The organism is Marivivens niveibacter (genome assembly GCF_002150005.2).
GTDB lineage: Bacteria > Pseudomonadota > Alphaproteobacteria > Rhodobacterales > Rhodobacteraceae > Marivivens > Marivivens niveibacter.
Window position 1 is genome coordinate 1 of record NZ_MSPP01000008.1, and the last position, 56942, is coordinate 56942.

Below are 56942 nucleotides of genomic sequence, written 5' to 3' on the forward strand. Positions count from 1 at the left end.
GGTGGAGCAGCCCGGTAGCTCGTCAGGCTCATAACCTGAAGGTCGTAGGTTCAAATCCTACCCCCGCAACCAAAATCTACAAAGACAAGTGAATATTGGTAACTCGCATTGACCAGGCATTGCTCTAGTCCAACAGGACGCGTGACTCTGCTTGTCCTGCGACGTCAGTTTTGGCGCAGTAGACAACGACTTGGCACGTGTCTGGGGTGTCGATGCCTTCTTGAGCGGTGGTTATGAACAATTCTGTGAAATCAGCGCCGCCAAACGCCGGACAGCTAGAGTGTATGCCGCCTACTGATACAGCCATGTCAAATGTGCCATCGGGCCGATATCGCGCGACGCGACCAAGGCCCCATTGCGCGTTCCATAAATAGCCCATGCTATCCGTGACCGCGCCATCAGGGTTAATACCCTCTGCAGATAGATCGACAAAAATAGAAGGCTCGCCGACAGGCCAGCCGTCGGAATCAAGCGCTGTTTTCATTATTTTTTGGGTGGTCGTGCAGCAGTAATAGGCAGCTGCCCCGTCGGGGGCAAAGCAGATCGCGTTGGAAATGGTGATGCCTGTGAACAGGGTTCGCAGCTCGCCTTTGTAAAAACGATAGATCGCGCCGGCTGCTAGTTCGGCCGATTTGCCCATGGTGCCAATCCAGAACCCGCCCAAGGGATCGGCGCGGCCATCGTTTGATCGTGTGATCGGGTTGTCTGCCTCTAACGAGGCAACCAGATCCCGTTGACCGCTGTTGATGTTGAATGTCCACAGCCCCGTTTCCGAGGCCATGAACAACCTGTCATAATCGATCCAACCCGCCGCCGAGACATATTCGTCAAAAGCCCACTCAAAGGTTTCGTCCCCAACGCGGCTAAGCAGTTTGTGTTCGACGATGTCGAACCAGAATAATTGTTGGCGTTCGGGATGCCACAATGGGCCTTCGCCCAAGAAACAAGGGCGCGGATCATAGATGGTTGCGGGCGGGATCGATCGGTTTGCCATCCGGGTAGTTTAGCCAAGATCGAGCGGTAAGATAGCGTCTGGAATGTTTTGATAGCTAACGGGACGCAGAAACCGACGGATCGCCATTGTGCCAACCGACGTCGCGCCGAAATTGGTCGACGCGGGGTAGGGCCCGCCGTGTACCATCGTGTCACAGACTTCGACCCCCGTTGGGAACCCGTTTGCCAGAACGCGACCTGCCTTACGTTCCAGAATGGGCAGCAGCGATGCGGCATCATCCAAGTCGCTGTCTTCCATATGCAAAGTGCAGGTCAGTTGGCCCTCTAGCCGTTTGGCGATGGTGCGCATTTCGTCCATATCGGCAACTTTGACCACCATACCCAAGGGACCAAAGACCTCTTCGCCCAAGGCATGGTTGTTCAGCCACTCTTGACCCGTTGTTGCGAACAGATACGGCGTTGCATTGCGGCTGTCACACATCGAGGTCAGCACCTCTTGGACGCCTTTCGCGCCTGCGATTTTGTCACGCCCCGCGCGATAGGCATCTGCAATTCCATCGGTCAGCATGGTTTGTGCGCCGATTGGTTCTAGTGCGTCAGAGGCGGCAGACACAAAGGCATCTGCCTGCGGTCCATCGATGACAACGGCGATACCGGGGTTCGTACAAAACTGTCCGGCGCCCATGGTCAGGGACGCGGCCCATCCAGCGGCGATGTCCGCCCCGCGGTTTTCCAACGCGTTCGGCATAAAGAACATGGGGTTCACGCTGCCCAGTTCCCCAAAGAAAGGAATAGGTTCAGGGCGCTGTGCGCATAGATCAAACAGCGCACGACCGCCGCGCAGTGACCCCGTGAAACCGACCGCATTGATCAGTGGGTGTTGAACCAATGCCTGCGCAAAATCATGCCCGTCTCCTTGGATCAGGCTAAAGACACCAGCGTGCAGACCACATTTTTGGATCGCCGCGTGAATAGCCTCGGCCATGATTTCTCCTGTGCCTGGGTGGGCTGCGTGGCCTTTGACGACAACAGGGCACCCAGCGGCCAGTGCAGATGCGGTGTCACCGCCCAACGTCGAAAATGCCAGCGGGAAATTTGACGCCCCGAACACAGCAACTGGCCCAATTGGACGCTGTACCATTTTGATGTCTGGGCGTGGCAGGGGCTGACGGTCGGGCAGGGCGGCATCGTGGCGGCGGTCCAGATAAGCGCCATCCAAGATATGTTGCGCGAACAGACGCAACTGGCCAACGGTACGGCCTCTTTCGCCCTGCAAACGCCCCTCTGGCAAACCTGTTTCAGATGTTCCGATCGCAGTGATCGCGTCGGCGCGGGCTTCGATTTCATCGGCAATGGTGTTCAGGAATGCGGCGCGGTCGGCGCGGGCAGAATACCCAAACGACCAAAAGGCTTCTTCGGCGGCCTGAACCGCATGATCGACCAATTCGGTGGTGCCAACGCTGAAATCATGCGCATCGCCATGTGCGGGGCTGCTGGTGAAAGTGCGTTCCGTGCCAACCCATTCGCCAGCGATCAGATGCTTTCCGTGCGGAGTAAATGTCATATCGTCGTCCTAAATTATTTGCCCCAGCGCAGAACCAGCGGGTCCAATGGAGTGAGTAGCGAAATCAAACGTTCGCGGATTTTGGGATGTAGCGGTGCAACTGGGTGGCGGCACATGTCGGATTTGATCACGCCGCCTTCGACCATCGCTGCCTTGCAGGATTGCCAACCGCATTGGCGGTTTTCATGGTTGATCGCCATTGCAACGCGGCCATAGGCAGCCGTCGCTGCATCAAATTCGCCGGCGTGGAAATGGGTTAGAACAGGTTTGATCTGATCCACGATCATGCCAGAGGTCATTGATCCGGTCGCGCCTGCATCCAGATCGGCCAACAGCGTGATGGCCTCTTCGCCGTCAAAGGGGGCTTCGATCGCGTCACCGCCCTGTTCGATCAACGCGCGGATTTTATTGGCTGCGCGGGGGCATTCGATTTTGAACAGTTTGACCATTTCCAATTCTTTGGCCATGCGCACCAACAGGGGCACGGATAGATCTACGCCTGACATTGGCGCATCTTGGACCATGATCGGGATGCCGACCTCTGACACAGCAGCGAATTGTTCAAAGGTCTGTTCGGGCGTACCCTTGAGCGTTGCACCGTGGTAGGGCGGCATCATCATCACGATGTCCGCACCCAATGATTTGGCTAATGCTGCGCGTTCAACTGCGATCTGGGTCGCATAGTGGCTGATAGTCACGATCACAGGCACGCGGCCCGCGACATGTTCCAGCGACAGTCGGGTCAGGGTTTCCCGTTCCGCATCGGATAGCAGAAACTGTTCCGAGAAATTGGCAAGGATACAGATACCGTCCGCGCCCTGATCAATGAGGCAGTCTAGGACGCGTTTCATACCATCCAGATCCAACGTCCCATCAGCATTGAAAGGGGTCGGGGCGACAGGCCAAATGCCGGTGTATTGTGTCATGTGGGCCTCTTATTCGTAGAAAGGTTCAACAGCCGTGCGACGACCCAGCGCCAGCGCATCAGACACATGCACCATCGGGCGCAGGTCCATATCAACGCCGCCATTGGTCACCAGACGAGCCATTTTTGCGTAAAGGTTAGGGTATTCGCCATGCAGCGGATTTTCGGATTGAACGGCGTCTTCGATGCCGTCGATCAGGATGCGCGCACCGCCGTCTGTCAGCGTCAGGGTGCCCTGTTCGGTGACGGCTTCGATCATCCAGATCTGGTCGCCGGTCTGCCGCCAGTCGAAATCGGCGGTCACGGCCGCGCCAGTCGGGTGCACAAATTCCAGCGCCGCCCCAATGGGCGTTTGTTTGTTAGACGGAATGTCCAGATACGCGGATTTCAGATGGACGTCATCGGGCAAAATCTCGGTCACGATAGACAGCGCATTGATGCCCGGATCAAACACACCCATTCCGCCCGGTTCCCAAACCCATTCTTGGCCGGGGTGCCAACGGCGCACGTCCTCTTTCCATGTCACATGCAGGCTGTTCAGAGTCTTGTCCGATAGCCATTTTTTGGCTGCTGACACTTTGTCCGCTTCGCGGCTGTGCCATGTGGCGTAAATCGACACGCCGTGCGCGTGCGCCATGCGTTCCAACATGTGGCATTCCGCGAGCGTTGCACCAGGTGGTTTTTCTAGCATCACATGACGGCCCGCGCGGATCGCCTTTGCCGCGTATTCGAACCTAGGCACGGGCGGCAGGCACAGCGATACAACGCGGATATCGGAACGCGCGGCCAGCATTGCGTCGAAATCATCAAAGGCTTCTACGCCTTCAACCGATCCGTGACGCGATACGGTCGCGGCCAATTCCCAATCATCTGATGCTGCGATGGCCGGCACGTGCTGATCCACCGCGATCTTTCCGATCCCGACTAAAGCGATTTTCATCAATGGGCGTCCTTTCCAACGGGATTGCCGCGGCATCCCTTTAGGAAATCCAGATCAGCACCCGTGTCTGCACCTTCGACGTGTTGTTGGTGTAACCACGCATATCCCGATGCGGGCTGTTCATGCATTGGTTTCCAGTTGGATAGACGTTCGGCCAGTTCTGCGTCTGAAATATCCAGATGCAGGCGGCGGTTTTCGACATCCACTTCGATCATGTCACCGTTTTGAACCACAGCCAGCGGTCCACCCGCTGCGGCCTCGGGCGAGGTGTGTAGCAGAACGGTGCCATAGGCGGTGCCTGACATGCGCGCATCGGAAATGCGCACCATATCCGTGATGCCTTTTTTCAGAACCTTTGGCGGCAGGCCCATGTTGCCGACCTCGGCCATGCCTGGGTATCCTTTGGGGCCACAATTTTTCAGAACCATGACGCAGGTTTCATCGATATCCAGATCGGGGTCTTCGATCTTGGCTTTGTAGTCATCGATGTCTTCGAACACGACCGCGCGGCCACGGTGTTGCATCAGATCTGGGCTGGCGGCCGAAGGTTTCAGAACCGCGCCGTTCGGGGCCAAGTTGCCTTTGACCACGACAATGCCGCCCGATTGGGTCAGCGCCTTATCGATTGGCAGAATGACGTCCTCGTTGTGGTTCATCACGTCGCGCACTTCGTCCCAGATGGTTTCGCCCGACACGGTCAGCGCGTCTTTGTGCAACATCCCGCCTTCGGCCAGACGTTTTAGGACGACAGGCAGGCCGCCGGCGTAGAAAAACTCTTCCATCAGGTATTTGCCCGAAGGCATCAGGTTGACGATCGTCGGCACGTCGCGACCGCAGCGATCCCAGTCGTCCAGCGTCAGATCAATGCCAACACGGCCCGCGATGGCCAGCATGTGGATGACGGCATTGGTCGATCCGCCGATGGCGGCATTGGTGCGAATGGCGTTTTCAAACGCGTCTTTTGTCATCACGTCCGATGGTTTCAAATCGTCTTTGACCATCTGCACGATGCGGCGGCCCGACAATTGCGCCATAACGCGGCGACGGCTGTCGACCGCAGGGATCGCCGCGTTGCCAGACAGCGCCATCCCCAAGGCTTCGGCCATTGATGCCATGGTCGACGCAGTGCCCATCGTGTTGCAGGTGCCCGACGACCGCGACATGGATGCCTCGGCTTCTAGGAACTCTTCTTGGGTCATTTCACCTGCTTTGACGGCTTCGGAAAATTTCCAAAGATGCGTTCCGGATCCGACCCGTTCCCCGCGGAAATAGCCGTTCAGCATCGGACCGCCAGTGACAACAATCGACGGAATGTCGGTCGATGCAGCGGCCATCAGCAGGGACGGGGTGGTTTTATCGCAGCCGACCAGCAGAACCGCGCCGTCAATCGGCTGTCCACGCATCTGCTCTTCGATTGAAAGGGCGGCAAGGTTACGGAACATCATAGCCGTTGGTCGGAATGTGTTTTCAGAGGCCGAAAATACCGGAACCTCTACCGGGAAACCGCCGGCCTCCCAGATGCCCGCTTTGACCTTTTCCGCTAGTTCGCGCAGGTGGCCGTTGCAGGGGGTCAGATCCGACCATGTGTTCAGGATGCCGATGATGGGGCGTCCGTCGAACAGGTCATGCGGATAGCCCTGATTTTTCATCCATCCACGGTGATAAATGGTGTCGCGTGAATTGCCGCTGTACCAATGGGTCGACCTTAGTTTTCGTGGCCATGGGGCTGGTTTAAAGGTCATTGGATCACCCCTGTTTGTTTTTGTTGTAAACATCAAAGAACACAGCCGCGAGCAGCACGAGGCCTTTGATCACTTGTTGATAGTCGATGCCGATACCCAGGATCGACATGCCGTTGTTCATCACACCCATGATGAACGCACCGACGACAGCGCCGATGATTTTGCCGGATCCGCCCGACATGGAGGCGCCACCGATAAATACCGCTGCGATCACATCCAGTTCGACGGCAAAGCCTGCCTTGGGTGTTGCGGTGTTCAGGCGTGCGGCGAAAATCAGGCCCGCCAGCGCTGCCAGAATGCCCATGTTCACAAAAGCAAGGAACGTCAGGCGTTCTGTTTTGATGCCCGATAGCTTTGCCGCCTTTTCGTTTCCGCCCAATGCATAGATGCGGCGTCCGATCGTCGTGTTCGCGGTCAAAAAGGCATAAACGACCGTCAGAACAACCATGGAAACCAGAACGTTCGGCAAACCACGGAACGTTGATAGTTTGAACATTACGAACAGCAGCGCAAAGGATACGATCGCCGTACGCACCACAAAGAACGCCTGTGGTTCGCCCTGAATGCCATAGCGGGCATTACGTGCGCGGTCGCGCATCCCCATCCAGATGATCAGTGCTACCGCAATCACACCCAGCGCCATGGAAAGAACGTTGAAATTTCGGCTTCCTGCAATGTCGGCTAATGTTTGCGACAGCGACGCAGGAAAGATGTCACCGACAAAGCCGGTTGAAATCAGCTGGAATTCACGTGGGAACGGACCAACCGATTGGCCCTCTAGCAGCCACAGGGACAGACCGCGGAACACCAGCATCGCCGCCAGCGTCACAATGAATGACGGGATTTTCCAGTACGCGACAAAGTATCCTTGGGCCGCGCCGATAAAGCCTCCGACGACAAGCGCCGCAATCATGGTCACGCCCACGGGCATGTTCCATTCCACGATCATCACAGCGGCAAAAGCGCCGACAAATCCCATTACGGACCCAACGGACAGGTCGATATGGCCTGCCACAATGACCACCAACATGCCCAAGGCCATGATGATGATATAGCTATTTTGCAGGAACAGGTTGGTGATGTTGACCGGTTTCAGCAAAGTGCCATTGGTCATGATTTGAAAGAACACCATGATGGCGATCAATGCGATCAGCAGGCCGTATTCACGCAAATGGTGTTTGAAATATGCGCCTAGGCTTGTGTTAGTTTGTTCCATCCCCATGGTCCCTTATTCCGTAACGATGAGCGACATGATGCGCTCTTGGCTGGCTTCTTCGGCGGTTAGTTCGCCGACCAATTCGCCTTCGTTCATGACGTAGATGCGGTCGCACATGCCCAACAGTTCGGGCATTTCGGACGAGATCATCACGACCCCTTTTCCTTGCGCGGCCAGTTCATTGATGATGCCGTAAATTTCGAATTTCGCGCCCACATCGATACCGCGAGTGGGCTCGTCCAGGATCAAAACCTCGGGCTGTGCGAACAGCCATTTGGACAACACAACCTTTTGTTGGTTGCCGCCCGACAGGTTCACGACCTTTTGGAAAACCGATGGCGTGCGGATGTTCATCGCGCCGCGATATTTTTCCGACACCTGAGTTTCTTCGTGTTCGTTGATCACGCCCGCGTTCGATACATCCCCCAGATTGGCCAAGGTGATATTGGTGCGGATTGTTTCGTCCAGAACCAGCCCGAGCGATTTACGGTCTTCGGTCACATAGGCCAGACCCGCATCAATCGCGCGGTCGATTTGCGATACATCGGCGGATTTTCCGTGCAGTTGCACCTCTCCGCCGATGTTGCGTCCATATGACCGCCCAAAGATCGACATGGCCAATTCTGTACGGCCTGATCCCATCAGGCCAGCGATGCCCACGACTTCGCCTTTGCGAACGTGGAAATTCACGTCTTTGATCATCTGGCGATCTGCGTGTTCAGGGTGCCAGACGTTCCAATTGTTCACTTCCATCAGAATGTCTGACGGATTTCGCGGACGTGCGGGATAGCGATCCGACATATCGCGGCCAACCATGTCGTGGACGATGCGGTCTTCGGTAATGTCGCCGCTGGCGGCGGACATTGTCGAAACTGAGGTGCCATCGCGGATCACGGTGACGGTGTCTGCAACGCGGCGAACTTCGTTCAGTTTGTGACTGATGATGATCTGTGTGACGCCTTGCGCCTTTAGCTCTAGCATCAGATCAAGCAGCGCCTGACTATCGGATTCCGACAGCGCGGCGGTGGGTTCATCCAAGATCAACAGCCGCACTTCTTTCGATAGCGCTTTGGCGATTTCGACAAGCTGCTGTTTGCCCACACCCAAGGTTTCGATCAGCGTGCTGGGGGCCTCTTTCAGGCCGACCTTTTGCAGCAACTGTTCGGTGCGTTGGAACGTGTCGCGCCAGTTGATGACGCCATTCGCGGCGCGTTCGTTGCCCAAAAACAGGTTTTCGGCGATCGACAATAGCGGGACCAGTGCCAGTTCCTGATGGATGATGATGATCCCTTTGTTTTCGGAATCGGAAATATTGCGGAATTCGGCGACCTGCCCATCGTAGTGGATTTCGCCGTCATAGCTGCCTGCGGGATACACGCCGGACAGGACCTTCATCAGGGTCGATTTTCCAGCGCCGTTTTCACCACAAATCGCGTGGATTTCGCCTTCTTTCACATCAAGGTTCACCTGATCCAGCGCTTTCACGCCCGGGAACGTCTTGGTGATAGAACGCATTTCTAAAAGAGAGGTCATGGGTGGCCCAAACCTTTATTATTACATCTGCCTCCGGGCCGTCAGGACCGAAGGCAGACAGGGAGAAGGGTGTGTTACTGAACTTGATCAGCGGTGTAGTAGCCGCTGCCGATCAGCACTTCTTCCCAGTTGGAAACGTCAACCGAAACAGGCTCTAGCAGGTAGGAGGGAACGACTTTGACGCCGTTGTCATAGGTAGAGGTGTCGTTGATCTCTGGCTCGCCGCCGTCTAGCAGCGCCTCGACCATGCCTACGGTCACGCGGGCCAGTTCGCGGGTGTCTTTGAACACGGTCGAGTATTGTTCGCCGGCTAGGATCGATTTAACGGATGGAATTTCCGCGTCCTGACCCGAAACGATTGGCATCGGCATATCGCCCGATCCATAACCAACGCCTTTTAGCGACGACAGGATACCGATCGACAGACCGTCGTAGGGCGACAGAACACCGTGGATCATTTCGTCGGTATAATGAGCCGACAACAGGTTATCCATGCGCGACTGCGCAACCGCGCCGTCCCAGCGTAGGGTGCCAACGGTATCCATGCCCATTTGACCCGATACGATGTTCACGGTGCCTGCTTCGATCAGTGGATCCAGAACCGACATCGCGCCGTTGTAGAAGAAGTATGCGTTGTTATCGTCTGGCGAACCGCCGAACAGTTCAACGTTGTATGGGCCATCGCCAAAACGTTCTTCGAGGCCCGCAACCAGGCTGGATGCCTGTTGAACGCCGACTTTGAAGTTGTCAAAGGTCGCATAGTAATCGACGTTGCCGCTGTCACGGATCAGGCGGTCATAGGCGATCACAGGAATGCCTGCCGCTGCTGCGTTTTCCAGCGCGTTCGACAAAGTCGTGCCGTCGATTGCCGCGATAACCAGTGCGTCGACACCTTTGGTGATCATGTTTTCGATCTGTGCCAGCTGGTTTGGAATGTCGTCTTCGGCGTATTGCAGATCAGTTTCATAGCCCGCTGCAGCAAACTGATCGACCATCGAATTGCCGTCCGAAATCCAGCGCGACGACGATTTGGTTGGCATGGCGATACCAACGGTGTCCGCATAGGATGCCGACGCGAAAACCATAGCTGCGGTCGCTGCCGTAGCAAGTAAAGTAGTGAGTTTCATTTTTTCCTCCCAGTGGACCGCAGGTTTTTCTCCCGAAAACGCGACGATCCATCAAATCGAGCCCAAATGCCCTGCGATATGATTAGCTGCAGTTCACATACCTGTAAAATTCTATTATAAGGCTTTGATATATCAAAAGTGGTATAGGTATGGATTTCATCAAACGTCTGAAACCAACGCATTTGCGGCTGTTGTTGAAAATCGCCGAAACTGGCCAATTACAGATTGCCGCCAGTGCGATGGCAATGTCACAACCTGCGGCCTCGCGGATCATTGGCGATATCGAAAAGCAAGCCAACACAGCCCTATTTCACCGGTCACCCAAAGGCATGGAACCGACCCCCGTGGGCACTGCATTCATTCGCCACGCGCGGGGTGTTGTTGCCGAATTGGACAGTCTGGAAAAAGAGGTGCGCGATCTGACAACGGGTGCCGCGGGTGAAATTCGTATTGGAACGGTAACAGGCCCCGCTGTGGGTATCGTGTTGCCTGTATTGCAAGAATTCCGCGAATCGTTTCCCGATACATCGGTCACGATCGAGGTTGGCCCATCCACAGAATTGGTGCGCGGGTTAGACGAGGGACGATTTGATTTCATTGTGGCTCGTATCCCAGCGGAACAGGACAGCCGCGATTTTATGGTGCATCCAGGGCGGTCAGAGGATGTACAATTGGTGGTGCGGGCATCGCATCCGCTGGTCGGACGACAGGGCGTGACGCTGGATGAATTGCGCGCCTATGACTGGGTCATTCAGGAACGAGGATCGCCTATTCGGTTAGCCGTGGAATCCGCGTTTCATTTGGCTGGGGTTCCTGTGCCACATCGCATTGTGAATACGTCATCTTTGCTAGTGGTGGAATCGTTGCTAGCCACATCGGACGTGATTGCACCGCAATCCAAAGAGGTTTGCGAATTATTGAGCCGTCAAGATTTTGGAGCAAAGCTACGTATTCTGGACATTAACGCGTCCATGCTGGTGTCGCCCTATTTTGTGGTCCGCAATCGGGGCCGTCACCTACCGCGCGCAGCCACAATGTTTTTCGAGCAGGTCTTAAAAAGACTATAGGCCGCCCGTTTCAAAGGCGGCCTATGCCAGATTAGAACAGTTTCGATGGCAACCAGGTGACCAGTTCTGGGAATATGAACAGCAGAACGATCGCCACGATTTGCAGCAGAACAAAAGGAATAACGCCTTTGTATATCTGCATAGTAGAGATCGTCGCCGGAGCCACACCGCGCAGATAAAACAGCGCAAACCCAAATGGTGGGGTCAAGAAACTGGTTTGCAGGTTCACACCGATCATCACGCCCAGCCAAATCGGATCAACTCCCAGCAACAGTAGGGTCGGTGCGGTGATCGGCAGTACGATAAAGATGATTTCGAACGTATCTAGAATGAACCCCAGAACGAACATTGTCAGCATCACGGCGATCATCGCGCCTGTTGCGCCGCCAGGAATGTTCGTCAGGAACTCATGAACCAGATCGTCACCGCCCATTTGACGGAACACGACCGAAAAGACAGATGCGCCAAACAGGATGATAAAGATCATCGATGTGATTTTCGCGGTGCTTAGCGCCGTGTGACGGATGATTTCGAAATTCAGGCGTCCGCGGATCAACGCAAGAACAGTTGCGCCAACAGCGCCGACAGAGGACGCTTCGGTTGGGGTCGCGACGCCGCCCAGAATGGAACCCAATACTGCGAGGATAAGAAGCAGCGGAGGGATCAAAGCAACGAAAACTTCGCGCAGCAGGTTCTTACGGTCTTCTTCGGATACGGGCGTTGCCGGGCAGCTGTCAGGGTCGGTGACAGCTTTGAACACGACGTAACCGATATAGATGCAGACCAGTAATAGACCCGGAATAAAGGCGCCTGCGAAAAGGTCGCCAACAGAAACGGCGCTGGGGGCAAAGTTTCCAAGGCTCATTTGTGCTTGTGAATGCATCCCTGCGATCATGTCGCCCATGAAAATAAGGACGGTAGATGGCGGAATGATCTGCCCCAATGTACCGGATGCGCAAATCGTACCGCAGGCGAGTTTTGGATCATATCCGGCCCGCATCATTGCAGGCAACGAAATCAGCCCCATGGTGACAACGGTTGCGCCCACAACACCCGTCGAGGCCGCCAGCAATGCACCAACGACGATCACGGAAATGCCCAGACCGCCGCGCATATTGCCGAACAGTTTGCCCATCGTGGACAAAAGTTGTTCGGCAATGTTGGACCGTTCCAGCATCACACCCATAAAGATGAACAGCGGAACAGCGACCAACACTTCGTTCGTCATATAGCCGGTGAATTTACCAGCCAGTGCGGCCATGTTCGAAAAATCGAAAACGCTGATCCAATACCCGATAAGGCCAAAAATTATTGAGGTGCCAGCCAAGGTGAAAGCGACAGGAAAGCCCAGCATTAACATGCCGATAACGCCAAGGAACATAAGGCCTGACAGCAGTTCTCCGATCAATGTCAGGTCCATTAGACGGGCTCCTTATAACGGTAGTCTTCGGGGATTAGGTCGGTTTTTCCGCTGATGGTTAGGATCGAACGGATCAGCATGGATAGACCCTGAAGCGCGACGGTGATCGCGAAAAAGATGATAAAGGCTTTGACCAGAAACAGGCCAGGCGCACCGCCTGGATTGGCAGAGGCTTCTTTCAGGCCCCAGCTACGCATCACAAAGGTTAGGCAATAGGTATAGACGATATAGGTAAACGGCAGCAGGAATACCGCGACGCCAACCAAATCCATCCATGCCTTTTTCACGGGCGACGCAGGACGATAGAAAATATCGACGCGCACGTGGTCGTCATGAAATAGCGCAAACGCAGCGACCGCGGTGAACATCACGCCGTTCAGCCATGGATACAGATCCTGCATCCATAGGCGGGTATTGGAAAACAGGTATCGTTCGACGACAACCCAGAAACAAATCAAAACGATGGCGATGGATAGCCATGAAAAAACGTTACCTATCAAACGGTTCATGCCATTTATGAAACGCATGATATGGGACAATAAAGCCATGATTTGCCCTTTCTGCCTTGAACGTTGTTGTGCCAAAGGCCCCGCACGACGGCAGGGCCTTTGACCGACTTACACAGTCGATTACAGGTCGGAATAGTCCATGAATTTCTGACGTACTGCGTTGAACGTCTGGTCGGTGTTTTCCGTACGGGTGCGCAGCAACTGCAAAGAGTCGATAAAGCTGCGGCCGGTGCGGCGAACCAGTTCGTCGTCGGAATTCAGAACGTTGCCCAGAACTTCTTTAGCGGAGGTTGCGGCAGCTTCCATGATGTCGTCTGGGAACTGGCTGTGAATGGTCACGCCGTGTTCTTCGACCAGCGTTTTCAGCGCGCGCGGATCGTTTGCATAGAAATCCGATGCAACCTGATCGTATTCGGCCTGTGCCACATCGCGAACGATCGCCTGCAGGTTTGCTGGCAGGGCCTGATATTTCGCTTTGTCGACAACGACTTCGGTCGCTAGACCCGGTTCGTTGAACGACGAGGTATAGTAGTGTTTGCACACCTGATAGAAACCCAGCGCCAGATCGTTGTATGGGCCAACGAATTCAGCTGCGTCCAACGCGCCGGACTGTAGCGCTTGGAAAATTTCGCCGCCGGCCATGTTGGTCACGGATGCGCCCATGCCCTGCCATACCTGACCGCCCAGACCTGGCGTGCGGAAGCGCAGGCCCTGAATGTCGTCGATCGAGGTCAGTTCGTTACGGAACCAACCGCCAGCTTGGGTGCCGGTGTCGCCCGATAGGAAACCTTGAACGCCGAATTGGTCATAGATTTCATCCCACAGTTCCTGACCGCCCATGTAACGGACCCAAGCCGCCATTTCGCGGCTGGTCATGCCGAATGGCACACCGGTAAAGAACGACAGAGCGGTGGATTTGTTCTGCCAATAGTAGGCTGCGCCGTGGCTCATTTCGGCAGTGCCGTCGATGACCGCGTCCAGCGACTGTAGTGGTGGAACCAATTCACCGGCCGAATAGACTTCGACGGTTAGGGCGCCGTCGGATGCGGCGGTGATGCGGTCAGCCAGACGCTGTGCGCCTACGCCCAGACCTGGGAAATTCTTTGGCCATGTGGTGACCATGCGCCACGTGATGCGGCCCTGTGCAACAGCTGGTGCAGCGAGCGATGATGCCGCAGCAGCGGTACCGCCCAATGCAGACGTGCGTAGAAATGAACGACGATCCATTTGTATTCCTCCCAAAATGTCTCAACCTTCCCTCAAAGGTTGACGCGTGCATACTTGCATTACAATTACGAAAGGCAAGAGATTTTAGACCAATTGATGAAATTTTGTTTGCAATTCCAATTGGTTTGATATCGGTATGCAGGGATGGAGGAGTTCGTCCTAATAATCGCAGGATTTATAGCTGGTGTGATGAATGCAATCGCGGGCGGGGGTACCTTTGTATCCTTTCCGGCGCTGGTTTGGGCGGGTGTGCCGCCATTGTCAGCGAATGCGACAGCGACCTTTGCTGCTTTACCTGGCTACATCAGCAGCGCGTGGGCCTATCGCGGCGAATTTCGTCAGGCGCGACAACGGATTTTTGCGCTGATAGCCGCTGCGGCTATTGGCGGACTATGTGGTGCGGGCCTGTTGCTGATAACGCCTGCAGAACTTTTTGATGGCTTGGTGCCGTGGCTGCTGATTGTCGCGACAATCGTTTTTGTTTGGGGGCCAGCGATTTTGCGGCGCACGGGGCCGCTGCCATCGGTTTTGGCAGCTAGCTGTGTGTTCACGATCTGTGTCTATGGCGGTTATTTCAACGGCGGATTGGGGATTATGTTGCTGGCAGGGCTGTCGCTGGCGGGAATGCAGAACATCCATGAAATGAACGGTTTAAAAAACCTCATGTCTGCCGTCATTTCGGTGACTTCTGTGTCGGCTTATTTTGCGGCTGGACTAATCGACATTTCATCAGCGCTGATCGTGGGCGTTGCAGGATTTATTGGTGGAATTGCTGGGGCTACGTTCGCGCGGCAAATCAAACGTGCCGACATCCTGCGTTGGGTGATTGGTGCGATAGGTGCAGGTATGGCGATCCTGTTCTTCCTGAAATAAAACGGCGACCCTATGGCCGCCGTTTCATCGTTTATCGATCAATCCACACCGAATTTTGCTGGGCGCTTTGTTGGCAGGCGCGGATGAACCACATGCCATCAAGGCCCGCATTAATATCGGGTAGCAATTCGCCCCCAGTGCCCAAAATACGATCGGCCGCATCCGAATAGATGGTGGCGAAAGCTTCGAGGTAGCCTTCGGGATGACCGCCAGGGATGCGGGTCCATGCGGCGTTACCATCGTGGCCACGGGTGATGATCTGTTTGGGCTGACCAAAGCGGGTAAAGGTCATCCGGTTGGGATTTTCCTGTTCCCATTCGATCCCGCCTCTGTCGCCGTAAATGCGCAGTTTTAGGCTGTTTTCATTGCCCACGGCGACTTGACTGGCCCAAAGCATTGCACGGGCGCCGCCCTCCATCCGCAGCATGATATGTGCGTTGTCGTCGACTTGGCGCCCATCCACAAACGCGTGCAGATCCGCCATGAGCGATTGCGTGCCGAGCCCCGTGACAAAGGACAACAGGTTGAACGCATGTGTGCCGATATCGCCAATAGCGCCTGCGCCAGACAATTTGGGATCGGTCCGCCAAGCGGCTTGTTTGTTGTCCGCGTCCGAGGCTTCGGTCAGCCAATCTTGTGCATATTCGGCCTGAATGACTCGCAATTGGCCCAGTTCGCCATCAGCAATCATCTGGCGTGCCTGACGCATTAGGGGATAGCCCGTGTAATTATGCGTCAGGATGAAATGCGCATCCGATGCCTGTGCTGCCTGCGCCAATTCTTCGGCCTGTTCGGCTGTGGCGGTCAGGGGTTTGTCGCAGATGACGTGGATGCCCGCCTGTAGAAACGCAATCGCGGGGGCAGCGTGCATGTGGTTGGGCGTCACGATCGCAACTGCATCAATGCCATCGTCGCGAGCGGATTCCGCTGCTGCCATTTCGTTGAAATCCGAATAGCTGCGTTCAATGCCCAGTTCCGCCGCAGACGTAGCGGCCCGTTCAGGGTCGGATGACAAAGCACCCGCAACCAGATCAAACCGCCCGTCCAGACGCGCCGCATAGCGGTGGACGCCGCCGATAAACGCGCCTTGGCCGCCACCGACCATGCCCAATTTCAGTTTCTTCATAGGCCCAACATCCGTTTGATTTGCGCATCGTCCTTTTCAGCGCCCGCAAAATCGTCGAAGGCTTTTTCGGTGACTTCAATCAGGTGTTTCGCGATGAACGGCGCGCCTTCGGCTGCGCCCTGTTCTGGGGATTTGATGCAGCATTCCCATTCAAGAACGGCCCATGAATCATAGCCGTATTGAGTGAGCTTGCTAAAAATGCTTCCAAAATCGACCTGACCATCGCCCAGACTGCGGAAACGGCCAGCGCGGTTGGTCCACCCCTGATAGCCCGAGTAAACGCCCTGACGGCCTGTCGGGTTGAACTCGGCGTCTTTGACGTGGAACGCGTTTATGCGGTCGTGGTAAATATCGATGAACGCCAGGTAATCCAGTTGTTGCAGCAGGAAATGCGATGGATCGTAATTGATCATCGCCGCCTCGTGCCCGCCGCAAGCATCAACGAACATTTCAAAGGTGGCGCCGTCGAAAACGTCCTCGCCTGGGTGGATTTCAAACCCGATGTCCTGACCGTTGTCGCGGTAGTGATCCAAAATCGGGGTCCAGCGGCGGCCAAGTTCGGCAAAGGCTTCCTCGATCAAACCTGCTGGGCGCTGAGGCCATGGGTAAAGATAAGGAAACGCCAGCGATCCAGTAAAGGATACCGTGTGTTTCAGGCCCAATTTGCGGGACGCAATGGCGGCCTTTTTCATCTGGTCGACGGCCCATTCTTGGCGGCCCTTGGGGTTTCCGTGCAGATGCGCGGGGGCGAATGCGTCAAATGCTTCGTCGTAGGCGGGGTTCACGGCAACCAACTGGCCCTGAAGGTGGGTTGATAGTTCGGTGATTTCAACGCCGGCATCTGCGCAAATGCCTTTGACCTCGTCACAGTAGGTGTCAGAGGTTACAGCCTTTTCCAAATCAAACAGACGGGCGTCAAAGGTGGGGATCTGTACGCCCTTGTACCCCAACCCTGCGGCCCATTTTGTGATGCCTTCCAACGAATTGAAAGGTCCGTCGTCCCCTGCAAACTGCGCCAAAAATAGCGCGGGGCCTTTGATCTGAGATGGCATGTTATCCTCCGTAAGTAATGCCTAGGGTGCCAGATCGTCCTCGGTTGGCACCTGTAATCCTTGCATCGGCGGCGCGAGTGGATCGCGGATCGCCTCAATCGCGGCGCGGGCTAAAAATGACCCTGCGCGTGCAACGTCTTCTTTCATCACGATGATATCGCGGCGGAAAATCCGCAGGAAATTGATCGCTTCTTTGCCGAACACATCAATGTCACCGCCCAGCACGCGGCGTTTTTTCTCGATGGCGACGGCCGCACCCATTGCGGCCAGTGGGGACGAACAAATGATCCCATCGATTGTCGGGTCTTCGGTCAGAATGTCCTTTAGGGCCGCGCAGGCCACTTCGGCGCTGTTGTCACTGTTAATTCGGCGGATGATGCGCAGCGACGCGCCCAGTTTTTCGGCAGCTTCGGTCGCGCCACTAATCGTGTCTTCGGCGTAAAACTGGCCGCGGGGGGGCGCGACGACTACCAAATGTTTGCGCCCGCGTTTCACCAGATATTCCACACCAAAGGCTGCGTAGGCGTGGTTGTCAAAATCAAAATATGGATGAGTTTTCAGACTCGTTTGGCCGTGGGTCGCAAAAGGAAAGTTATGGTCAATCAAATAACGGACGCGCGGATCATCCGGCGTTGTTTGGTTCATGATGATGGCATCGGCCGAATGGTTTTCGACAACATAGCGGATCGGCTTTAACGGGTCGTCGTCGTAGAAATATGGCGTGATATTCAGATGATAATTCGTGCCACGTAATTCGCGCGTGATCGAGTTAATCAGCTGCGCAGTGTGGTTCATCATGTCGTTTTCAGGGGCAAGAATCAGACTGATTACATTCGTGCGCCCTGTGCGTAGTCGGACACCCGCGCGGTTCGGTACATAACCAATTGCGTCCGCGATTTCGCGAATCGTTTTCTTGGTTTCGACGTTGATATCAGGGGCATCATTCAGCGCACGCGAAACGGTAGGGACAGCCATCCCGCTCAATCTAGAGATTGTTTTTAGTGTTGGTTTTTCACCAGGCAGTAGTTCGTACTGCGTGGCGGTTTGATCCTGATCCATCCGTTTGTCCCTTATTTATATGCCGTTTTCTTTTGTGCTGTTTTGGTGGGCTCCCGTCCAGTCTGTGGTGTTATGTTTTAACGCCGCAATGCGGCAATGGTGGTTTGCGTGTGCAGCGAAAAAAACCTTTGAAAATTTCTTGTCAGGGCAATCTAAAACGTTATAGAAATTTCTACAACGATTTAGATTCAGGGAGGAGCAAATCGTGAAACTGACATCAAAACTGCTTGCCGCAACGGCACTTTGCGCTGCTACATCCGCTGGTGCGACCGAATTGGAAGTCACTCACTGGTGGACTTCGGGTGGTGAGGCAGCAGCTGTGGCAGAGCTGGCGAATGCCTTTAACGCAAATACGGATCATGAATGGGTTGATGGCGCGATTGCCGGATCGTCGGGCGTTGCGCGCCCCATCATCATCAGCCGTATCATCGGCGGCGAACCAATGGGTGCGACCCAGCTGAACCACGGTCGCCAAGCCGAAGAACTGATCGAAGCAGGTCTGTTGTTGGACATCACTGACGTCGCCGAGGCGAACGGTTGGATGGACGTTGTGAACCCGTCGAACCTGCTGTCTGCCTGTACGGTTGATGGCCGCGTTTACTGCGCCCCTGTAAACATCCACTCCACGCAGTGGATCTGGCTAAGCCACGATGCATTTGAAAAAGCAGGCACCGCTGTTCCAGCCAACTGGGATGAATTCGTAGCAGCTGGCCCAGCCCTGCGCGAAGCGGGCGTTGTGCCGCTGGCGATGGGTCAGCAGCAGTGGCAGACCAACCTAGCGTTCGGTGCGCTGGCTGTGGCGCTGCTGCCAGAAGCATCGTGGCGTGCAGTTAACGTCGACAAAGACGCATCGGTTGCCGCAGGTCCAGATTACACCCGCGTTTTCGAGGCATTCGATGACGCACGCAAGCTGGCAGTTGGGTCCAACGTGAACGACTGGAACATGGCGACCAACATGGTCATCACTGGTGAAGCTGGCGCGCAGATCCACGGTGACTGGGCGCAGGGTGAATTCGCGGTTGCAGGTCAGGTTGCAGGCGAAGACTACAGCTGTTTGCCAGGTCTGGGTTTCCGCGAAGTTCTGGATACTGGCGGTGACGCATTCTATTTCCCTGTGACTGATGACGAAGACATCGAAGCCGCACAAAAAGAGCTGGCAGCCCTGCTGCTCAGCCCAGAAGTACAAGTTGCGTTCAACCTGAAAAAAGGTTCGCTGCCTGTGCGCGGTGACATCGATATGTCCGCTGCAAACGACTGTATGCAAAAAGGCATCGAGATCCTGAATTCGGGCGGCGTTCTGCCATCGGCAGATATGGCGTTCACGCAGGACACGATCACACAGATCGACGAACTGATGACCACTTTCTGGAACACCCCAGACATGACCGTGGCAGAGGTACAGGAATCCTACGCGAAAATCATCGCGTCGGCTGACTAATCGCTGCATCTATTGGGGCCAGTCTAACGGCTGGCCCCTTTTTTTGACCCGTTACGGTCGAATTTACGAAAAAAGGGGAGCCGTCATGCCGCAAACGCGGATTGAACGGGCATTTTTGTGGTCGATCACGTTGGCCAGCCTGTTTTTTATTCTTAGACAAGTTGGTGTCGAAGGGGCGATTTTTGAATACGCACCCGAAGCCATTCTATTCATTGGCGCCGGAATTCTGGCTGTTATATTCGCCCAGACGCGCCGTTTGGACCTGTTCAAAAACCGTCTGCGTGGCCCTATTTTGGGCTGGTTGGTCGGCATTGCAGTATGCGTGATGGTGTTGGTTCTGGCGCAAAAAGGCGTTCAGGACAGTTGGGAATTCGCCAAAGATTATAAAAAAGCGTGGAAGGCCCTGACGCCCTTTGCCTCTTTTGCGATCAAACTTTTTGCTTTGTTTGCTGTCGCGCTGTTAATCGTTGGCACACGTGATGATGCAACCACCCCACGCGGAGCTATCGAACGCGCATTTGGGTCGAATATGTCGTCCAAGGTCGCTGCAATGCCAATGGCATTTACCGCAGTCGGTATCTTTGTGATCGCGACATTGTGGACCGTCTATCACTCGTTCACGAACTCGAAATTGCTACCCAAAAGCGAACTGATCGGTTTCGATCAATACCAACGCCTGTGGGATTCAGATCGCTGGATTTTGTCGATTAAAAACCTTGCCATCTACGGCGCCTGTTCGATGGTATTTTCGCTGGTCATCGGTTTTGTTTTGGCGGCCCTTTTGGATCAGAAAATTCGTCTAGAAAGCCTGTTCCGTACCATTTTTCTATACCCATTTGCGTTGTCGTTCATTGTGACCGGTCTGGTCTGGCAGTGGATTTTGACGCCCGAATTCGGCGTGCAGCACATCGTGCGCAGCCTAGGTTGGGAAAGCTTTACCTTTGACCCGCTGTTCAACCCTGACATCGTGATTTACGGCATCCTGATCGCAGGTCTATGGCAGGGCACTGGACTGGTTATGTGCCTGATGTTGGCAGGCCTGCGCGGCATCGACCAAGAGGTTTGGAAAGCTGCCCGCGTTGACGGCATCCCTGCATGGAAAACCTACATTTTCGTTGTCATTCCAATGATGAAGCCTGTTTTCGTCACCACTCTGGTGTTGATCGCATCGGGTATTATCAAGCTGTACGATCTTGTCGTCGCTCAAACCTCTGGTGGTCCAGGCCTCGCGTCCGAAGTGCCCGCAAAATACGTCTACGACTACATGTTTGGTGGCCAGAATTTGGGGCAGGGCTTTGCCGCCTCGACCATGATGCTTGTTGGCGTGCTGATCGCGCTAATCCCATTCGCTTATTTAGAATTCGGAGGCCGTAAGAAACATGGCTGATCCAGTACAATTCACGGGTCCACACGGCCCGAAACCGAAAACGCCATTCTCGCGCCGTAACATCATGCTGTATGGCACGCTGATCGTGGTATCGCTGTACTACCTTGTGCCCCTGTATGTGATGATCGTTACATCGCTAAAAGGTATGCCAGAAATCCGCATGGGCAATATTTTTGCGCCACCAATGGAAATCACGTTCGAACCGTGGGTCAAAGCGTGGTCGCAAGCCTGTACTGGCCTGAATTGTGACGGCCTGTCTCGCGGGTTCTGGAATTCGGTTCAAATCACGATCCCATCGGTTCTGGCGTCGATCATCATCGCGTCCGTTAACGGCTACGCATTGGCCAACTGGCGGTTCAAAGGCGCGAATGTGTTCTTTGGCATCCTGATCTTTGGTGCGTTCATTCCGTATCAGGTGATGATCTACCCAATCGTGATCATGCTGCGCGAAATGGGCCTTTATACCAAGCTAGGTGGCCTTGTGATCGTGCATTCGATCTTTGGTATGCCAATCCTAACGCTGCTGTTCCGCAATTACTTTGCCTCTCTTCCAGAAGAGTTGTTCAAGGCAGCGCGCGTAGATGGCGCACGGTTCTGGGGCATCTATTTCCGGATCATGTTGCCGATGTCGATGCCGATCTTTGTGGTTGCGGTCATCCTGCAGGTCACAGGCATTTGGAACGATTTCCTATTCGGTGTGATCTACGCCAAACCTGACTCATACCCGATGACGGTTCAGCTCAATAACATCGTGAATTCGGTCCAAGGGGTCAAAGAATACAACGTCAATATGGCGGCAACCCTTCTGACCGGTGCGGTTCCTCTCTTTATCTACTTTGTCTCTGGCAAACTTTTCGTGCGCGGCGTCGCGGCGGGCGCTGTGAAAGGCTAAGAATATGAATTCTGTTGAAATCAAAAACCTCGATCTGAACTTTGGCGCGGTCAAAGTCTTGCAAAACCTGAATCTGGACATCAAACAGGGCGAATTTGTCGTGCTGTTGGGGTCATCGGGTTGCGGTAAATCCACGCTGCTGAACTGTATCGCTGGCCTGTTAGAAGTCTCTGGCGGTCAGTTGTTCATCAACGGCAAAAACGTCACCTGGTCGGAACCGAACGAACGCGGCATTGGAATGGTGTTCCAGTCCTACGCGCTGTACCCGCAGATGACGGTTAAGGGGAACCTGACCTTTGGCCTGAAAAACGCGAAAATGCCAAAAGACGAGATTGAAAAACGTGTCGCCCGCGCGGCCGAGATCCTGCAGATCGAACCCTTGTTGGATCGCAAACCTGCGGCCTTGTCGGGTGGTCAACGTCAGCGCGTTGCGATTGGCCGTGCATTGGTGCGTGATGTGGACGTGTTCCTGTTTGACGAACCTTTGTCGAACCTAGACGCGAAACTGCGCGCCGATCTGCGGGTCGAGATCAAAAAACTGCACCAACAGCTGCAGAACACCATGATTTACGTGACCCATGACCAGATCGAAGCCATGACTCTGGCCGACCGCATCGCGATCATGAAGGGTGGCAAAATCATGCAGCTGGGGTCGCCTGACGAAATTTATAACCGTCCTCAGAACTTGTATGTTGCTGATTTTATTGGGTCGCCTTCGATGGATTTCTTCGAAGGTCATCTGGAAAACGGCGTCTTTACGATGGGCGATATCGCGTTGCCGATGGCGGATTACGAATATGCAAACGGTCCCGTAAGTGGCCCCGCAATCGTCGGTATCCGGCCAGAGCATATTCTGACCGGCGACCAAACGGCGGGTGCTGTGACGACCCAAGTGACCATCGACATTGTCGAACCGATGGGGTCGGACACGTTGGTGTATTCGTCCTTGAACTGCAAACCGCTGCATATTCGCATGGATGGCAAGGCCAAGGTCGCCGCCGGTGAAACCATCACCATCGGTTTCGACCCGGTATCGGCCTCACTGTTTGATCCAACAACAGAAGAGCGGATCTGATAATGACGCCGAACCCCATTTCACTGACCCAAGAATGGCAGCTATCGGATGATAGCGGCAGCTATTCCTGTGCCTTTTCTGTGCCAGGGGATGGGGTTTCGGCGTTGTTCAACGCGGGTTTGATCAGCGATCCCTATTGGGGCCGCAACGAATACGACCTGCGTTGGATTTGCGAACGCGACTGGACAATCCGTCGTTCGTTCGTGGCGGACGGGGCGTTTGATCTGGTGCTGGACGGTGTTGATACTGTTGCGACCGTCACCCTGAATGGCGAGGTCGTAGCGGAATGCGACAACGCGTTTCGCCAGTATCGGTTGCCTGTGAATTGTGCGGGTGAAAACCAGATTGAAATTCGATTCCAATCGCCTGTCACCGCTGCTGCTGAACGTCAGTCAGAACAGCCATTTTATATCCCATATCACGAACCCAACTGCCCGATCCCGAATGGGAATATGCTGCGCAAGGTGCAATGTGATTTCGGTTGGGATTGGAACATAGCATTGGCGCCTGTCGGGATCACGGGCGATATTCGGTTAGAGACTGCGCAGGCACCTCGGATCGACAATGTCATGGTCTGGCAGGATCATTCCGCCGATCGGGTAGGCGTCACCATTCAGGCAAACGGATGGAATTTAACGGATAAAGTTACGGTTTCCCTGTGTGGGCAGACCGTTACGTGCGACTGTGTCGACGGTAGCATTCGGGTGAAATTCGATATTCAGAACCCCGTTCTATGGTGGCCCAACGGGCATGGCGATCAGGCACTGCACGATCTGACCCTGACCAGCGGCGATGCGCGCGTGACCCGCCGCATTGGCCTGCGCCAGATCGAATTTGTGACCGACCCTGACGCGGATGGCGCTACCTTTAAATTTCGCGTCAATGGTCGCGATATTTTTGCCAAAGGCGCGAATTGGATTCCAGCGGACGCTTTGGCGGGGCGCATTACAGATAGCGCGACCCACAACCTGCTGAAATCAGCAAAAGACGCTCATATGAACATGATCCGCGTCTGGGGTGGCGGCAGGTATGAGGCTGACAGCTTCTATGATTCCTGTGACGCGCTGGGCCTGTTGGTCTGGCAGGATTTCATGTTCGCCTGCCATCTGTACCCATCAACCGACACGTTCTTAGACAATATCACGCATGAGGTACGCGAAAACGTAAATCGCCTACAGCATCACGCATGTCTGGCGCTGTGGTGCGGCGATAATGAACTGGTCGGGGCGCTCGAATGGTTCGAAGAAAGCCGTTCTAACCGCGATCGTTACCTTGTGAATTACGACCGCATGAACCGCGCGATCGAAGTTGCGTTGAAAGTCACCGACCCAGCGGCCAATTGGTGGCCATCATCGCCTTCGCTGGGGCAATTGGATTTTGGGGACGCATGGCATCGGTCGGGGTCTGGCGATATGCATTTCTGGTCGGTCTGGCACGAAGGCCGCGATTTCAACCATTACCGCGATGTACGCCCGCGGTTTTGTTCGGAATTCGGGTTCCAAAGCTATCCGTCGATGGACGTGATCGAAACATTCACCGCGCCGCAGGATCGAAACATCGCCTCCCCTGTGTTTGAAAGCCACCAGAAAAATGCAGGCGGGAATGCGCGGATCGCCGAAACGATGTTCCGCTATTTCCGCTGGCCTGAACGATTCGAAGATTTCGTATGGCTTAGCCAAATTCAACAAGGACTGGCGATCAAAACAGCTGTGACCCAGTGGCGCGGCCTGTCGCCCTATTGCATGGGTACGTTGATCTGGCAGCTGAATGATACGTGGCCCGTGTGTTCGTGGTCGTCGCTGGATTATGGCGGCGGGTGGAAAATGCTGCACTACATGGCGCAGGAATTTTATGCGCCGATCACCGTGGTGACCGAACCGGTTGGAGACGAATTGGTGTTTCGTGCGGTTAATGATACCGGCGCAGCGCGTGTGATTTCGGTCAGTATAATGTCTTGTACGCTGAGCGGTCAGCGCCGCCCCATTGCCGATGCGCAGGTCACCGCAACCAATGGCGCAGTTGAGGCGATCCGCGTCGCGCGCGCGGCCATCGCTGACGACGAAATCCTATACATCGAATGGGCCGACGACACCGGTGCGTCTGGCACCGATCATTTCGCGCCGAACCCGTATAAAACCTATGACCTGCCCAATCCCGAACTAACCATGACGCAGGATGGGCATTCGGTCACAGTGTCCTCTGCGGCGCTTGCTCTTTTCGTGACGGTTCAGGCTGACGTGCCGGGCCGTTTTATCCGAAATGCCGTCACGGTGCTGCCAGATGCGCCCGTGCGGTTCGACTTTATCCCAAACGATCCGGCGGCAACGCCCACGTTCCGCGTCCGCGATCTGTACAGCGCAACTATGGCACCCCGCCAATAAGGAAAATGTAATGACCCAATTGTCTTATCAGCTGTTTTCATCTCGTAACTATGACTTTGCCGACACGATTGCGATGCTGGCCGGTGTTGGTTTCAAAAACGTCGAAGGTTTCGGTGCGCAATACGAAGATACCGCAGCGACCAAAGCGCTGTTGGATCAGCATGGCATGTCGATGCCGTCGGGCCATTTCGCAATCGAGTTGGTTGAACAAACCCCTGAAAAAGCGATCGAAATCGCCAAGGCGCTGGGCATTCAGAACGTCATCGTGCCGTGGATCGCGCCCGAGGATCGCCCAACGGACACCGCAGGCTGGACCGCATTTGCGGATCGCCTAGCTGCAGCTGCGAAACCGATTGTCGCAGCGGGGCTGACCTTTGGTTACCACAACCACGATTTCGAATTTGTCCGCACGCCCGAAGGCGACATTCCGATGGACCTGATCTATGCGGCCTCCAGCGATATTCACATTGAACTGGATCTGGCGTGGGTGCATGTCGCGGGGCTGAACCCTGTTGATTACATCAATGCCTATGGCGACCGCATGATCGCCGCCCACATCAAAGACCGCGCACCAGCAGGCGAATGCGCAGACGAAGACGGTTGGGCCGACCTAGGCCACGGCGAAATCGACTATGGCCCGATCGTCGATGCCCTACGCGCCAACAACGTCGGCATCTGGGTCTGCGAACACGATAACCCAAACGATCACTCACGCTTTGCGACCCGTTCGCATGCGACTGCTATCTCTTTCTAAGGACAACACCATGACTAAAATGGGCGTAGGTATCATTGGCTGCGGTAACATCTCGACCGCGTATCTAGAGCTGGCCCCTCTGTTCAAATCGTTAGAAGTCCGCGCCGTCGCCGACATTAACGAGGCAGCCGCACAGGCGCAGGCCGATAAATTCGGCGTCCGCGCACACACGGTCGAAGGTCTGTTGGCATCGGACGACATCGACATGGTCGTGAACCTGACCATTCCCGCCGCGCATTACGACATTACCCGTCAAATCCTAGAGGCTGGCAAACACGCCTATTCGGAAAAACCATTGGTCCTAACGCTAGAGGAAGGCACCGCTCTGCGCGATCTGGCAGCGGAAAAGGGTCTGCGAATTGGATCCGCGCCCGACACGTTCTTTGGCGGGGCGCATCAGCAGGCGCGCGCGGCCATCGACGAAGGCAAAATTGGCCGTGTCATTGGCGGCACTTGTCACGTCATGTCCCATGGGATGGAAGACTGGCACCCGAACCCCGATTTCTTTTTCCAGCCGGGCGCGGGGCCTGTTCTGGATCTGGGGCCGTATTACATCACCAACCTTGTTCAACTGCTGGGACCAGTCAAAGCCGTAACCGCAATGACCGCTGCCAGTTTCCCGACCCGCACAATTGGAAATGGCCCACGTAACGGGGAAACGGTCCCGGTGGATACGCCCACAAATATCCACGCCGTGATGGAATTTGCGAACGGCGCGTTGGTGACGCTGGGCGCCAGCTGGGATGTCTGGGCGCACCGCCACAAAGAGATGGAGCTATATGGCGAAGACGGATCGCTATACCTGCCTGATCCGAATTTCTTTGGCGGCGATGTAGAATTGGCGACCAAAGACGGCGCAAACGCGCTGGGCGATTGGGGCCATCCGTTCGGCAAAAATAATATTGAGGACGGTCAGGGCACCCCTCGCGCCAATTACCGTTGCGCAGGTCTGGCCGATATGGCCGATGCCATCGCAACTGGTCGTGAACACCGTTGCAATATCGACCTTGCGGTCCATGTCATCGATGTAATGACAGCGATTTTGGCTTCGGGCGAAAAACGCGAATGGATCGAAATGACAACGACTTGTGACCGGCCCGAGGCGCTATCGCCCGCACAAGCCGCTGAACTGCTGGCCTAAGGAAAGACGACTATGACCAAACCTACAATCGACGAACTTGTGGACCTGATGACGCTAGAGGAACAGGTGTCTATCCTGGCTGGCGAAGATTTCTGGTCGACCCCTGCGGTCCCGCGTCTGGGCATCCAGAAAATGTATGTGACGGATGGCCCGAATGGCGCGCGTGGGGGTGGTTCGTTGATTGGCGGGGTCTCGGCTGCGGCGTTCCCCGTGGGGATCGCGCTGGGCGCAACATGGGATGTCGAACTGGCCCAAGACATCGGTCACGCAATCGCGGACGAGGTGAAATCCAAATCCGCCCATGTGTCGCTGGCTCCAACCGTGAACATTCACCGCAGCGTCACCAACGGCCGTAATTTCGAATGCTATTCCGAAGACCCCGAATTGGCCGCAGGTATTGCCGTCGGTTACATCAAAGGCCTGCAAGGTAACGGCGTGTCGGCCACGATCAAACACTACGCGGGCAACGAATCCGAAATTGAACGCACCACGATTAATTCGGAAATCAGCGAACGCGCCCTGCGCGAAGTGTATCTACGCCCGTTCGAGGATGCGGTGAAAAAGGCTGGTACTTGGGGCATCATGTCGTCCTATAACAAGGTGAATGGGACCTATGCCGCTGAAAATACGTTCCTTTTGACCAAGGTTCTACGCGAAGATTGGAAATACGACGGCATCGTTATGTCCGATTGGTTCGGGTCGCGGTCGACTGAACCGACCGTGAATGCAGGTCTAGATCTGGAAATGCCTGGCCCAACCCGCGATCGCGGCGAAAAGCTGGTCAAAGCGGTCGAAGAAGGCCGCGTGAGCCGCGACACAATCCGCACCCGCGCCTTGAACATGCTACGTCTGATGGAACGCTGCGGTTCGCTGTGGGACGACAAAGAATTTAACGAAATCGCCGACAACCGCCCCGAACACCGTGCCCTGATCCGCAAGGCGGGCGCGGCTGGCACCGTTATGTTGAAAAACGAAGGCACGCTGCCTTTGTCGAAATCGGCGAAGGTCGCCTTGATCGGCCCGAATGCTAAAGACGCCAAAATCATGGGCGGCGGATCGGCGCAGTTGAACCCGCACTACGTCGTGTCGCCGTTTGATGCGTTTGCGGATGTACTAGGCGCGGACAATGTCACCTTTGCCCAAGGCTGCACAAACCACCGTTGGGAACCTGTGCTAAACGGTGATTTCACAGTCGAATTCTATGACAACGTCACGCTGGACGGATCGCCCGTTCACACAGACAAAATGGACGCCATCAACGCATTTTGGATCCCACCATTGGGCGGCGGTAAAGTCGATCCAGCGGCGTTTTCCGCCCGGATCAGCGGCACCTACACCCCGTCTGAAACCGCAGCATTCAACATTGGTGCACATGCGGCGGGCTATTTCCGCATCTGGGTCGACGGCGAATTGGTGATCGACGCGTGGGGTGATAAATGGATCAAAGGGCGCACTTTCTTTGAAGAAGGCAACGACGAGGTCGTCGCATCGGTCGATCTGACCGAAGGGAAAGCCCATGATATCGTTGTCGAATTCGGGTCGAAAAAGGCGGACAACCTGAACTTTGGCGCGCTGCGCGTCGGTATTTCGCGCCCATTGGGGGATGCGGAAATCGCGCAGGCCGCAGAAACCGCAGCGGCGGCAGACGTGGCTGTGGTGTTCGTGGGCCGGTCTGGCGAATGGGATACCGAAGGGTCCGATCTGGAAAACATCGCGCTGCCGGGCCGTCAGGACGAACTTGTTGCCGCCGTGCTACAGGCGAACCCAAACACGGTCGTGGTTCTGCAAACGGGTGGTCCGATTGAACTGCCGTGGATGAACGACGCGCCCGCGATCCTGCAATCGTGGTACCCGGGTCAGGAATGCGGCAATGCGATTGCGGACGTTGTGTTCGGCGATGTCGACCCATCGGGCCGTTTGCCGCAAACGTTCCCGCAACACTGGAATGACAACCCGACATGGAGCCAAGACCCTGAAATCTACCCCGGTCTAGACGGTAAAGTTCGCTACGAAGAAGGCGTGATGATCGGATATCGTCACTACATCAAAACGGGCATTAAACCGATGTTCCCGTTCGGATTTGGCCTGTCTTACACAATGTTTGATCTATCGGATTTGTCCGCAGAGCCGACCGAGTTGGGGGCGACGGCCAAAGTCACCGTAACAAACACAGGTGACCGTCCTGGAACAACGGTTGTTCAGCTCTATGTTGGCGACATCGAGGCATCAGTCGAACGTCCTGAGCGCGAGTTGAAAGCCTATAAAAAGGTCACGCTAGCCGCAGGCGAAAGTCAAGAGGTTATGTTCGATCTTGATCAGCGTTCGTTTGCTTATTTTGATGAAAGCGTCAAAAAATGGCGAATTGAGAGTGGTAAATTTGCGATATGCGCAGGTTTTAATGCCGAAGAAATCGATCACACTGTTGAAATCGAAAAACAGGATGACCTGCTGGACCTGTGATCTTTTGAAACGCAAACCATTGCGGACGGCTTTGCGTCGTCCGCAATTTCATTGGGCCAAAGATGACTATCGCGGCTGATGGATTTGTGCGGCTTGTGGCAGAATATAGGGGATATTCCCGTCTGCTGGCGGTGTGCTGATCTGCAAAGGACAGCCGTAGGCCTCTGACAGATAAGCGTTTGTTAGAACCTTTTGCGGTGTGTCCTGTCGCAAAATTTCACCACCCCGCATGAGAGCGACGCTGTCGGCAAACATCGCAGTCAGATTTAGATCGTGCATGACTGCAATCACGCCGCCTCCATTATCGGCATAGTCACGGGCGATGCGCATCACCTCTAACTGATGACCGATATCCAGCGCTGAAACCGGTTCGTCTAATAACAACCAGTTGGGGTGGTCATCCCTTGTCGGTTCCCAGACCTGACATAACACGCGGGCCAATTGGCACCGTTGCTGCTCGCCCCCCGACAGTTCGTTATAGGTACGTCCTTCGTATCCAGCTAGACCGACCCGAGACAGCGCACGAAGAGCAAGAGATGGACTTGCGCTGCCGCCTGCTTCGACGCCGATGCGGACGATTTCCATCACAGTAAAGGGAAATGCGATCGTGGTTGATTGGGGCAGAACTGCGCGTCGTGTGGCCAACTCTGATGGCGATGCGCTGCGAATATTCGCACCATCTAGCGAAATATCGCCTGAACTGGCAATCTCGCCCGTGATGGCCTTTAACAGCGTGCTTTTGCCGGAACCGTTTGGGCCGACGATGGCGGTCAATTCACCAGCCTTTGCCGAAAAGGATAAATCGTGAATGATCGCTCGTTGCCCGTAACGGACGTTCAGGTGTGATGCGTTGAACATTTATGCCTCCAGCATGCCGCGGTTGCGCAACAGGATGTATAGGAAAAACGGACCGCCCAAGATTGCAGTGATAATGCCGATCGGCAGGTCAGAAGGCGCGACCGCAACCCGCGCAACCATATCTGCGATTAGCAAAATAATAGCGCCGAGCAAGGCCGATGCAGGCAAAAGGTAACGATGGTCTGGCCCAATACTAATCCGCAAAAGATGCGGCACCACGATGCCGACAAAGCCGATGCCGCCCGAAATGGCGACTGCTGCGCCGGTTGCGCCAGCCACTGCCAAAATGGCGAAACGTTTCATCCTTTGCACATTGATCCCCATATGCATCGCGCTGGTTTCGCCCAAAGCCATGGCGTTCAATGCTCGTGCCAAGGCAGGAGCGCTGAGTAGCGCAATGAGGATCATCGGGGCGGCGACCCAAACTTTGGTCCATGTCGCCCCAGCCAATGACCCCATGCCCCAAAATGTCAGGTCGCGCAGTTCTGAATCGTCCGCGATGTAGATTAATATGCCCGATACAGCGCCGCTAAGCGCACCAACGGCAATACCAGCCAATAGCATTACCGCCACCGACGTCCTGCCGCCCCGTGTGGATACGCGGTACAACAATAGCGTCGTCGCCCACGCGCCAACAAAGGCAGCAAAGGGCACTAGCGATGGCCCGAAGGTGGCGGCGAGCTGCGCCGGCAAATAAGACCCCAGTACAATCGCAATGATTGCCCCCAACGCAGCGCCAGAGCCGACCCCAATTAGGCCAGGGTCAGCCAATGGGTTGCGAAACAACCCTTGCATGATTGTACCTGATACCGACAGCGCTGACCCTACCAGCACTCCCATCACCATACGGGGCATGCGTATGTCGAATAAAACAATGCTTTCGGTATGTGTCAGGCCGATACCGTTAAGAAACCGCGCCAGAATTTCCCAAATCGGTAACCCTGTTGCGCCGACGCCCAGACTGTTGATCGCTGTAAATACCAGCGCGATCGACAACGCGATTGTGACATACCGCCCGCGCTGTTGCCGATCACCTGCAAAATGCGCCTTTGGGATGTTTTGGGAAATTTCGGCCATGATTACTCTGCGTATAGTGCGGTATTTACGGATTGGATGGCGTCACCGGTGCGCGGGCCAAAGCCCAGAAGCAAAAGGCCATCAATGCGTGCGATATTTCCATCGCGTGCAGCAGGCGTTGTGCCCAGTCCGGGATGAGCAATGATTTGTTCATCGGTGATGGGGTGGCCGCCGCCCGATTGCATCATCAGGATCAGGTCGGGGGCAGCTTCGATGATGGCTTCGTTCGAAACGGGTTTGTATCCATAAAAGGCACCCATCGCATTCTGGCCACCAGCCAGCGAAATAATCGCGTCAGCGGACGTCTGTTGCCCTGCTGCCATGACGCGGTCACCTTGGACTGACAGTACGAACAGGACCGATTTGGGGTCCGCATGCGCTGCGGTTTGTGCCGCCGCTTGCATATCATCTGTAACTTGCGCTGCCAGTGTTGCGGCGGCCTCGCTTTCGTCCAGTGCCTCGCCGATGATCATGATTTTTTCGGCGACCGCGTCTGCGGTGTAGCCAGTTGGCACTGTAACGTATTCAATAGACGCCTCTTTTAGGACGTCTATTGTTTCAATCGGGCCGCTACCCTCCTCGGCAATGATTAGCGTTGGATCGACCGACAGGACGCCTTCGGGGGAAAGAGCGCGCATATAGCCGACATCAGGCAATTGGCTTGCTTCAGCTGGGTAGGTCGATGTGGTGTCGCGCGCAACGATCAGGTCAGATTTGCCCAACGCGTAAATAATTTCCGTCACGGTTCCGCCAATGGACACGATCCGCTGCTCTGCCTCTTGGGCGATCGCTGTCGATCCGATGGCTGCCGCTGCGACAATGCTGAAAATTCGGGTAAACATTTATACGGCCTCTTTTTCTAAGGTCGGAAGGGCAGCGCAAAGAGCTGCGAATTTTTCTGTGAAATCACCGGCATCGCTGCGCATTCCGAAAATTTGCAGAATGATCGCACCGTCTTTGTCGAACGCTTCGATAGAGTGCGCCATGCCGCGCCGAGTGGGTTTGTGAACGGCGTAAACTTCGGCAATGTGATCTAGCCGCAGGTGCAAGTTGAATTCTGGATCCATCACATTCTGCCAAGGTCCCATTTTGCGCAGATTGTGGATCGGACCGCTGTGGATTTGGATGCAACCGCGGTTTCCAACGAAAATCATGCTGGGCAATTCGGTCGCGACTAGCTGTTCCAGCGCCGTGTTTACAGCGTCAGGGTGCAATCGTTGCACGTAGGGATCGCCCACAATGCGATAAGCCCCCAGCCGGTTCATGCCCAGTTTCGAAGTTAGACGCAGGAACTGATGCGTATCGGTCATTCGGTCCCATTCGCTGCGCAGGATATCCAGTTTCGCAGTGTTGGATTTGGGCGCCTCTGCCGGTTGCCGCGTGGCCAGCGTTAGAGTGTCCGGCTGATCGTCGGTTGCAAGGTCTACAGTCAGTTTTTCGAGCGCTGCAATGTCGGTGCCTTGACGCGCATGGATTTTGTGAACGGCATCGCCTGCGGCGTCAAAGATTTGGATCGAATGGCGCACGGATTCGTCACCTTCTACCCGAACGGCAAACGCGTGGACCCAGTGGGACGGGAACATGCGCAAATCAATTGCGCCATTCAGAACCATCGATGCGTGATCGCCCGCATGATAATTGTCGTAAATCCCGTCCTTTTCATGAACAACCGATGCAGTGCGCGTTAGGGCCATCACTGGCCCCAGTTCTTTCAGGCGCGGAATCAGAGCATTTGGGTCCGCCGTAATCTTTGTCGCCCCACCAACGGTGACTTGCGCAGCAACCAGCGCCGCCTCGCCGATGTTCAAAGAATCGGCCAAATCGCGTGCGCGTTTTTTGGGGTTGTCCAGAATGGCCTGCCGAATTTGCGCGGCGGTCAATGTATTTGAATTGCCCATAGCGGCTCCTTTGGGATCGAGACCTCGCTATGCGGAAATTGCAGTTGCTGGGGGTTGTTGAATTTTCTTGACTAAAATAATCGGAATTAGTAGGAGCGCAAGAATATTGTTGCACGACGTGCAATATTTGCCAGCGACCCGCGAGCTACAGTTCGAAAACACTCTAGACGCGGGGCGTGTATCCAATGGAAAACAAAATATTTTTTCAATGCGGTTGGGTGGGCGCGCAGCCAAATTTCATGACCAAATCATTTCGCGCTTTTGTAAAGGCCGCAGTGGTCGCGTTCGCTGCGAGTTCTGCAAATGCGCAAAATGTCCCGGCAGGTTCGTCAGAATCTGCCGGGGTTTTAATCGAATTAAATGGCGCGGCAGAGGTCGAAGGTGCCTGCCGTATCTCATTGATGGCAACCAACAACAGCACAGCCGATATCAACGCTCTTACGTTGGAAACCGTGTTGTTTCGCCAATCCGGAGAGGTCGATCGCCTGACGTTGTTCAATCTGGAAACGCTGCCTATGGGACGTCCGCGGGTCCGGCAGTTTGATATCGCTGGCGTCGCCTGCACCGATCTGTCGCAAATCTTGATCAATGGGGTGGCCACTTGCGAAGGCGACGGTCTGTCGCCTGCCATTTGTGGGGATTCACTTTCCTTAACTTCGCGTATTGATCTGGGGTTGATCGGATGATTCAGGCGGTTTGGGCAGGCGTCGTCGCAGTCTATGAATTGGGCGGTCCCGTTATTGCGATATTGCTGGGCCTGTCGGTGGTGTCGACTGCAACAATCCTATGGAAGCTGTGGCAGTTTTTGTATTTGGGCGTAGGGCGACATAGCGCCATTCGCGCAGGATTGCGGATGTGTGACGCAGGCGACTTTCACAATGCTGCGTCAGATTTTGATAAATGCACCAATCGGTTGGGGCGTGTTTTCGCAAACAGTGTGGGTCAGTCTCAATCCCGAACCGAAGCAGAAGCTGACGTTGTCATCACGCGTTTGGAAACGGGTTTCAAATTGATGGACAGTATTGCGCAAGTGTCACCTTTGTTGGGTTTGTTTGGCACGGTTTTGGGCATGATTGATGCCTTTCAAGCGATGCAACAAGCAGGCGCAAACGTCGATCCTTCGCTGTTGGCTGGCGGCATTTGGGTCGCGCTGATGACGACGGCGGCGGGCCTTGCTGTGGCAATTCCAACAACGCTAGTTCTGACCTTTTTCGAAACACGCGTCGCCAAAGAACGCGCCATCGCAATATTGGGGATCGAAACGATATATTCGCCAAAGGGTGAACGGGATGCCGCTTAGGTCAGCTGCGGTTGGGCGTCGGCGCGCGCTGTCTATGACATCGCTGATTGATGTCATTTTCCTGCTACTGTTGTTTTTTATGCTGAGTTCGACCTTTACCCGATTTTCCGAAATTCCGCTGACAGCGGCGTCAGCTGGCACAGGTGCGGCAACGGCGCCGCCCCTTTTTTTGCAATTGGGGTCTGATGATCTACGCCTGAATGGCGCGCGGATCGAATTGTCGAATTTAATTCAACAGGCCGATCAGTTTTTGAAACAAGGCGACCGTCAGGTGCTGGTCGCGCTGGGCAATAATGTATCATCCCAACGGTTGGTTGATCTGATGGTGCAGCTGGCATCGCGCCCAGAATTATCGGTTACGGTGCTTCAATAATGGCATTGCGTCAGCCCATATCGCGTCAAAGGCAAGAGCCGACCATCGCCCTGATCAACATCGTGTTTTTGATGCTTGTCTTCTTTTTGGTTGCGGGGACGATAACGGCCAATCAGGCGGGTGATGTGAATTTAGTGACGGTTGCGGATTTGGCAGGTCAACAACCCGCCGACGCAGTGGTGATTTATGCCGATGGTTCGATTTACCTACGCGGTGAGCCCGTCGATGTGCAGTCTGCGGTTTTGGCAATGTCATCTGACACAAGCGATGTCGTGCGGTTGATGCCGGACCGAGATCTGCCAGCGCAGGAGTTGGTGCGCATTGCCGGTGAATTCGCGAATTCGGGCGCAAAGAACATTGTGGTCGTGACAGAGCGAGGGACGTCGCAATGAAAAATGTCATAGCCGCAGTTTGCGCTGCAACAATTTCTGTTGTGGCGCATGGCGTCGGCCTGATGCGGGATCAGGTCGACGCCGTTGATATACCAGCGGCTGCGCCGCCTCGGCAGGTGCAATTGGGCAACCATTTTGAAAGTCATACGATGGGGGCTATTTCATCGGTTGAACCGGTTGCTGCGGCACCTGCGCCAGCCAGCAGCCTTGCCGCGACTTCGGCCCCCACGATAACGCCCACATATGCCGCCCAAATGGCGGCACCACCTACGACGCCAGAGCCGATTGAGCCCGTTCGTGAGCAGACCGCCTTAACAGCGGTCGAAACGGGCCCACGTCCAATTGTGCGGCCAGAAAATTTGCGTCCACCGCAGCAACGCGCGTCCCAAGGGGCTGCGCAACAAAACACAGTTGCAGGTGCACAAAGGGCGACGGCACCCGTTCAAACCCCTGCGGCCGCACCGTCGGGCCAAGGGGTGGAAGAAACAGCAGTTGTTACGACCAACAGTCGCGCGGCCAGGAACTATGGCAACGTTGTAATGCGCAAAATCAGTCGCACGCGGCGCGTTTCAACAGGCATCCGCGGGCGGACGTTGGTGGCGTTTGCAATTGGAGGAACGGGCGCTTTGGATAGTGTTTCCGTGGCCAATTCGTCTGGAAATGCCGAACTGGACACTCTGGCCGTTGATCATATTCGGCGCGCCGCGCCTTTCGATCCGCCACCCGAAGGTGCGCAACGGCGGTTTTCTGTTGTGATCGAAGGCAGATAATCGGCCTCACGTACCACTCTGGATATAAAGTAAACAAAATTCTAATTTGTTGCTACGTCAATAGTTGACTCTTTTAGTCAATTAGTCCAATTCGCCCGTATCCGCCAGCCACAGGCCGCGCCAACGCATTCCCGAGCGCGCCGTGCAAGCAATCTTGGAATTCACAGCTGTTATCAGGCCGCCCCTTTCGGGATCGGTCGGAGTTTTGCAGCACTTCTAATCCGGTGATGGGGCCGGAGGGTTGGGATATACAATGCACATTCGCAATAAACTGGTCAGCACGACCGCTATGGGACTGGGGCTGGCGTTGATGGCGATGCCGATGAACGCGCAGACCGTCGAAGACACAACGCTGCTGGGCCGCGTTATTCTGGGCTACGCTGATGATGGCACGCCAATTACCGCCGGTGAAAATTCGACCGGTCTAGATTCCGAAGATCTGGCAGCACAAGGCGGCGGCTCTTCAGTTGATACGATTTTGCGTCAGCAAACATCGGTCTACACGCAACTTGATCCGTCGAACCCAGGTGTCGCCGTCAACATCCGCGGTTTCGAAGGTTCTGGCCGTGTCGCAATGTCGGTCGATGGTGTGCCTCAGAACTACCGTTTCACGGGTCACGCTGGCATGGGCTTTTCCTATTTCGATGAAAACCTGTTAGCGGGTGTCGAAATCAGCCGTGGCGCACAAACGACGGCAGGCGGCACAGGCATCGCGGGTTCTGTAGATTTCCGCACCTTGTCCGCGACTGATGTGGTCGACGGTACGGGATTTGGTGGCGTCAGTCGTTTTAGTTATGGTGAAAACGGTGAAAACTTTAGCCGCATGGTCGGTGTTGGTTATGTCGACGACACATTCGAAGCCTTGGCCGCTTTTAGTTTGAACAACGAAGAAAACTACACCGACGGTTCGGGCGAAGAGGTCGCAAACACGTGGGAAGATACTGAATCCGGCCTGTTAAAATTCGCCTATCATCTGGATGGTGCGCAATCGCTGTCTTTCTCGGCAATGCGCTATCAATCGACGTTCGCCGCAAACAGCTATGAACAAGATCTGACCAACGATATTTATACATTGGGCTACGATCTGGATACGGCTGACGGGATTTGGGATCTGGACGTCAACGCCTATGTCGGCACCACAGCGACTGAATACACATCCTACGCAGGAACATCCGCATGGGGCGGGTCGTATGTGGGTCGCCAAATGGAAACCAACACGGTCGGTTTCGATGTAACCAACATCAACGAAGCGACCTTGGGCAACTGGGATCTGGTTTCGATCAACGGACTAGAATTTTCGCGCGATGAACTGAACGGTGCTTCCTCTGGTGTGAACCCGAACCAAGGTACGGCAACGCGCGCCGCAATCTTTAGCGAAAATATCCTGACCCAAGGCGATTGGGAGGTCACCGCAGGTCTGCGTGCGCTGCAATACGGCCAAGAGGGGACCACCGACAGCGGCGACATCGATATTGATTTCAGCGGTGTCGATCCAAAACTGACCATCGCCTATCAAGTCAACGATTGGTTCCAACCTTACGCGACCGCGTCGCGGGCAACACGTATGCCGACGGCACAAGAAACCATGCTGGGCGGCAATGCGCATGGTAGCATGGCCTTTATCGGCAACCCTGAATTGGAACCCGAGGTATCGACCGGTTACGAGATTGGTTTCAATGTCGAACGTTTTGGTCTGTTCACGGACGAGGATCAGCTGTCTGGCCGCGTGAATTACTACAACATGGATGTCGAAAACTACATTCTGGCCAGCTATCCGTCCACATTCACCAACAGCTTTGGTGAAACGGGTTATGCATTCGTCAACGTCGACGGTACTTCGCAAACCAGCGGTCTAGAGGTCGAGCTTAACTACATGGTCGGTGCGTTCGATTTTGGTCTGTCCTACACCAAAAATGATTCCGATATGCCGACACAGGTTTCAGGTTTGGGATCGGTACAGTTCCTGCCTGAACAAACCGCTAGCCTACGTGTGGCAGCGCATTTGATGGACGACGCCCTGACCGTTGGGGGGCAGTACCACTATGTGTCAGGCGGCAAATATGCGTCGACCTATTCGACCACAGTTTCAGAAACGAACGAAGGCTATGAATTGGTCGATCTGTTCGCTGAATATCAGGTCAGCGATGCGTTTTCGGTCAACACCAAAGTGACGAATGTTTTCGACACGACCTATGTGCCTTGGCTGTCCAGCGGCGCGTCTGGCGAAGGTCGCAACGTCTATCTGGGCGGTGAAATCAAATTCTAACTTTCAGGGCGCGGCCATTTTGGTCGCGCCTTTTAGCAACGTGAACGAAGGAGCAAACATTATGTATCTCGCTATGAATCGGTTCCAGGTCCCCGTCGAAAATGCCGATGATTTTGAACAGGTTTGGCTAAACCGCGACAGCCAACTAAAAGAGCTAGACGGCTTTGTTGAATTCCACATGCTCAAAGGTGCCGAGGTGGATGGTACGCGCCTGTACGCGTCGCACACCGTTTGGGAAACCGAAGAACATTTCATTGCATGGACCCGTAGCGAACAGTTCCGAGAGGCTCACAGACGTGCGCCGGATGCCAAAAAGCTGCACAGCGGTCATCCGAAATTCGAAGGTTTCGCCGCGATCCAACATATCGCGTGACGTAAAACGGTTCTGCTGTTGACAGATGTGGTCTGTTTGCACAATTGTGTCGGATGTTCACAATTGTGATTGGATCAAACGATGGCAGAGCCGGATCGTGCCGGCAGCAGGCTCCCGATTGAGGATGCTGCCCGCGAACAATTGATGGTGCGTATCGCGCGGATGGCGTTTCTAGAGGATGCCACTCAAACCGAAATTGCGCGTGCCACGGGCCTGAATCGATGGCAGGTCAGCCGCCTTTTGGCCGAGGCGCGTGAAACAGGGATCGTGCAAATCCGCATCGTTCCGAAAAGCGGTCGACATCCCGATCTAGAATATCAGCTAAAGCAAGCATTTGGTCTGACCGATGTTGTGATCGTCTCCGAAGGTGTCCCAGATGCGGCGGGGCGATACTTGGCAACGCTCAATCCCAAAACTCTTGGCGTGTCTTGGGGGCGCACAATGTCGGCGGTTGCTGATGCCCTGCCAAATGATTGGGCTGACGGTGTTGAGGTGGTCCAGATTAACGGGACCGTTCCACCAATTCCGCAAGAAAAACATCACAACGACGTAGCGGCCAGTTTCGCGGTCAAAGGCGCTGGGCATTTTGTGCCTTTGCCTGTTCCGGCCATAGTTGGCGCCTCCGAAACCCGACGTGTCTTGGAATCGGACCGTATCGTCAGCCGCGTTATCGATCAGGCGCGACAGGCACAATATTTGGTGTTTTCCTTGGGCGCGGCCGTTGGGTCGGCCCTTCTCAAATCGGGCAATATTGAAACGACTGAATATGACGCGTTGATCGCGTCTGGTGCGGTAGGCGACGTTTTGGGTCGGTTTGTTGATCGCGATGGCGCGATTGTGGACCCCGAATTGGATTTGCGCACCATTGGATTAGAATTCGACGATTTGCGCCAGTCGCAGACCGTCGCCATTGCCCATGGTGAGGGCAAGAAAAACATCGTTTTAGCGGCGTTACGTGCAGGCGTGATCAAAACTTTGATCACGGATGCGGATACCGCGGCTTTTGTGTTGGAGCATAAAGATGACAACTAATGGATTTCCCCGAAACGCAGGGTGCCCACTGGACCCAAGCATGTTCGAAGGTCACGCGGTCAATCTGTCCGCCGCCGAACGTCGCGCGGCGACCATGGGCACGCGCCGTTCGGTGAAAAAGGCGCATCAGGCGGCGTGGCTGGTTAACGCGATCAAAATGATCGACCTGACGACGCTGGCGGGCGACGATACCAAAGAACGGGTGCAGCGTTTGTGCGCCAAAGCGGCCCAGCCTCTGGCACCCCATTTGAAATCCGCGCTGGGGTTGGACGACGTGCGCCTGACCACAGGCGCGGTCTGCGTTTATCCCACGATGGTCGGCCACGCCGTACAGGCGTTGGAAGGCACCGATATCCCCGTTGCATCGGTTGCGACGGGTTTTCCTGCGGGCCTAACCCCGCTGCCCTTGCGGATCGAGGAGATCAAATACGCCGTCGCCGAAGGCGCCCATGAAATCGACATCGTCATCACCCGCGAACACGTTCTGAAAGAAAACTGGTCGGCCCTATACGATGAAATCGCGATGATGCGCGAAGCCTGCGGTGGCGCGCACCTAAAGGCGATCCTTGCCACGGGCGAACTACGCACGCTGCGCAATGTCTATGCCGCATCGATGGTCGCTATGCAGGCGGGCGCGGATTTCATCAAAACCTCAACGGGCAAAGAGGGCGTGAACGCGACCCTGCCTGTGTCGCTGACAATGGTGCGCGCGCTGCGCGATTACGGCGCGGAGACGGGTTTCAAGATCGGTTTCAAACCCGCTGGCGGCATCAAATCCGCGAAAGAGGCGATCGCCTGGCAAATCCTGATGAAAGAGGAAATGGGCCGCGATTGGCTGAACCCTGATCTGTTCCGTTTCGGAGCCTCGTCCATGCTGGGCGATATCGAACGCCAGATCGAACACTATGTAACGGGCCGCTATTCGGCCGCCAACCGCCACGCAATCGCGTAAGGGGCAGGGCTATGACGGATATTATTTCACTAATGGATGCAATGGATTACGGCGTGGCACCAGAGGATACAAAGATCGTTGATCAATGGCTGGCGGATCATCAGGACGGTTTCGGCCATTTCATCGACGGTGCGTTTACTGCGGTGGGCCAAACGTTCGACGTGTCGAACCCAGCAACAGGCGCGAAAATCGCGCGCGTGACCCAAGGGACGGATGCGGACGTTGATGCCGCCGTTGCAGCCGCCCGCAAGGCACAGCCGAAATGGGCGAAACTGTCGGGGCATGAGCGGGCGAAATACCTATACGCGATGGCCCGCCATGTGCAGCAACACGCGCGGTTCTTGGCCGTGCTGGAAACCATCGACAACGGCAAACCGATCCGCGAAACCCGTGACATTGATATCCCTCTGGTCGCGCGGCATTTCTATCACCACGCGGGATGGGCAGAAATTCTGGCCGATGAATTTCCGAATGCAGAACCCGTGGGCGTGTGCGGTCAGGTCATCCCATGGAATTTCCCGCTGCTGATGCTGGCTTGGAAAATCGCGCCTGCATTGGCAGCGGGCAACACTGTCGTTCTGAAACCTGCGGAATATACGCCGCTGACCGCGCTGGCATTCGCGCAAATCGCGGCAGAGTGCGGTTTGCCCAAGGGCGTGTTGAACATCGTTACGGGCGACGGCGCAACGGGCGCGGCGATTGCGGGGCATGATGGCGTTGACAAGGTCGCCTTTACCGGATCGACCGAGGTGGGCCGCATCATCCGTGAACAAACAGCAGGATCGGGCAAAGGCCTGACGCTGGAATTGGGCGGGAAATCCCCGTTCATTGTATTCGCTGATGCCGATCTGGATGCCGCCGTCGAAGGCGTGGTTGATGCGATCTGGTTCAATCAGGGCCAAGTTTGCTGCGCGGGTTCGCGGATTTTGGTCGCGGAATCCGTAGCGCCTAAATTTGAATCCCTTTTGAAAACGCGCATGGCGAAACTGCGGGTCGGTGATCCGTTGGATAAAAACACAGACATGGGTGCCATCGTGGACCCTGTTCAGCGTGCCCGGATTGCGGAGTTGGTCGAACAGGGCCGCGCGACAGGCGTCGACGTGCATCAGGCGACCGCGCCAGACGGGTGTTTCTACGCCCCAACCCTGATCACGGGCGTCGATCCCGCCTCCCCATTGTGGAGCGAGGAAATCTTTGGTCCCGTTGTGACCATGACCACATTCCGTACGGTCGATGACGCTTTGGCGCTGGCGAATAACTCACGCTACGGGCTTGCGGCCTCGGTCTGGTCGGAAAACATCAACCTGTGTCTGGACACAGCGGCCAAGGTCAAAGCGGGCGTTGTTTGGATCAATGCGACGAACCTGTTTGATGCCGCCGCAGGCTTTGGCGGATATCGCGAAAGCGGTTATGGCCGCGAAGGTGGCCGCGAAGGCATGTTGGCTTACCTGAAAACGCCATTGGCAAAACAGGGTAAGGCAGAGCCGACCCCCGCCGCGCCTCACGCCGCTGTCGGGCTGGGTGTCAGCGATGACATCGACCGAACAGCGAAACTGTATGTCGGCGGCAAACAGGCGCGCCCTGACAGCGGGTATTCCTATGCGGTGAACGGGCCGAAAGGGCCCGTTGGTCTGGCGCCATTGGGCAGCCGCAAGGATATCCGCAACGCCGTTGAGGCCGCGACCAAAGCCAGCGGTTGGGGCAAAGCCACAGGCCATAACCGTGCGCAGGTTCTGTATTACATCGGTGAAAACCTATCCGCCCGCGCGGCCGAATTCGAAGCTCGCCTGATCGTCCTAGGCCAATCCAAAACCGCTGCAAAGGCAGAGGTGGAAACCACCATCCGCCGGTGTTTCTGGTACGCAGCACAGGCCGACAAATTCGACGGTCAGGTACATTCGACCACGGGCCGCATGGTGACGATCGCGATGAACGAACCCTTGGGCGTTGTTGGGGCGGTTGCGCCTGATGCTGCGCCGCTGCTGGGGCTGATGTCGTTGATTTTGCCTGCGATTGCACTGGGCAACGCTGTGGTTGCTGTGGCGTCGCAATCGCATCCTTTGGCCGCGACGGATTTGTATCAGGTGCTGGAAACATCGGACGTGCCAGCGGGTGTCGTAAACATTATTACGGGGCCGCGCGACGATCTGGCGAAAACGCTGGCGCAGCACGATAACGTCGATGCCATCTGGTATTTCGGCAGCACCGAAGGCTGCGCAATGGTCGAGGCCGCAAGCACCGGAAACCTGAAACAAACCTGGACCGAAATTGCGGGGCTGCGCGATTTCACAGGGCAAGACGGGCAGGGGAAACAGTTCCTGTCGCGGGCATCTCAGGTCAAAAATATCTGGGTGCCCTACGGCGAATAAACGATCAGGGGCCAGCTGTCGCAGCTGGCCCTTTTCTCTCGCAATCTGGGGGACATGGGCGTAAGGCACGAGCAATCAATTGATAGGAATGTGCCTTATGACTTGCGCTTTGTGCTCTGCCGATGCCCCCCTGAACGAATTTCCTGTATCGGGCGGCCCGTCGGGCGCTGCGATCCAGATTTGCGATACCTGTGCGGATCAAATCAACGGAACGCCGGATGCAAACCATTGGCGCTGCCTTGCGTCAGCTATGTGGAGCGAAGAACCCGCCGTTCAGGTGGTTGCCGCACGCATGTTGGACAAACTGGGTGACGAGCCGTGGGCGCGTGATCTGACCGATCAATTGTATCTAGATGACGAAACCCGCGCGTGGGCAGACAACGTCGAAAAACAGATCCATTTCGATTCCAACGGTGCGCCACTATCGTCGGGGGATACCGTCGTTCTGATCAAAGACCTGCCCGTCAAAGGTGGCGGCTTCACTGCAAAGCGCGGCACGGCTGTGCACCGCATCAGCGTTGTGCCTGATGTTCCTACCCAGATCGAAGGCCGCGTCGAAGGCCAGCGTATCGTGATTCTGACCGAGTTCGTCAAAAAACGATAAACGATTGTTTAATATCCCGATAAAAACGATCAACAACCCGTTGAAATCTTTGATTTCAGCGGGTTGTGCCGTTTTGGGGTGATCAATTTGGCTTGTAGCAGCTACGAAAAAGTGTATCCTACAAAAATAGTCAACAATTGGCGGGCTGCAATTCCGCCTCAACCTGAAAAGCCGCGAACATGGACATGTCCAACCACGATCAATTGACCGTACAAATCCCGTGTCACGACGCCCAGACCCTGACAAAGGGTGGGCAGACAGCAAATATTGTTCTGAATGGGCAGGTTTATACGCTGCGCATCACGCGCGCGGGAAAGCTGATCCTGACCAAATAATCAGGATCAGCGCGGGGATTTTTAGAAATCCCAATCTTCGTCTTCGGTCGCAACCGCTTTGCCGATGACATAGGACGAACCCGACCCCGAAAAGAAGTCATGGTTTTCGCTGTCGGTCGACAATGCCGCCAGAATTGCGGGGTTTACCTCGCAGGCGGCGGGTGGGAACAGCGCTTCGAACCCTAGGTTTTGCAGGGCTTTGTTCGCGTTATAATGCAGGAACGCTTTGACGTCCTCGGTCAGGCCGATATCGTCATAGAGTTCCTCTGCATATTTCGATTCAATCTCATACAGATCAAACATCAGCGCAAAGGCGAAGTCTTTTAGCTCTTGGCGGCGTTCTTCGGTCGCGGTTTCCAGCGCGCGCTGGAATTTGTAACCGATGTAATAGCCGTGCACGGCTTCGTCGCGGATGATCAGACGGATCAGGTCTGCGGTGTTGGTCAGCTTTGCGCGGCTGGACCAGTACATTGGCAGATAGAACCCAGAATAGAACAGGAAACTTTCCAGAAAAACGCTGGCGATCTTGCGTTTCAGCGGGTCGGCGTCCGTGTTGTATTCCTGCAGAATCAAACGCGCCTTGGCCTGAAGGTGCGGGTTTTCTTCGGACCAGCGGAATGCCTCGTCGACCTCCTTGGTGGAACAAAGAGTCGAAAAGATCGACGAATAGGACCGCGCGTGGACGGCCTCCATGAAGGCGATGTTGGTCAGAACCGCCTCTTCGTGCGGGGTCTGGGCATCGGGCAACATGGCAGGCGCGCCAACGGCGTTCTGGATGGTGTCCAGCAGCGTCAGACCAGTGAACACGCGGATCGTCAGTTCTCGTTCCTCCGGGCGTAATGTGCCCCAGCTGGGAATGTCGTTCGACAGAGGCACCTTTTCAGGCAGCCAGAAATTGACGGTCAGGCGGTTCCATACCTCTAGGTCTTTTTCGTCCTGTAGGCGGTTCCAGTTGATGGCGCGGGGGATGGATGTGGTCAGGTCTTTCATGTCATCCTCACAAAGTACAAGAAACGCAGCCTTGAACCTCGGTCCCTTCTAGGGACGACTGGCGCAGGCGCACGTAGTAGATGGTTTTGATGCCTTTTTTCCACGCGTAGATTTGCGCGCGGTTGATGTCGCGGGTCGTTGCCTCGGCCGGGAAAAACAGCGTCAGCGACAGGCCCTGATCCACGTGTTCGGTGGCGGCGGCATAGGTGTCGATCAACGCCTCTGGGCCGATTTCATAGGCATCGCGATAGTATTCCAGATTGTCGTTCGACATGAACGCGGCTGGATAATAAACGCGGCCGATTTTGCCCTCTTTGCGGATTTCGACCTTGGACACGATCGGGTGGATCGAAGAGGTCGAGTTGTTGATGTAGCTGATCGAACCCGTTGGCGGAACGGCCTGAAGGTTACGGTTATACAGCCCGTGTTCCATCACCGATTTTTTCAGCGCAGCCCAATCATCGCGGGTCGGCAGAGTGACGTTCATACGGTCGAACAGCGCCTGAATTTCTTCGGTTTCTGGTAGCCAATCGCGGTCGGTGTATTTGTCGAAAAATTCACCGGTTGCGTATGTTGATTTGTCAAAGCCGACGAATGTTTCGCCTTTTTCGATGGATATTTGATTGGATGCGCGGATCGCATGATAGGTGATCGCTGCAAAATAGACGCTGGTGAAATCCACACCTTCGGCGCTGCCGTAATGAACGCGTTCGCGGGCAAGGAAGCCGTGCAGGTTCATCTGGCCTAGGCCGATTGCGTGGGCTTCGTCATTGCCGCGGCGGATGGATGGCACGCTGTCGATCGCGGACATTTCCGATACGGCGGTCAGCGCACGTACGGCGGTTTCGACGGTCGCGCCGAAATCTGGGCTGTCCATGGTTTTCGCGATGTTCAGCGACCCAAGGTTACAGGAAATGTCGGTGCCTAGGTGATCATAGGACAGGTCGTCGTTGAATTTCGACGCCTCGTTCACTTGCAGGATTTCCGAACACAGGTTGGACATGGTGATGCGACCGTCGATCGGGTTCGCTTTGTTCACCGTGTCTTCGAACATGATGTAGGGGTAGCCGGACTCGAACTGAATTTCCGCCAGCGTCTGGAAGAATTCGCGCGCGTTGATCTTTTTCTTGCGGATGCGTTTGTCGTCGACCATCTCGTCGTATTTTTCAGTGACCGAGATTTCCGAGAATGGAACGCCGTAGACCTTTTCGATGTCATGCGGCGAAAACAGGTACATGTCTTCGTTCTTTTTCGCCAATTCGAACGTGATGTCAGGGATCACAACGCCCAGCGACAAGGTTTTGATGCGGATTTTTTCATCCGCGTTTTCGCGTTTGGTATCCAGGAACCGCAGGATATCAGGGTGGTGCGCGTTCAGGTATACAGCTCCCGCGCCCTGACGTGCGCCCAGCTGGTTCGCATAAGAGAATGAATCCTCTAGCAATTTCATCACAGGGATCACGCCAGAGGATTGGTTTTCGATGCCTTTGATCGGCGCGCCGTGTTCACGGATGTTGGTCAGCATCAAAGCCACGCCGCCGCCGCGTTTGGACAGCTGCAGGGCCGAATTGATACCGCGACCGATGGATTCCATGTTGTCTTCTAGACGTAGCAGGAAACAGGAAATCAGCTCGCCGCGGCTTTTCTTGCCTGCGTTCAGGAATGTTGGCGTCGCAGGCTGGAAACGACCGGCGATGATTTCGCGCATGAATGCCATCGCGTGTTCCTGATTGCCGCGCGCCAGAGCCAGCGAAACCATGACAACGCGGTCTTCGAACCGTTCCAGATACCGCTGACCGTCACGGGTTTTCAGCGTGTAGGACGTGTAATATTTGAATGCGCCTAAAAAGGTTGGGAAACGGAATTTCGCGGCATAGGCGGCATCCCAGATCTGGGTCAGGAATTCGCGGGGGTACTGGGACAGAACTTCGGCCTCATAGTAGCCTTCTTCGACCAGATAACGCAGTTTTTCGTCCAGCGAATGAAAGAACACGGTGTTCTGGTTCACGTGCTGCAGGAAATACTGACGGGCGGCCATGCGGTCTGCTTCGAAACGGATGTGGCCGTTTTCGTCGTACAGGTTCAGCATCGCATTCAGCGCGTGGTAGTCCAGTGTTTCGCCGTCTTTCATGCCGTGATCGAGCATGTCATCCCCTCAAACTTTTCCAGTCCCGCGCGGACGCGGTTGATGTCTGTTTCGGTGCCCGCCAGTTCGAATTTGTACAGCAGCGGCACGTTGCATTTTTTCGCGATAACATCGCTGGCCATCCCATAGGTCGGGCCGAAATTCCGGTTTCCTGTGCCGATCACACCGCGAATAAAACTGCGGCGGGCAGGATCGTTCAGGAAATGGATAACTTGTTTGGGAACCGCGCCGTTGCCGTTTCCGTCCGCATATGTGGGACAAATCAGAACATAGGGCGCGGCAATCTTTGGTTGATCCGCATTCGCAACAATTGGAATACGCTGGGCTGGCAGACCCAAGGCATCGATAAACCTTTGTGTGTTCCCAGAACGGGATGAAAAGTAGACGATGCCGATCATGGTGTGATTAGGCCAGACGGCCAATCAGGTCTGGGCGGAAACCGGACCAGTGATCTTCGCCGGCGACAACAACAGGCACCTGACGGTAGCCCATTTCGGTCACGCGCGAATGCGCAGCGTCGTCTTCGGTCAGGTCGATGACTTGGTAATCCAGGCCTTTGGCTGCCAAAGCACGAGTCGTCGCAGTGCACTGAACGCAGGCTGGTTTGGAATATACGGTAATGGTCATTGCTCGGTTCCCCAGTTGGTTTTTTAAAGCGGCACAAGGGACGTGGAGCAGGCGGGAATATTCCACCTAAATGCGCTCCCAGACCCTCCGCCTGTGGTCGTACTATGGTGCCTCGGCAGGTCTCCTGACTTGCGGCTTTGACGCTTGGCTGGCCTTCCCGGGGTGACCCAGTGGCGATTCAGCTATGCTTGCCGCTAACAGTTGCGGGGGCAGTGCCAGATTTACACTGGCTTCCCTCTTAGCCCGTGTGAATCACGGGAACCTTAGCAACATCATCTAGATATTTTTGTTCACACTTCGTCAATATTTAGTTTTCCACAATCGCCTGTGGGTAAAATTTTTCCGTGCCGATTTTGCACCGTTCAGGTCGTTTTCGGGCCAATCGCATAATCATTAGGCTGCTATCGTATAGGCGTAAGGTGCGGGCCCACGGGTCCGAGAATTGGGAAGCCGGTTCAAGTCCGGCACTGCCCCCGCAACGGTAACTAGATTTAGGCGCGGCGACATACCACTGGGGAGGAGCCGGGAAGGTGTCGCGCTAGGGTTCGCCCCAACTAGAAGTCCGGAAACCAGCCTTGCTGAAACGTCAACCGCGGGCGGCGGTGCAGACGCGGATCAGGTGTGCATATTTCGCGCGCCCCGTGGCCTGTTTGTCGTCCCACCCATTTTTATCGCCGTGATTTGCGGCAGGAGAACGACAATGACGCTGCAAGTGTCCCAGATGTTGGCCGAACGGGTTCCAGGGCATGCACTTCCACGTGCGGCATATACGGACGCATCAATTTTTCAGGCTGATCTACAGACGATTTTTTATCGTCAGTGGCTGTTTGTCGCGCCTGCATGTGAATTGCCGAAACCGGGGAATTACATTACCCATCAGGTTGGTGAATATCGCGTCATAGTTGTGCGTGGGGCCGATGGCGAAATTCGGGCGTTCCACAATTCGTGCCGCCATCGTGGGTCCGTTTTGTGCACCAAGGCCAAAGGATCGTCTCCGAAACTGGTCTGCCCGTACCACCAATGGACCTATGAATTGGACGGTCGCCTGCTGTGGGCCAAAGATATGGGTGCTGATTTCGACGCGTCGAAACACGGGCTGAAAACGGTTCACTGCCGCAATCTGGCTGGCATGATCTATATCTGCCTTGCAGACGAGGCGCCCGATTTCGATACCTTTGCCGATCAGGCGCGCCCCTATCTGGAACACCACGATCTGGAAAACGCCAAGGTCGCGTTTGAATCGTCGATCGTGGAAAACGGCAACTGGAAACTGGTCTGGGAAAATAACCGCGAATGTTACCACTGCGCGGGCAACCACCCTTCGCTGTGCCGCACTTATCCCGAAGACCCGTCGATCACTGGCGTCGAAGAAGACGGATCGGTCCCAGAACGCCTGCAAAACCATTTCGACCGACTGGAAAGCGCTGGCATCACGTCGCAGTTCCATATCGCGCAGGGCGGTCAGTATCGTTTGGCGCGCGTTCCGCTGAATATGGGCACAAAAAGCTATACTATGGACGGTGAATTTGCGGTGAAACGTAAATTGGGCAATGTGGGCGTGGATGATGCCGGCCCGCTGCTCAAATTCCACTATCCGACCACTTGGAACCATTTCCTGCCCGACCATTCCATCGTGTTCCGCGTGACCCCGATCAGCCCGACGGAAACGCAAGTTACGACCAAATGGCTCGTGCACAAAGACGCGGTCGAAGGTGTGGATTATGACCTGAACCGCCTGACCGAGGTGTGGATGCACACCAACGACGAAGACCGCGAAGTGGTTGAGAATAACCAAGCAGGCATCAATTCGCCCGCCTTCGTGCCTGGCCCATATTCCGCCATTCAGGAATCTGGTGTCATTCAATTTGTCGATTGGTACTGCGGCCAGATGTCTGGCGATACCGAAATGAAGATCGCGGCGGAGTAAGCGATGAAAGACCTACCAATTCCCCCGCGTGCGATTTGGACAGATGCAGAGCCTTTGGAATGCGTTTCCGTCATTCCAGAGGTGCCAAATACCGCGACCTTTACCTTTCGGTCGCCGACTGGCGCGATGTTTGATTTCCTGCCGGGGCAATTCCTGACGCTGGAAATTCCTGCGCCATCGGGCACGGTGCACCGGACCTATACGATTTCGTCGTCGCCTTCGCGTCCGCGGTCGATTTCGATCACGGCTAAGGCGCAGGAAGACAGCATCGGCACCCGCTGGATGATCGATCACCTGAAGCCGGGCATGCAGCTAAAGGCATTCGGCCCCGCAGGTGTGTTCACGCATATGAACAAACCTGCTGAAAAATACCTGTTTATCACCGCAGGCAGCGGCATCACGCCCGCCATGTCGATGACCACCTATATGTGGGATCTGGGCCAAGAACCTGACATCGTTTTCGTGAACTGCGCCAAACGCCCGTCCGAGATTATTTTCCGCGAACGTCTGGAACACATGGCCAGCCGCGTTCCGGGCATCAAACTGAAATGGATCGTGAGCGAAGCGGACCGCTATAAACCTTGGACAGGGTTCGAAGGGCAGTTCAATCAGCTGATGCTGGGCCTGCTTGCGCCCGATTATTTGGAGCGCGATGTTTATTGCTGCGGACCAGAGCCGTTCATGCTGGCCGTGCGCGAAGCGCTGGCAGGTCTGGGCTATGACATGGACCGCTACAATCAGGAAAGTTTCCAAGCGCCAGCCGAAACCGCGTCTGACGTGCCTGACCTAGACGATCTGGTGCCAGATGAAGATACCAGCGCCGAAGTTACCTTTGCCCTGTCTGGCGTGACGGCCAAGGTTGCGCAGACGGACACCATTTTGGCGGCAGCGAAATCGAACGGCCTGAACATTCCGTCGGGCTGCACATTCGGCGTTTGCGGCACCTGCAAGGTCAAGAAAACGTCGGGCGATGTGCATATGGTCCACAACGGCGGCATTTCTGACGATGACATTGCGGACGGCTACATTTTGGCCTGTTGTTCCAACCCGATCGGCAAGGTCGAGGTCGAGGTCTAACGCCAGTATTTCAGCAGATAGTAGGGGATTGCGATAGCCTCTCTTACTGCGGCGCGGACTTGCGTCCCCGGGTTCGCGCCGCGCCCTGATGGGCAGGCAAAATCGGGGCGAAACCCGTGATGACGTGCAACCAGCCACGACCGCGGGATGTGATACCAATCAGTCACGATGGTAATTTCTTTCGCATTGGTTAGTAATTTGGACAGCGCGAAGTTTTCGTAGGTAGAGGTCGCTTTATCCTCGATCGTGATTGCGTCATCGGGCACGCCATTCGCTATCAAAACACGGTGCATTATCGATGCTTCGGTTGGGGGGTATTTACCTAATCCGCCCGTGACAATGATGCGCGAAATGCGCCCCACACGGTATAATTCAGCGCCTTTCAGAACGCGCCGCATCAGTGCGGGCGATGCGCCGTTTTTCCATACGGCGGCGCCCAGGATGATCGCTGTTTTTGCCATGCGCGACGGAAACTCCTACTTGCTTCGTAGAATTACGAACCCATCTAGGATGTAGACGAACAGACAGAGGATCAACCGAATGAAGTGTCCAATCGACGGCGAACTATTGGTTATGGCCACCCGCGAAGGTGTGGAAATCGACTACTGTCCAAAATGTCGGGGTGTTTGGCTGGATCGCGGCGAATTGGATAAAATTATCGAACGATCCAATGCGTCCCCAGAACCCGCCCCTGCGCCGCGTTATGAAGACCGCGACTATCGCCGTGATGACGACGATTACAAATATCGCAAATCGTATAAGAAAAAGCGCAAAGAAAGCTTCCTGTCCGAGCTTTTCGATTTCTAGGTGATCTAAATCAAGGCAGCTGAGATGGGTTTGGGTGATGATCCCTGCAAGTTTGCAGGAGATTGCCATGTACAAACACGTCCTCGTCCCCGTTGCCTTTGATGCTGGGTTCGAACACCTGGATCCGCTGCCGATTGCGAAAACGCTGGTCGCGGGTGGCGGTAAGATTAGCTTGCTTCACGTGATGGAAGAAGTGCCCAGCTACGCTGTGTCTTTCATGCCTGATGATTTCAGAAACGAAAGCCGCGACGCGATCCGTGCCGAACTACAAGGCATGGCCGCGCGATTGCCCAATGCGAATGTCTGGGTGGTTGATGGTCATGCGGGTCGCACTGTTCTGGATTGGGCCGAAGAACACGCCGTTGATCTGATTGTCATGGCGTCTCATCATCCGGGGTTGGGTGATTATCTTTTGGGGTCAACGGCTGCGCGCGTTGTGCGGCATGCAAATTGTTCGGTGCATGTCATCCGATGAAAAAGGGCGGGGAAATCCCCGCCCGATTTTGTTTATACGGTTGCTGCCGACGAACGCGGACCTGCGACCAGCCACGCGATAAAGCCCAGTACAGGCAGGAAGAAAACAACCAGCGCCCAGATCAGTTTCGACACGCCGCTTGCGCGCGAACCAACGATTTGAATGATTGCGTAGATGTCAGCGATCAGAACGATCAGACCAAAAATACCATATTCCATAATACACACTCCAATTGAACATTTGCCTATACAACGCGTGGTCCGCGGAATGGTTCCGTTGTGTTTTCTGCGCCAGTCTAAGGAATTGGTGGAATTTTTGGGGTTTTCTGGACAGGCCTGATCATAGACAACCGTCCTGCAAAGGAGTGAACGATGCGTGTTGTGTTAATTATTGCTGTTTTATCTACGTTGACTGCTTGCGGCCCGCGCAAAATGGTTGGCGCGGTTGTCAAAACGGGTGTGGCCGCGACCTATGTCGCGACCGATATTGTGTTTTAACGCGATTTGCGGCTGCGTTTGTTTCCGCCGCGTTGCCCTGCACGGCCGGCAGATGACCGGCCTGATGCTTTGCGGCTCTCCTCGACGGCGGAATCCACGGCAGATTGACGGGCCAATGGATCGTCCGACACCACCAAATCCACGGTTTCCAGACGTTTGATTTCGTCGCGTAGGCGGGCTGCCTCTTCGAACTCTAGGTTTTCGGCGGCTTTGCGCATGTCGGTGCGCAGGCCGTCCAGAACGGATTCCAGATTGCCGCCATGCAGCGGTTTGTCGACAGTTGCCGTGACGCGGGATTGGTCGGTGTCGCCGTTGTATAGGCCGGCCAGAATATCTTCGACGTTCTTTTTGACAGTCTGCGGGGTGATCCCATGTTCGTCGTTATAGGCCATCTGACGGGCGCGGCGGCGTTCGGTTTCTTTGATCGCGCGGTCCATCGATCCTGTGATTTTATCCGCGTACATGATCACGCGGCCTTCGGCGTTACGCGCTGCGCGGCCGATGGTCTGAACCAAAGACGTTTCGGACCGTAAGAAACCTTCTTTGTCTGCGTCCAGAATGGCGACCAATCCGCATTCGGGGATATCCAACCCCTCGCGCAGTAGGTTGATCCCGATCAGAACGTCAAAAGCCCCCAAACGCAGATCGCGCAGGATTTCGATCCGTTCAATCGTGTCGATGTCCGAATGCATGTAACGGACCTTGATCCCCTGTTCGTGCAAGTATTCGGTCAAATCTTCGGCCATGCGTTTGGTCAGGGTGGTGCACAAAACGCGGTAGCCGTCGGCGGTGACGCGGCGGATTTCGTCCAACAGATCGTCGACTTGGGTTTCGACGGGGCGAATTTCAATCTCGGGGTCCAACAGGCCCGTGGGGCGAATGATCTGTTCGGTGAACACGCCGCCCGTTTGTTCCAGTTCCCACGCGGCGGGCGTGGCCGACACATAGATCGACTGAGGGCGCATGGCGTCCCATTCTTCGAATTTTAGCGGGCGGTTATCCATGCACGACGGCAGGCGGAACCCGTGTTCAGCCAGCGTGAATTTGCGGCGATAGTCGCCTTTGTACATCGCGCCGATTTGCGGAACCGAAACGTGGCTTTCATCCGCGAAAACAATCGCGTTGTCGGGGATGAATTCGAACAGGGTGGGCGGCGGTTCACCCGGAGCGCGACCCGTCAGATAGCGCGAATAGTTTTCGATGCCGTTGCAAACGCCTGTTGCCTCTAGCATTTCCAGATCGAAATTCGTGCGCTGTTCTAGGCGCTGGGCCTCTAGCAATTTGCCTTCGTCCTGCATTTGTTTCAGACGAATGGCCAATTCTTCTTTGATGCCTTTGATCGCCTGATTCATGGTCGGGCGCGGCGTCACATAGTGACTATTCGCGTAGATGCGGACCTTTTCAAAGGTGTCTGTTTTTTCGCCCGTCAGCGGGTCAAATTCGTGAATCGCCTCTAATTCTTCGCCAAAGAACGACAGACGCCACGCGCGATCGTCCAAGTGAGCGGGCCAGATTTCCAAACTATCGCCGCGCACACGGAAACAGCCGCGTTGGAACGCAGCATCATTGCGGCGGTATTGCTGAGCGACCAAATCGGCCATGACTTGGCGTTGGTCATACATTTTGCCTGCAAACAGGTCTTGGGTCATGGCCGAATAGGTTTCGACCGAACCGATACCGTAGATACAGGACACCGACGCTACGATGATAACGTCATCGCGTTCCAACAACGCCCGCGTGGCCGAGTGGCGCATTCGGTCGATCTGTTCGTTAATCTGGCTTTCTTTTTCGATATAGGTGTCCGACCGCGGCACGTAGGCCTCGGGCTGGTAGTAGTCGTAGTAGGACACGAAATATTCTACGGCGTTGTCGGGAAAGAACCCTTTGAATTCGCCGTATAATTGGGCTGCTAGCGTTTTGTTCGGGGCAAGGATGATGGCGGGGCGCTGGGTTTCTTCGATCACCTTGGCCATGGTGAATGTTTTACCGGTGCCGGTCGCGCCCAACAGAACCTGATCGTGATCGCCGTCCAAAATGCCCGCTGCCAATTCTTTGATCGCCGTGGGTTGGTCGCCCGCAGGTTCAAAGGAGGTGTTCATGACAAACCGTTTGCCGCCTTCCAGCTTTTCGCGTTGCTGGGGCGCGCGGTTTTGCATGACGGGCATGTGTTCGGGCGAATTGTTGTGCATATCGGCTCCTGATGTCGGGTCTATAATGTGCTCTTTTTGTTCACCTTCAAGGGCCAAAGGCGCATTGGTCTATCGCGTCTTGAACTGTGCCGCGTTTTTCGGGATAAGAGGCCAACAAATACGGAGCCATCCAATGCGTGCACGAATCTACCGTCCAGCTAAGACCGCCATGCAATCCGGCGTTGCCAAGACCAAACAGTGGGTTTTGGAGTACGCTCAATCGTCCGCACGTGACATTGACCCACTGATGGGTTGGACATCGTCGTCCGATACCCAAGCGCAGGTCAAACTGCGTTTCGACAGCAAAGAAGCCGCGCTGGAATATGCTGAAGCGCACGGTATCGAGGCTGTTGTGCAAGAACCAAAGACACGTTCTGCGAACATTCGCGCTGGTGGCTACGGCGAAAATTTCGCAACCAACCGTCGCGGTGTTTGGACTCACTAATAGGCTGCGGACAGCGTCTGTTCTTTTTGATGACCAATCCAAGGGCGCCCAATGGGCGCCTTTCGTATGTCTGGGCTTTGTGTTTGAAAATGCTTAGACAGTGGGCGAAGTGCTAAAAAATGTGCGTTTTTTGGGTTGTGCCCGCCAAGTTTCGTCTGATCGGCCGTCTGATCGCTGTAATAGTTGACATATTTCATGATCGGCCTGAGGATTTTTACCAGACGGTAAAATAAGGAATGCTGCAATGCCCACTCTTGCTACAAAGTTCACCGGCCTAGATTTCGTAAACCCTTTCGTTCTGGCCTCGGCGCCTCCGACTGAAAGCAAACGAAAGATTATGAAGGCGTTTGAATCTGGTTGGGGTGGCGTTGTGACCAAAACCATTGGGTTGCATCCTGTTGAAAACGTTGCGGGGCCGCGCACTATTTTTCAGCGGGCAAGTGAAACAAAACCCTATGTATCGCGGACCAAACGCCCTGATACGGTGTCGCATTCGTCGTGGAATTGGGAATTGATTTCTGATCAGCCGCTGGATTTGTGGTTGCCCGATTTAGAAGAGATCAAGTCGACCTATCCTGATCGAATGCTGATTGGGTCGATCATGGCCGGAACTGGGACCGAAGAGGAAATGGACAATTGGCGCAAACTGGCGACCGCTTGTGTGGGGGCTGGATGCGATGCGCTGGAGTTGAATTTGTCTTGCCCGCACATGGATCGCAAAGATATGGGCGCGCATATCGCAAATGATGAAGACATCATTCGGTCCATCATGGCGGCCGTCACTTCTGTGGTCAGTGTCCCAATCTGGGTTAAACTGACCCCCGCAACATCCACGGTCGTTGATGGTGCGCAGGCTGCCTATGACGCGGGTGCTTCTGCGATTTCGCTGTGTAATACATTTCCGTCGATGCCATTGATGGATCCTGAAACCATGAAATTCGAGGTAGAAGTAGACGGGTACGTATCGTCTGGTGGTATGGGTGGCCTTGCGATCTTAAACCAAGCCCTACAACGGGTGTCCGATATTTCGCGTGCCTTGCCCGGCAAATCGATTTCCGGCATCGGCGGGATCAAAGGTTTCAACGAAGCGTTCAATTTCATCGCCCATGGGGCAGGCAACCTACAGGTTTGCACCGCCGCGATGGAAGAAAAAGGCAGTGGCGGCGTTGGCGTGAAATTGATCCAAGATCTAAAAGACGATCTGTTGGATTATCTGACACGCAAAGGGTTCGACAGTATCGACGACTTCAAAGGGATCGCTTGCGATCGTGTGGTGGAACAGTCGCAAATTCGACGCAAAA

At 55.2% G+C, this 56942-nt stretch carries 54 protein-coding genes and 2 riboswitches (1 of these 56 running past the window's edge); of the genes, 29 read left to right on the forward strand and 25 right to left on the reverse strand.

Annotated features, from left to right (window positions below; all coding sequences use genetic code 11):
- Positions 1-124 precede the first annotated feature (124 nt).
- The 8 genes from BVC71_RS14845 to chvE all read right to left on the reverse strand — a co-directional run bounded on the left by BVC71_RS14845 (position 125) and on the right by chvE (position 10001).
- Positions 125-994, reverse strand: a complete 870-nt coding sequence (locus tag BVC71_RS14845; RefSeq protein WP_086452487.1) for an SMP-30/gluconolactonase/LRE family protein — start codon at positions 992-994, stop codon at positions 125-127.
- Positions 995-1003: 9 nt separating this feature from the next.
- Complete coding sequence (locus BVC71_RS14850) at positions 1004-2518, reverse strand: aldehyde dehydrogenase (NADP(+)) (RefSeq protein WP_086452488.1); 1515 nt, start codon at positions 2516-2518, stop codon at positions 1004-1006.
- A gap of 14 nt (positions 2519-2532) precedes the next feature.
- A complete protein-coding gene (locus BVC71_RS14855; protein WP_086452489.1) occupies positions 2533-3444 on the reverse strand; it encodes a dihydrodipicolinate synthase family protein in 912 nt (303 codons plus the stop codon).
- 9 nt (positions 3445-3453) lie between these two features.
- A complete protein-coding gene (locus tag BVC71_RS14860) occupies positions 3454-4383 on the reverse strand; it encodes a Gfo/Idh/MocA family protein (protein ID WP_086452554.1) in 930 nt (309 codons plus the stop codon).
- The gene (gene araD / locus BVC71_RS14865; protein WP_086452490.1) at positions 4383-6125 is read right to left on the reverse strand and encodes an L-arabinonate dehydratase; all 1743 of its coding nucleotides are present in this window, start codon (positions 6123-6125) and stop codon (positions 4383-4385) included. Before araD ends, BVC71_RS14860 begins: the two co-directional genes overlap by 1 nt.
- Before the next feature lie 4 nt (positions 6126-6129).
- Positions 6130-7347 carry a multiple monosaccharide ABC transporter permease gene (mmsB, locus tag BVC71_RS14870; protein ID WP_086452491.1) on the reverse strand — a complete coding sequence of 406 codons (1218 nt, stop codon included), beginning with the start codon at positions 7345-7347 and terminating at the stop codon, positions 6130-6132.
- 6 nt (positions 7348-7353) lie between these two features.
- Positions 7354-8874, reverse strand: coding sequence for a multiple monosaccharide ABC transporter ATP-binding protein (gene mmsA / locus BVC71_RS14875; protein ID WP_086452492.1), 1521 nt, complete (start codon positions 8872-8874; stop codon positions 7354-7356).
- Positions 8875-8948: 74 nt separating this feature from the next.
- On the reverse strand, positions 8949-10001 hold the full coding sequence (gene chvE / locus BVC71_RS14880) for a multiple monosaccharide ABC transporter substrate-binding protein (protein WP_086452493.1): 1053 nt from the start codon (positions 9999-10001) through the stop codon (positions 8949-8951).
- 149 nt (positions 10002-10150) lie between these two features.
- On the opposite strand from chvE, the gene BVC71_RS14885 reads away from it, so the two are divergent.
- On the forward strand, positions 10151-11068 hold the full coding sequence (locus BVC71_RS14885) for a LysR family transcriptional regulator (RefSeq protein WP_086452494.1): 918 nt from the start codon (positions 10151-10153) through the stop codon (positions 11066-11068).
- Positions 11069-11099: 31 nt separating this feature from the next.
- Here the strand turns inward: BVC71_RS14885 and BVC71_RS14890 are convergent, their stop codons facing one another.
- The 3 genes from BVC71_RS14890 to BVC71_RS14900 all read right to left on the reverse strand — a co-directional run bounded on the left by BVC71_RS14890 (position 11100) and on the right by BVC71_RS14900 (position 14224).
- Complete coding sequence (locus tag BVC71_RS14890; RefSeq protein WP_086452495.1) at positions 11100-12488, reverse strand: TRAP transporter large permease; 1389 nt, start codon at positions 12486-12488, stop codon at positions 11100-11102.
- Positions 12488-13036: a TRAP transporter small permease subunit gene (locus tag BVC71_RS14895; RefSeq protein WP_086452496.1), complete on the reverse strand. Its 549-nt coding sequence runs from the start codon at positions 13034-13036 to the stop codon at positions 12488-12490. The genes BVC71_RS14890 and BVC71_RS14895 overlap by 1 nt, the downstream gene beginning before the upstream one ends.
- 81 nt (positions 13037-13117) lie before the next feature.
- On the reverse strand, positions 13118-14224 hold the full coding sequence (locus BVC71_RS14900) for a TRAP transporter substrate-binding protein (RefSeq protein ID WP_086452497.1): 1107 nt from the start codon (positions 14222-14224) through the stop codon (positions 13118-13120).
- Between the two features lie 144 nt (positions 14225-14368).
- On the opposite strand from BVC71_RS14900, the gene BVC71_RS14905 reads away from it, so the two are divergent.
- On the forward strand, positions 14369-15097 hold the full coding sequence (locus tag BVC71_RS14905) for a sulfite exporter TauE/SafE family protein (RefSeq protein WP_086452498.1): 729 nt from the start codon (positions 14369-14371) through the stop codon (positions 15095-15097).
- Positions 15098-15128: 31 nt separating this feature from the next.
- On the opposite strand, the gene BVC71_RS14910 is transcribed toward BVC71_RS14905, so the two are convergent.
- From BVC71_RS14910 to BVC71_RS14920, 3 genes are read right to left on the reverse strand one after another with little or no spacing between them, the layout of a single operon-like run.
- Positions 15129-16223, reverse strand: a complete 1095-nt coding sequence (locus BVC71_RS14910) for a Gfo/Idh/MocA family protein (protein WP_165767792.1) — start codon at positions 16221-16223, stop codon at positions 15129-15131.
- Positions 16220-17275 carry a sugar phosphate isomerase/epimerase family protein gene (locus BVC71_RS14915; RefSeq protein ID WP_086452499.1) on the reverse strand — a complete coding sequence of 352 codons (1056 nt, stop codon included), beginning with the start codon at positions 17273-17275 and terminating at the stop codon, positions 16220-16222. Before BVC71_RS14915 ends, BVC71_RS14910 begins: the two co-directional genes overlap by 4 nt.
- Before the next feature lie 21 nt (positions 17276-17296).
- Positions 17297-18334 carry a LacI family transcriptional regulator gene (locus BVC71_RS14920; protein ID WP_086452500.1) on the reverse strand — a complete coding sequence of 346 codons (1038 nt, stop codon included), beginning with the start codon at positions 18332-18334 and terminating at the stop codon, positions 17297-17299.
- Between the two features lie 205 nt (positions 18335-18539).
- On the opposite strand from BVC71_RS14920, the gene BVC71_RS14925 reads away from it, so the two are divergent.
- The 8 genes from BVC71_RS14925 to BVC71_RS14960 all read left to right on the forward strand — a co-directional run bounded on the left by BVC71_RS14925 (position 18540) and on the right by BVC71_RS14960 (position 29862).
- Positions 18540-19772 carry an ABC transporter substrate-binding protein gene (locus BVC71_RS14925; protein WP_086452501.1) on the forward strand — a complete coding sequence of 411 codons (1233 nt, stop codon included), beginning with the start codon at positions 18540-18542 and terminating at the stop codon, positions 19770-19772.
- Positions 19773-20301: 529 nt separating this feature from the next.
- Positions 20302-21159 carry a carbohydrate ABC transporter permease gene (locus BVC71_RS14930; RefSeq protein WP_205905985.1) on the forward strand — a complete coding sequence of 286 codons (858 nt, stop codon included), beginning with the start codon at positions 20302-20304 and terminating at the stop codon, positions 21157-21159.
- Positions 21152-22051 carry a carbohydrate ABC transporter permease gene (locus tag BVC71_RS14935; RefSeq protein ID WP_086452502.1) on the forward strand — a complete coding sequence of 300 codons (900 nt, stop codon included), beginning with the start codon at positions 21152-21154 and terminating at the stop codon, positions 22049-22051. The genes BVC71_RS14930 and BVC71_RS14935 overlap by 8 nt, the downstream gene beginning before the upstream one ends.
- Before the next feature lie 4 nt (positions 22052-22055).
- Complete coding sequence (locus tag BVC71_RS14940; RefSeq protein WP_086452503.1) at positions 22056-23126, forward strand: ABC transporter ATP-binding protein; 1071 nt, start codon at positions 22056-22058, stop codon at positions 23124-23126.
- Positions 23127-23128: 2 nt separating this feature from the next.
- A complete protein-coding gene (locus tag BVC71_RS14945; protein WP_086452504.1) occupies positions 23129-25507 on the forward strand; it encodes a glycoside hydrolase family 2 protein in 2379 nt (792 codons plus the stop codon).
- Between the two features lie 10 nt (positions 25508-25517).
- Positions 25518-26261, forward strand: coding sequence for a sugar phosphate isomerase/epimerase family protein (locus BVC71_RS14950; protein WP_086452505.1), 744 nt, complete (start codon positions 25518-25520; stop codon positions 26259-26261).
- 10 nt (positions 26262-26271) lie between these two features.
- The gene (locus tag BVC71_RS14955; RefSeq protein WP_086452506.1) at positions 26272-27402 is read left to right on the forward strand and encodes a Gfo/Idh/MocA family protein; all 1131 of its coding nucleotides are present in this window, start codon (positions 26272-26274) and stop codon (positions 27400-27402) included.
- Between the two features lie 12 nt (positions 27403-27414).
- Complete coding sequence (locus BVC71_RS14960) at positions 27415-29862, forward strand: beta-glucosidase (RefSeq protein WP_086452507.1); 2448 nt, start codon at positions 27415-27417, stop codon at positions 29860-29862.
- Positions 29863-29928: 66 nt separating this feature from the next.
- On the opposite strand, the gene BVC71_RS14965 is transcribed toward BVC71_RS14960, so the two are convergent.
- The 4 genes from BVC71_RS14965 to BVC71_RS14980 are packed head-to-tail and all read right to left on the reverse strand — an operon-like array spanning position 29929 to position 33695.
- A complete protein-coding gene (locus tag BVC71_RS14965; RefSeq protein ID WP_086452508.1) occupies positions 29929-30720 on the reverse strand; it encodes a heme ABC transporter ATP-binding protein in 792 nt (263 codons plus the stop codon).
- Positions 30721-31797: a FecCD family ABC transporter permease gene (locus tag BVC71_RS14970; RefSeq protein ID WP_086452509.1), complete on the reverse strand. Its 1077-nt coding sequence runs from the start codon at positions 31795-31797 to the stop codon at positions 30721-30723.
- Between the two features lie 2 nt (positions 31798-31799).
- Positions 31800-32639, reverse strand: a complete 840-nt coding sequence (locus BVC71_RS14975) for a heme/hemin ABC transporter substrate-binding protein (protein ID WP_086452510.1) — start codon at positions 32637-32639, stop codon at positions 31800-31802.
- Positions 32640-33695: a hemin-degrading factor gene (locus BVC71_RS14980; protein ID WP_086452511.1), complete on the reverse strand. Its 1056-nt coding sequence runs from the start codon at positions 33693-33695 to the stop codon at positions 32640-32642. It abuts the gene before it with no gap.
- Positions 33696-33934: 239 nt separating this feature from the next.
- On the opposite strand from BVC71_RS14980, the gene BVC71_RS14985 reads away from it, so the two are divergent.
- From BVC71_RS14985 to hemP, 12 genes are all read left to right on the forward strand, one after another.
- Positions 33935-34381 (forward strand): hypothetical protein, encoded by a 447-nt coding sequence (locus tag BVC71_RS14985; RefSeq protein ID WP_133064557.1) that lies wholly within the window; start codon positions 33935-33937, stop codon positions 34379-34381.
- On the forward strand, positions 34378-34995 hold the full coding sequence (locus BVC71_RS14990; protein WP_086452513.1) for a MotA/TolQ/ExbB proton channel family protein: 618 nt from the start codon (positions 34378-34380) through the stop codon (positions 34993-34995). The genes BVC71_RS14985 and BVC71_RS14990 overlap by 4 nt, the downstream gene beginning before the upstream one ends.
- Positions 34985-35368: a biopolymer transporter ExbD gene (locus BVC71_RS14995; RefSeq protein WP_240516883.1), complete on the forward strand. Its 384-nt coding sequence runs from the start codon at positions 34985-34987 to the stop codon at positions 35366-35368. Before BVC71_RS14990 ends, BVC71_RS14995 begins: the two co-directional genes overlap by 11 nt.
- Entirely contained in the window at positions 35368-35760 is a 393-nt protein-coding gene (locus BVC71_RS15000) for an ExbD/TolR family protein (RefSeq protein ID WP_086452515.1), read from the forward strand. Before BVC71_RS14995 ends, BVC71_RS15000 begins: the two co-directional genes overlap by 1 nt.
- Positions 35757-36530, forward strand: a complete 774-nt coding sequence (locus tag BVC71_RS15005) for an energy transducer TonB family protein (protein WP_086452516.1) — start codon at positions 35757-35759, stop codon at positions 36528-36530. The genes BVC71_RS15000 and BVC71_RS15005 overlap by 4 nt, the downstream gene beginning before the upstream one ends.
- Before the next feature lie 253 nt (positions 36531-36783).
- A complete protein-coding gene (locus BVC71_RS15010; RefSeq protein ID WP_086452517.1) occupies positions 36784-38796 on the forward strand; it encodes a TonB-dependent receptor domain-containing protein in 2013 nt (670 codons plus the stop codon).
- 61 nt (positions 38797-38857) lie between these two features.
- Positions 38858-39169: a heme-degrading protein HmuQ gene (gene hmuQ / locus BVC71_RS15015; protein WP_086452518.1), complete on the forward strand. Its 312-nt coding sequence runs from the start codon at positions 38858-38860 to the stop codon at positions 39167-39169.
- A gap of 81 nt (positions 39170-39250) precedes the next feature.
- Positions 39251-40201 carry a sugar-binding transcriptional regulator gene (locus tag BVC71_RS15020; RefSeq protein ID WP_086452519.1) on the forward strand — a complete coding sequence of 317 codons (951 nt, stop codon included), beginning with the start codon at positions 39251-39253 and terminating at the stop codon, positions 40199-40201.
- A complete protein-coding gene (gene deoC, locus BVC71_RS15025) occupies positions 40191-41153 on the forward strand; it encodes a deoxyribose-phosphate aldolase (protein ID WP_086452520.1) in 963 nt (320 codons plus the stop codon). Before BVC71_RS15020 ends, deoC begins: the two co-directional genes overlap by 11 nt.
- An 11-nt stretch (positions 41154-41164) precedes the next feature.
- Entirely contained in the window at positions 41165-43522 is a 2358-nt protein-coding gene (locus BVC71_RS15030; protein ID WP_086452521.1) for an aldehyde dehydrogenase family protein, read from the forward strand.
- A 97-nt stretch (positions 43523-43619) separates the two neighbouring features.
- The gene (locus tag BVC71_RS15035; protein ID WP_086452522.1) at positions 43620-44126 is read left to right on the forward strand and encodes a PhnA domain-containing protein; all 507 of its coding nucleotides are present in this window, start codon (positions 43620-43622) and stop codon (positions 44124-44126) included.
- Positions 44127-44305: 179 nt separating this feature from the next.
- The gene (gene hemP / locus BVC71_RS15040; protein ID WP_086452523.1) at positions 44306-44461 is read left to right on the forward strand and encodes a hemin uptake protein HemP; all 156 of its coding nucleotides are present in this window, start codon (positions 44306-44308) and stop codon (positions 44459-44461) included.
- Positions 44462-44482: 21 nt separating this feature from the next.
- Here hemP and nrdF read toward each other — a convergent pair whose 3' ends face one another.
- From nrdF to nrdH, 4 genes are read right to left on the reverse strand one after another with little or no spacing between them, the layout of a single operon-like run.
- Entirely contained in the window at positions 44483-45451 is a 969-nt protein-coding gene (gene nrdF, locus BVC71_RS15045; protein ID WP_086452524.1) for a class 1b ribonucleoside-diphosphate reductase subunit beta, read from the reverse strand.
- A gap of 7 nt (positions 45452-45458) precedes the next feature.
- Positions 45459-47597, reverse strand: a complete 2139-nt coding sequence (nrdE, locus tag BVC71_RS15050) for a class 1b ribonucleoside-diphosphate reductase subunit alpha (protein WP_086452525.1) — start codon at positions 47595-47597, stop codon at positions 45459-45461.
- A complete protein-coding gene (nrdI, locus tag BVC71_RS15055; RefSeq protein ID WP_086452526.1) occupies positions 47579-47995 on the reverse strand; it encodes a class Ib ribonucleoside-diphosphate reductase assembly flavoprotein NrdI in 417 nt (138 codons plus the stop codon). The genes nrdE and nrdI overlap by 19 nt, the downstream gene beginning before the upstream one ends.
- Before the next feature lie 7 nt (positions 47996-48002).
- Positions 48003-48224 (reverse strand): glutaredoxin-like protein NrdH, encoded by a 222-nt coding sequence (gene nrdH, locus BVC71_RS15060; RefSeq protein WP_086452527.1) that lies wholly within the window; start codon positions 48222-48224, stop codon positions 48003-48005.
- A 97-nt stretch (positions 48225-48321) separates the two neighbouring features.
- Positions 48322-48505: riboswitch (cobalamin riboswitch) on the reverse strand.
- 119 nt (positions 48506-48624) lie between these two features.
- Positions 48625-48816, forward strand: a riboswitch (cobalamin riboswitch).
- A 108-nt stretch (positions 48817-48924) separates the two neighbouring features.
- Between nrdH and BVC71_RS15065 the strand changes: the two genes are divergently transcribed.
- Together BVC71_RS15065 and BVC71_RS15070 are read left to right on the forward strand one after the other, a co-directional pair.
- Entirely contained in the window at positions 48925-50151 is a 1227-nt protein-coding gene (locus tag BVC71_RS15065; RefSeq protein WP_086452557.1) for an aromatic ring-hydroxylating oxygenase subunit alpha, read from the forward strand.
- Between the two features lie 3 nt (positions 50152-50154).
- On the forward strand, positions 50155-51228 hold the full coding sequence (locus BVC71_RS15070; protein ID WP_086452528.1) for an FAD-binding oxidoreductase: 1074 nt from the start codon (positions 50155-50157) through the stop codon (positions 51226-51228).
- On the opposite strand, the gene BVC71_RS15075 is transcribed toward BVC71_RS15070, so the two are convergent.
- On the reverse strand, positions 51225-51689 hold the full coding sequence (locus tag BVC71_RS15075; protein WP_086452529.1) for a YdcF family protein: 465 nt from the start codon (positions 51687-51689) through the stop codon (positions 51225-51227). The genes BVC71_RS15070 and BVC71_RS15075 overlap by 4 nt on opposite strands.
- Before the next feature lie 79 nt (positions 51690-51768).
- Here BVC71_RS15075 and BVC71_RS15080 point away from each other — a divergent pair, with 79 nt between their 5' ends.
- Together BVC71_RS15080 and BVC71_RS15085 are read left to right on the forward strand one after the other, a co-directional pair.
- Complete coding sequence (locus tag BVC71_RS15080; RefSeq protein WP_086452530.1) at positions 51769-52035, forward strand: TFIIB-type zinc ribbon-containing protein; 267 nt, start codon at positions 51769-51771, stop codon at positions 52033-52035.
- 67 nt (positions 52036-52102) lie between these two features.
- Positions 52103-52510, forward strand: coding sequence for a universal stress protein (locus tag BVC71_RS15085; protein WP_086452558.1), 408 nt, complete (start codon positions 52103-52105; stop codon positions 52508-52510).
- 32 nt (positions 52511-52542) lie between these two features.
- Here the strand turns inward: BVC71_RS15085 and BVC71_RS15090 are convergent, their stop codons facing one another.
- Positions 52543-52728 (reverse strand): PLDc N-terminal domain-containing protein, encoded by a 186-nt coding sequence (locus BVC71_RS15090; protein WP_086452531.1) that lies wholly within the window; start codon positions 52726-52728, stop codon positions 52543-52545.
- Positions 52729-52881: 153 nt separating this feature from the next.
- On the opposite strand from BVC71_RS15090, the gene BVC71_RS15625 reads away from it, so the two are divergent.
- Entirely contained in the window at positions 52882-53007 is a 126-nt protein-coding gene (locus tag BVC71_RS15625; RefSeq protein WP_276268541.1) for a hypothetical protein, read from the forward strand.
- Here the strand turns inward: BVC71_RS15625 and uvrB are convergent.
- Positions 53004-55196 (reverse strand): excinuclease ABC subunit UvrB, encoded by a 2193-nt coding sequence (gene uvrB, locus BVC71_RS15095; RefSeq protein ID WP_086452532.1) that lies wholly within the window; start codon positions 55194-55196, stop codon positions 53004-53006. The genes BVC71_RS15625 and uvrB overlap by 4 nt on opposite strands.
- 133 nt (positions 55197-55329) lie before the next feature.
- On the opposite strand from uvrB, the gene BVC71_RS15100 reads away from it, so the two are divergent.
- The gene (locus BVC71_RS15100; RefSeq protein WP_086452533.1) at positions 55330-55641 is read left to right on the forward strand and encodes an ETC complex I subunit; all 312 of its coding nucleotides are present in this window, start codon (positions 55330-55332) and stop codon (positions 55639-55641) included.
- Positions 55642-55885: 244 nt separating this feature from the next.
- Positions 55886-56942 carry the 5' portion of a tRNA-dihydrouridine synthase gene (locus BVC71_RS15110; RefSeq protein ID WP_086452535.1) on the forward strand. The gene runs 50 nt beyond the window's last position, so 1057 of the gene's 1107 nt are visible here — the first part of the coding sequence; it begins with the start codon at positions 55886-55888; the stop codon falls past the right edge of the window.

What these genes read in the sequence shown, in the direction of transcription:
- deoC (WP_086452520.1), top strand. Translation starts at nt 40,191, where the DNA reads ATGACAACTAATGGATTTCCCCGAAACGCAGGGTGCCCACTGGACCCA.
- hemP (WP_086452523.1), top strand. Translation starts at nt 44,306, where the DNA reads ATGGACATGTCCAACCACGATCAATTGACCGTACAAATCCCGTGTCAC.
- BVC71_RS14965 (WP_086452508.1), bottom strand. Translation starts at nt 30,720, where the DNA reads ATGTTCAACGCATCACACCTGAACGTCCGTTACGGGCAACGAGCGATC.
- BVC71_RS15065 (WP_086452557.1), top strand. Translation starts at nt 48,925, where the DNA reads ATGACGCTGCAAGTGTCCCAGATGTTGGCCGAACGGGTTCCAGGGCAT.
- mmsB (WP_086452491.1), bottom strand. Translation starts at nt 7,347, where the DNA reads ATGGGGATGGAACAAACTAACACAAGCCTAGGCGCATATTTCAAACAC.
- BVC71_RS14930 (WP_205905985.1), top strand. Translation starts at nt 20,302, where the DNA reads ATGTCGTCCAAGGTCGCTGCAATGCCAATGGCATTTACCGCAGTCGGT.
- BVC71_RS15080 (WP_086452530.1), top strand. Translation starts at nt 51,769, where the DNA reads ATGAAGTGTCCAATCGACGGCGAACTATTGGTTATGGCCACCCGCGAA.
- BVC71_RS14950 (WP_086452505.1), top strand. Translation starts at nt 25,518, where the DNA reads ATGACCCAATTGTCTTATCAGCTGTTTTCATCTCGTAACTATGACTTT.
- BVC71_RS14860 (WP_086452554.1), bottom strand. Translation starts at nt 4,383, where the DNA reads ATGAAAATCGCTTTAGTCGGGATCGGAAAGATCGCGGTGGATCAGCAC.
- BVC71_RS15005 (WP_086452516.1), top strand. Translation starts at nt 35,757, where the DNA reads ATGAAAAATGTCATAGCCGCAGTTTGCGCTGCAACAATTTCTGTTGTG.
- BVC71_RS15020 (WP_086452519.1), top strand. Translation starts at nt 39,251, where the DNA reads ATGGCAGAGCCGGATCGTGCCGGCAGCAGGCTCCCGATTGAGGATGCT.
- BVC71_RS14940 (WP_086452503.1), top strand. Translation starts at nt 22,056, where the DNA reads ATGAATTCTGTTGAAATCAAAAACCTCGATCTGAACTTTGGCGCGGTC.
- uvrB (WP_086452532.1), bottom strand. Translation starts at nt 55,196, where the DNA reads ATGCACAACAATTCGCCCGAACACATGCCCGTCATGCAAAACCGCGCG.
- BVC71_RS15030 (WP_086452521.1), top strand. Translation starts at nt 41,165, where the DNA reads ATGACGGATATTATTTCACTAATGGATGCAATGGATTACGGCGTGGCA.
- nrdH (WP_086452527.1), bottom strand. Translation starts at nt 48,224, where the DNA reads ATGACCATTACCGTATATTCCAAACCAGCCTGCGTTCAGTGCACTGCG.
- BVC71_RS14890 (WP_086452495.1), bottom strand. Translation starts at nt 12,488, where the DNA reads ATGGACCTGACATTGATCGGAGAACTGCTGTCAGGCCTTATGTTCCTT.
- BVC71_RS14945 (WP_086452504.1), top strand. Translation starts at nt 23,129, where the DNA reads ATGACGCCGAACCCCATTTCACTGACCCAAGAATGGCAGCTATCGGAT.
- BVC71_RS15090 (WP_086452531.1), bottom strand. Translation starts at nt 52,728, where the DNA reads ATGGAATATGGTATTTTTGGTCTGATCGTTCTGATCGCTGACATCTAC.
- hmuQ (WP_086452518.1), top strand. Translation starts at nt 38,858, where the DNA reads ATGTATCTCGCTATGAATCGGTTCCAGGTCCCCGTCGAAAATGCCGAT.
- BVC71_RS14895 (WP_086452496.1), bottom strand. Translation starts at nt 13,036, where the DNA reads ATGGCTTTATTGTCCCATATCATGCGTTTCATAAATGGCATGAACCGT.
- BVC71_RS14980 (WP_086452511.1), bottom strand. Translation starts at nt 33,695, where the DNA reads ATGGGCAATTCAAATACATTGACCGCCGCGCAAATTCGGCAGGCCATT.
- BVC71_RS14985 (WP_133064557.1), top strand. Translation starts at nt 33,935, where the DNA reads ATGACCAAATCATTTCGCGCTTTTGTAAAGGCCGCAGTGGTCGCGTTC.
- BVC71_RS14900 (WP_086452497.1), bottom strand. Translation starts at nt 14,224, where the DNA reads ATGGATCGTCGTTCATTTCTACGCACGTCTGCATTGGGCGGTACCGCT.
- BVC71_RS14915 (WP_086452499.1), bottom strand. Translation starts at nt 17,275, where the DNA reads ATGCCATCTCAGATCAAAGGCCCCGCGCTATTTTTGGCGCAGTTTGCA.
- nrdI (WP_086452526.1), bottom strand. Translation starts at nt 47,995, where the DNA reads ATGATCGGCATCGTCTACTTTTCATCCCGTTCTGGGAACACACAAAGG.
- BVC71_RS14970 (WP_086452509.1), bottom strand. Translation starts at nt 31,797, where the DNA reads ATGGCCGAAATTTCCCAAAACATCCCAAAGGCGCATTTTGCAGGTGAT.
- BVC71_RS14995 (WP_240516883.1), top strand. Translation starts at nt 34,985, where the DNA reads ATGCCGCTTAGGTCAGCTGCGGTTGGGCGTCGGCGCGCGCTGTCTATG.
- BVC71_RS15070 (WP_086452528.1), top strand. Translation starts at nt 50,155, where the DNA reads ATGAAAGACCTACCAATTCCCCCGCGTGCGATTTGGACAGATGCAGAG.
- chvE (WP_086452493.1), bottom strand. Translation starts at nt 10,001, where the DNA reads ATGAAACTCACTACTTTACTTGCTACGGCAGCGACCGCAGCTATGGTT.
- BVC71_RS14885 (WP_086452494.1), top strand. Translation starts at nt 10,151, where the DNA reads ATGGATTTCATCAAACGTCTGAAACCAACGCATTTGCGGCTGTTGTTG.
- BVC71_RS15085 (WP_086452558.1), top strand. Translation starts at nt 52,103, where the DNA reads ATGTACAAACACGTCCTCGTCCCCGTTGCCTTTGATGCTGGGTTCGAA.
- BVC71_RS15010 (WP_086452517.1), top strand. Translation starts at nt 36,784, where the DNA reads ATGCACATTCGCAATAAACTGGTCAGCACGACCGCTATGGGACTGGGG.
- BVC71_RS14975 (WP_086452510.1), bottom strand. Translation starts at nt 32,639, where the DNA reads ATGTTTACCCGAATTTTCAGCATTGTCGCAGCGGCAGCCATCGGATCG.
- BVC71_RS15000 (WP_086452515.1), top strand. Translation starts at nt 35,368, where the DNA reads ATGGCATTGCGTCAGCCCATATCGCGTCAAAGGCAAGAGCCGACCATC.
- araD (WP_086452490.1), bottom strand. Translation starts at nt 6,125, where the DNA reads ATGACCTTTAAACCAGCCCCATGGCCACGAAAACTAAGGTCGACCCAT.
- BVC71_RS14990 (WP_086452513.1), top strand. Translation starts at nt 34,378, where the DNA reads ATGATTCAGGCGGTTTGGGCAGGCGTCGTCGCAGTCTATGAATTGGGC.
- nrdE (WP_086452525.1), bottom strand. Translation starts at nt 47,597, where the DNA reads ATGCTCGATCACGGCATGAAAGACGGCGAAACACTGGACTACCACGCG.
- BVC71_RS14845 (WP_086452487.1), bottom strand. Translation starts at nt 994, where the DNA reads ATGGCAAACCGATCGATCCCGCCCGCAACCATCTATGATCCGCGCCCT.
- BVC71_RS14855 (WP_086452489.1), bottom strand. Translation starts at nt 3,444, where the DNA reads ATGACACAATACACCGGCATTTGGCCTGTCGCCCCGACCCCTTTCAAT.
- BVC71_RS14935 (WP_086452502.1), top strand. Translation starts at nt 21,152, where the DNA reads ATGGCTGATCCAGTACAATTCACGGGTCCACACGGCCCGAAACCGAAA.
- BVC71_RS15100 (WP_086452533.1), top strand. Translation starts at nt 55,330, where the DNA reads ATGCGTGCACGAATCTACCGTCCAGCTAAGACCGCCATGCAATCCGGC.
- BVC71_RS15625 (WP_276268541.1), top strand. Translation starts at nt 52,882, where the DNA reads ATGCGTGTTGTGTTAATTATTGCTGTTTTATCTACGTTGACTGCTTGC.
- BVC71_RS15075 (WP_086452529.1), bottom strand. Translation starts at nt 51,689, where the DNA reads ATGGCAAAAACAGCGATCATCCTGGGCGCCGCCGTATGGAAAAACGGC.
- BVC71_RS14960 (WP_086452507.1), top strand. Translation starts at nt 27,415, where the DNA reads ATGACCAAACCTACAATCGACGAACTTGTGGACCTGATGACGCTAGAG.
- mmsA (WP_086452492.1), bottom strand. Translation starts at nt 8,874, where the DNA reads ATGACCTCTCTTTTAGAAATGCGTTCTATCACCAAGACGTTCCCGGGC.
- BVC71_RS14905 (WP_086452498.1), top strand. Translation starts at nt 14,369, where the DNA reads ATGGAGGAGTTCGTCCTAATAATCGCAGGATTTATAGCTGGTGTGATG.
- BVC71_RS14955 (WP_086452506.1), top strand. Translation starts at nt 26,272, where the DNA reads ATGACTAAAATGGGCGTAGGTATCATTGGCTGCGGTAACATCTCGACC.
- BVC71_RS14920 (WP_086452500.1), bottom strand. Translation starts at nt 18,334, where the DNA reads ATGGATCAGGATCAAACCGCCACGCAGTACGAACTACTGCCTGGTGAA.
- BVC71_RS14850 (WP_086452488.1), bottom strand. Translation starts at nt 2,518, where the DNA reads ATGACATTTACTCCGCACGGAAAGCATCTGATCGCTGGCGAATGGGTT.
- BVC71_RS14910 (WP_165767792.1), bottom strand. Translation starts at nt 16,223, where the DNA reads ATGAAGAAACTGAAATTGGGCATGGTCGGTGGCGGCCAAGGCGCGTTT.
- nrdF (WP_086452524.1), bottom strand. Translation starts at nt 45,451, where the DNA reads ATGAAAGACCTGACCACATCCATCCCCCGCGCCATCAACTGGAACCGC.
- BVC71_RS15035 (WP_086452522.1), top strand. Translation starts at nt 43,620, where the DNA reads ATGACTTGCGCTTTGTGCTCTGCCGATGCCCCCCTGAACGAATTTCCT.